The organism is Gilvibacter sediminis (assembly GCF_028561565.1).
In the GTDB taxonomy this organism is placed as follows: Bacteria; Bacteroidota; Bacteroidia; order Flavobacteriales; family Flavobacteriaceae; genus Gilvibacter; species Gilvibacter sediminis.
In genome coordinates, this window is record NZ_JAQQTE010000001.1 from 228,595 (window position 1) to 286,265 (window position 57,671).

Annotated in this window: 53 protein-coding genes and 2 tRNA genes (2 of these 55 only partly in view); 31 read left to right on the forward strand and 24 right to left on the reverse strand. The window is 44.2% G+C overall.

What is annotated here, in order from left to right; genetic code table 11:
- A protein-coding gene (locus POW22_RS00990) for a GNAT family N-acetyltransferase (RefSeq protein WP_272830528.1) crosses the window boundary here: on the reverse strand, positions 1 to 41 show its start. Its footprint begins 439 nt before the window's first position; 41 of the gene's 480 nt are visible here — the first part of the coding sequence; it begins with the start codon at positions 39 to 41; the stop codon falls past the left edge of the window.
- A gap of 84 nt (positions 42 to 125) precedes the next feature.
- On the opposite strand from POW22_RS00990, the gene fbp reads away from it, so the two are divergent.
- From fbp to POW22_RS01015, 5 genes are all read left to right on the forward strand, one after another.
- Positions 126 to 1,139 carry a class 1 fructose-bisphosphatase gene (gene fbp, locus POW22_RS00995; RefSeq protein WP_272830529.1) on the forward strand — a complete coding sequence of 338 codons (1,014 nt, stop codon included), beginning with the start codon at positions 126 to 128 and terminating at the stop codon, positions 1,137 to 1,139.
- Between the two features lie 41 nt (positions 1,140 to 1,180).
- On the forward strand, positions 1,181 to 1,531 hold the full coding sequence (locus POW22_RS01000; protein ID WP_272830531.1) for a fructose 1,6-bisphosphatase: 351 nt from the start codon (positions 1,181 to 1,183) through the stop codon (positions 1,529 to 1,531).
- A gap of 12 nt (positions 1,532 to 1,543) precedes the next feature.
- A complete protein-coding gene (locus POW22_RS01005; RefSeq protein WP_272830532.1) occupies positions 1,544 to 2,371 on the forward strand; it encodes a 5'-3' exoribonuclease in 828 nt (275 codons plus the stop codon).
- A gap of 62 nt (positions 2,372 to 2,433) precedes the next feature.
- The gene (locus POW22_RS01010; RefSeq protein WP_272830533.1) at positions 2,434 to 2,919 is read left to right on the forward strand and encodes a Rab family GTPase; all 486 of its coding nucleotides are present in this window, start codon (positions 2,434 to 2,436) and stop codon (positions 2,917 to 2,919) included.
- A 3-nt stretch (positions 2,920 to 2,922) separates the two neighbouring features.
- Positions 2,923 to 4,431, forward strand: coding sequence for an ATP-binding response regulator (locus tag POW22_RS01015; protein WP_272830535.1), 1,509 nt, complete (start codon positions 2,923 to 2,925; stop codon positions 4,429 to 4,431).
- Positions 4,432 to 4,447: 16 nt separating this feature from the next.
- On the opposite strand, the gene POW22_RS01020 is transcribed toward POW22_RS01015, so the two are convergent.
- Complete coding sequence (locus tag POW22_RS01020) at positions 4,448 to 4,870, reverse strand: tellurite resistance TerB family protein (protein ID WP_272830536.1); 423 nt, start codon at positions 4,868 to 4,870, stop codon at positions 4,448 to 4,450.
- A 135-nt stretch (positions 4,871 to 5,005) separates the two neighbouring features.
- Between POW22_RS01020 and POW22_RS01025 the strand changes: the two genes are divergently transcribed.
- The 6 genes from POW22_RS01025 to mfd all read left to right on the forward strand — a co-directional run bounded on the left by POW22_RS01025 (position 5,006) and on the right by mfd (position 14,950).
- Positions 5,006 to 6,013: a ligase-associated DNA damage response exonuclease gene (locus POW22_RS01025; protein ID WP_272830537.1), complete on the forward strand. Its 1,008-nt coding sequence runs from the start codon at positions 5,006 to 5,008 to the stop codon at positions 6,011 to 6,013.
- A 4-nt stretch (positions 6,014 to 6,017) separates the two neighbouring features.
- Positions 6,018 to 7,604, forward strand: a complete 1,587-nt coding sequence (locus POW22_RS01030) for an ATP-dependent DNA ligase (RefSeq protein WP_272830539.1) — start codon at positions 6,018 to 6,020, stop codon at positions 7,602 to 7,604.
- Positions 7,601 to 10,060 carry a ligase-associated DNA damage response DEXH box helicase gene (locus POW22_RS01035; RefSeq protein ID WP_272830540.1) on the forward strand — a complete coding sequence of 820 codons (2,460 nt, stop codon included), beginning with the start codon at positions 7,601 to 7,603 and terminating at the stop codon, positions 10,058 to 10,060. Before POW22_RS01030 ends, POW22_RS01035 begins: the two co-directional genes overlap by 4 nt.
- Before the next feature lies 1 nt (position 10,061).
- Positions 10,062 to 10,712, forward strand: a complete 651-nt coding sequence (gene pdeM / locus POW22_RS01040; RefSeq protein ID WP_272830542.1) for a ligase-associated DNA damage response endonuclease PdeM — start codon at positions 10,062 to 10,064, stop codon at positions 10,710 to 10,712.
- 19 nt (positions 10,713 to 10,731) lie between these two features.
- Positions 10,732 to 11,532 (forward strand): tryptophan-rich sensory protein, encoded by an 801-nt coding sequence (locus tag POW22_RS01045; protein WP_272830543.1) that lies wholly within the window; start codon positions 10,732 to 10,734, stop codon positions 11,530 to 11,532.
- Between the two features lie 64 nt (positions 11,533 to 11,596).
- The gene (mfd, locus tag POW22_RS01050) at positions 11,597 to 14,950 is read left to right on the forward strand and encodes a transcription-repair coupling factor (protein WP_272830544.1); all 3,354 of its coding nucleotides are present in this window, start codon (positions 11,597 to 11,599) and stop codon (positions 14,948 to 14,950) included.
- Here the strand turns inward: mfd and POW22_RS01055 are convergent.
- Together POW22_RS01055 and POW22_RS01060 are read right to left on the reverse strand one after the other, a co-directional pair.
- Positions 14,925 to 15,284: a YraN family protein gene (locus POW22_RS01055; protein ID WP_272830545.1), complete on the reverse strand. Its 360-nt coding sequence runs from the start codon at positions 15,282 to 15,284 to the stop codon at positions 14,925 to 14,927. The two genes, mfd and POW22_RS01055, sit on opposite strands and share 26 nt — an antisense overlap.
- A complete protein-coding gene (locus tag POW22_RS01060; RefSeq protein ID WP_272830546.1) occupies positions 15,281 to 16,195 on the reverse strand; it encodes a S66 peptidase family protein in 915 nt (304 codons plus the stop codon). Before POW22_RS01060 ends, POW22_RS01055 begins: the two co-directional genes overlap by 4 nt.
- Before the next feature lie 123 nt (positions 16,196 to 16,318).
- On the opposite strand from POW22_RS01060, the gene POW22_RS01065 reads away from it, so the two are divergent.
- The 4 genes from POW22_RS01065 (at position 16,319) to POW22_RS01080 (ending at position 22,426) form a co-directional block, all read left to right on the forward strand.
- A complete protein-coding gene (locus tag POW22_RS01065; RefSeq protein ID WP_272830548.1) occupies positions 16,319 to 17,779 on the forward strand; it encodes a DUF1800 domain-containing protein in 1,461 nt (486 codons plus the stop codon).
- Positions 17,780 to 17,786: 7 nt separating this feature from the next.
- Positions 17,787 to 19,403 carry a DUF1501 domain-containing protein gene (locus tag POW22_RS01070; protein WP_272830549.1) on the forward strand — a complete coding sequence of 539 codons (1,617 nt, stop codon included), beginning with the start codon at positions 17,787 to 17,789 and terminating at the stop codon, positions 19,401 to 19,403.
- Positions 19,404 to 19,465: 62 nt separating this feature from the next.
- Positions 19,466 to 21,523, forward strand: coding sequence for a methionine--tRNA ligase (gene metG / locus POW22_RS01075; RefSeq protein ID WP_272830550.1), 2,058 nt, complete (start codon positions 19,466 to 19,468; stop codon positions 21,521 to 21,523).
- On the forward strand, positions 21,524 to 22,426 hold the full coding sequence (locus POW22_RS01080) for a histone deacetylase family protein (protein ID WP_272830552.1): 903 nt from the start codon (positions 21,524 to 21,526) through the stop codon (positions 22,424 to 22,426).
- A 2-nt stretch (positions 22,427 to 22,428) separates the two neighbouring features.
- Here the strand turns inward: POW22_RS01080 and POW22_RS01085 are convergent, their stop codons facing one another.
- The 6 genes from POW22_RS01085 to POW22_RS01110 all read right to left on the reverse strand — a co-directional run bounded on the left by POW22_RS01085 (position 22,429) and on the right by POW22_RS01110 (position 27,569).
- On the reverse strand, positions 22,429 to 23,364 hold the full coding sequence (locus tag POW22_RS01085; protein WP_272830553.1) for an L-histidine N(alpha)-methyltransferase: 936 nt from the start codon (positions 23,362 to 23,364) through the stop codon (positions 22,429 to 22,431).
- Positions 23,364 to 24,509 (reverse strand): ergothioneine biosynthesis protein EgtB, encoded by a 1,146-nt coding sequence (egtB, locus tag POW22_RS01090; protein WP_272830554.1) that lies wholly within the window; start codon positions 24,507 to 24,509, stop codon positions 23,364 to 23,366. The genes POW22_RS01085 and egtB overlap by 1 nt, the downstream gene beginning before the upstream one ends.
- Before the next feature lies 1 nt (position 24,510).
- The gene (locus tag POW22_RS01095; protein WP_272830556.1) at positions 24,511 to 25,728 is read right to left on the reverse strand and encodes a bifunctional alpha/beta hydrolase/OsmC family protein; all 1,218 of its coding nucleotides are present in this window, start codon (positions 25,726 to 25,728) and stop codon (positions 24,511 to 24,513) included.
- Positions 25,729 to 25,730: 2 nt separating this feature from the next.
- A complete protein-coding gene (gene msrA, locus POW22_RS01100; protein WP_272830558.1) occupies positions 25,731 to 26,273 on the reverse strand; it encodes a peptide-methionine (S)-S-oxide reductase MsrA in 543 nt (180 codons plus the stop codon).
- Positions 26,266 to 26,724: a peptide-methionine (R)-S-oxide reductase MsrB gene (gene msrB / locus POW22_RS01105; protein WP_272830559.1), complete on the reverse strand. Its 459-nt coding sequence runs from the start codon at positions 26,722 to 26,724 to the stop codon at positions 26,266 to 26,268. Before msrB ends, msrA begins: the two co-directional genes overlap by 8 nt.
- Before the next feature lie 95 nt (positions 26,725 to 26,819).
- Entirely contained in the window at positions 26,820 to 27,569 is a 750-nt protein-coding gene (locus tag POW22_RS01110) for a hypothetical protein (RefSeq protein ID WP_272830560.1), read from the reverse strand.
- A gap of 110 nt (positions 27,570 to 27,679) precedes the next feature.
- Between POW22_RS01110 and POW22_RS01115 the strand changes: the two genes are divergently transcribed.
- The 3 genes from POW22_RS01115 to POW22_RS01125 are packed head-to-tail and all read left to right on the forward strand — an operon-like array spanning position 27,680 to position 30,226.
- Entirely contained in the window at positions 27,680 to 28,330 is a 651-nt protein-coding gene (locus POW22_RS01115) for a DUF4331 family protein (RefSeq protein ID WP_272830561.1), read from the forward strand.
- Between the two features lie 14 nt (positions 28,331 to 28,344).
- On the forward strand, positions 28,345 to 28,926 hold the full coding sequence (locus POW22_RS01120; protein WP_272830563.1) for a DUF4331 family protein: 582 nt from the start codon (positions 28,345 to 28,347) through the stop codon (positions 28,924 to 28,926).
- A gap of 13 nt (positions 28,927 to 28,939) precedes the next feature.
- Positions 28,940 to 30,226 carry a tetratricopeptide repeat protein gene (locus tag POW22_RS01125; protein ID WP_272830564.1) on the forward strand — a complete coding sequence of 429 codons (1,287 nt, stop codon included), beginning with the start codon at positions 28,940 to 28,942 and terminating at the stop codon, positions 30,224 to 30,226.
- Between the two features lie 66 nt (positions 30,227 to 30,292).
- Here the strand turns inward: POW22_RS01125 and POW22_RS01130 are convergent, their stop codons facing one another.
- From POW22_RS01130 to POW22_RS01150, 5 genes are all read right to left on the reverse strand, one after another.
- Positions 30,293 to 31,054: an anti-sigma factor gene (locus POW22_RS01130; RefSeq protein ID WP_272830565.1), complete on the reverse strand. Its 762-nt coding sequence runs from the start codon at positions 31,052 to 31,054 to the stop codon at positions 30,293 to 30,295.
- Positions 31,054 to 31,596 carry an RNA polymerase sigma factor gene (locus POW22_RS01135; RefSeq protein ID WP_272830566.1) on the reverse strand — a complete coding sequence of 181 codons (543 nt, stop codon included), beginning with the start codon at positions 31,594 to 31,596 and terminating at the stop codon, positions 31,054 to 31,056. The genes POW22_RS01130 and POW22_RS01135 overlap by 1 nt, the downstream gene beginning before the upstream one ends.
- A gap of 58 nt (positions 31,597 to 31,654) precedes the next feature.
- A complete protein-coding gene (locus POW22_RS01140; protein WP_272830567.1) occupies positions 31,655 to 32,530 on the reverse strand; it encodes a GIN domain-containing protein in 876 nt (291 codons plus the stop codon).
- Positions 32,531 to 32,550: 20 nt separating this feature from the next.
- Entirely contained in the window at positions 32,551 to 33,057 is a 507-nt protein-coding gene (locus POW22_RS01145) for a DoxX family protein (protein WP_272830568.1), read from the reverse strand.
- Between the two features lie 125 nt (positions 33,058 to 33,182).
- Complete coding sequence (locus POW22_RS01150) at positions 33,183 to 34,358, reverse strand: helix-turn-helix domain-containing protein (protein ID WP_272830569.1); 1,176 nt, start codon at positions 34,356 to 34,358, stop codon at positions 33,183 to 33,185.
- 160 nt (positions 34,359 to 34,518) lie between these two features.
- Between POW22_RS01150 and POW22_RS01155 the strand changes: the two genes are divergently transcribed.
- From POW22_RS01155 to POW22_RS01180, 6 genes are all read left to right on the forward strand, one after another.
- Positions 34,519 to 36,069 carry a thiol-activated cytolysin family protein gene (locus tag POW22_RS01155; protein WP_272830571.1) on the forward strand — a complete coding sequence of 517 codons (1,551 nt, stop codon included), beginning with the start codon at positions 34,519 to 34,521 and terminating at the stop codon, positions 36,067 to 36,069.
- Positions 36,070 to 36,839: 770 nt separating this feature from the next.
- Positions 36,840 to 37,466, forward strand: a complete 627-nt coding sequence (locus POW22_RS01160; protein ID WP_272830574.1) for a hypothetical protein — start codon at positions 36,840 to 36,842, stop codon at positions 37,464 to 37,466.
- Complete coding sequence (locus POW22_RS01165) at positions 37,451 to 38,842, forward strand: RtcB family protein (RefSeq protein ID WP_272830576.1); 1,392 nt, start codon at positions 37,451 to 37,453, stop codon at positions 38,840 to 38,842. Before POW22_RS01160 ends, POW22_RS01165 begins: the two co-directional genes overlap by 16 nt.
- A gap of 89 nt (positions 38,843 to 38,931) precedes the next feature.
- Positions 38,932 to 39,774 carry a helix-turn-helix domain-containing protein gene (locus tag POW22_RS01170; RefSeq protein ID WP_272830578.1) on the forward strand — a complete coding sequence of 281 codons (843 nt, stop codon included), beginning with the start codon at positions 38,932 to 38,934 and terminating at the stop codon, positions 39,772 to 39,774.
- A gap of 361 nt (positions 39,775 to 40,135) precedes the next feature.
- Positions 40,136 to 40,684 carry a carboxymuconolactone decarboxylase family protein gene (locus tag POW22_RS01175; protein WP_272830579.1) on the forward strand — a complete coding sequence of 183 codons (549 nt, stop codon included), beginning with the start codon at positions 40,136 to 40,138 and terminating at the stop codon, positions 40,682 to 40,684.
- Positions 40,685 to 40,710: 26 nt separating this feature from the next.
- The gene (locus POW22_RS01180) at positions 40,711 to 41,106 is read left to right on the forward strand and encodes a cupredoxin domain-containing protein (RefSeq protein WP_272830581.1); all 396 of its coding nucleotides are present in this window, start codon (positions 40,711 to 40,713) and stop codon (positions 41,104 to 41,106) included.
- Between the two features lie 54 nt (positions 41,107 to 41,160).
- Here the strand turns inward: POW22_RS01180 and POW22_RS01185 are convergent, their stop codons facing one another.
- From POW22_RS01185 to POW22_RS01205, 5 genes are all read right to left on the reverse strand, one after another.
- A complete protein-coding gene (locus POW22_RS01185; RefSeq protein WP_272830583.1) occupies positions 41,161 to 42,261 on the reverse strand; it encodes a slipin family protein in 1,101 nt (366 codons plus the stop codon).
- Between the two features lie 789 nt (positions 42,262 to 43,050).
- Positions 43,051 to 43,121, reverse strand: a tRNA-Gln gene (locus tag POW22_RS01190).
- A 6-nt stretch (positions 43,122 to 43,127) separates the two neighbouring features.
- Positions 43,128 to 43,200: transfer RNA gene (locus POW22_RS01195), tRNA-Asp, on the reverse strand.
- A 116-nt stretch (positions 43,201 to 43,316) separates the two neighbouring features.
- Positions 43,317 to 43,841 carry a hypothetical protein gene (locus POW22_RS01200; protein ID WP_272830585.1) on the reverse strand — a complete coding sequence of 175 codons (525 nt, stop codon included), beginning with the start codon at positions 43,839 to 43,841 and terminating at the stop codon, positions 43,317 to 43,319.
- An 849-nt stretch (positions 43,842 to 44,690) separates the two neighbouring features.
- Positions 44,691 to 45,026, reverse strand: a complete 336-nt coding sequence (locus POW22_RS01205) for a single-stranded DNA-binding protein (RefSeq protein WP_272830586.1) — start codon at positions 45,024 to 45,026, stop codon at positions 44,691 to 44,693.
- 247 nt (positions 45,027 to 45,273) lie between these two features.
- Between POW22_RS01205 and POW22_RS01210 the strand changes: the two genes are divergently transcribed.
- From POW22_RS01210 to POW22_RS01220, 3 genes are read left to right on the forward strand one after another with little or no spacing between them, the layout of a single operon-like run.
- Positions 45,274 to 45,621, forward strand: coding sequence for a hypothetical protein (locus POW22_RS01210; protein ID WP_272830587.1), 348 nt, complete (start codon positions 45,274 to 45,276; stop codon positions 45,619 to 45,621).
- Positions 45,622 to 45,630: 9 nt separating this feature from the next.
- The gene (locus POW22_RS01215) at positions 45,631 to 46,314 is read left to right on the forward strand and encodes a hypothetical protein (RefSeq protein ID WP_272830588.1); all 684 of its coding nucleotides are present in this window, start codon (positions 45,631 to 45,633) and stop codon (positions 46,312 to 46,314) included.
- 14 nt (positions 46,315 to 46,328) lie between these two features.
- On the forward strand, positions 46,329 to 46,994 hold the full coding sequence (locus tag POW22_RS01220; protein WP_272830589.1) for a hypothetical protein: 666 nt from the start codon (positions 46,329 to 46,331) through the stop codon (positions 46,992 to 46,994).
- A 1-nt stretch (position 46,995) separates the two neighbouring features.
- On the opposite strand, the gene POW22_RS01225 is transcribed toward POW22_RS01220, so the two are convergent.
- Positions 46,996 to 47,460 (reverse strand): CBS domain-containing protein, encoded by a 465-nt coding sequence (locus POW22_RS01225; protein WP_272830591.1) that lies wholly within the window; start codon positions 47,458 to 47,460, stop codon positions 46,996 to 46,998.
- Positions 47,461 to 47,600: 140 nt separating this feature from the next.
- Here POW22_RS01225 and POW22_RS01230 point away from each other — a divergent pair, with 140 nt between their 5' ends.
- Positions 47,601 to 49,940 carry a M28 family peptidase gene (locus tag POW22_RS01230; RefSeq protein WP_272830592.1) on the forward strand — a complete coding sequence of 780 codons (2,340 nt, stop codon included), beginning with the start codon at positions 47,601 to 47,603 and terminating at the stop codon, positions 49,938 to 49,940.
- A 49-nt stretch (positions 49,941 to 49,989) separates the two neighbouring features.
- On the opposite strand, the gene POW22_RS01235 is transcribed toward POW22_RS01230, so the two are convergent.
- Positions 49,990 to 52,053 (reverse strand): M13 family metallopeptidase, encoded by a 2,064-nt coding sequence (locus tag POW22_RS01235; protein WP_272830593.1) that lies wholly within the window; start codon positions 52,051 to 52,053, stop codon positions 49,990 to 49,992.
- Positions 52,054 to 52,130: 77 nt separating this feature from the next.
- Entirely contained in the window at positions 52,131 to 52,730 is a 600-nt protein-coding gene (locus POW22_RS01240) for a hypothetical protein (RefSeq protein ID WP_272830594.1), read from the reverse strand.
- A gap of 157 nt (positions 52,731 to 52,887) precedes the next feature.
- Between POW22_RS01240 and POW22_RS01245 the strand changes: the two genes are divergently transcribed.
- Both POW22_RS01245 and POW22_RS01250 read left to right on the forward strand, forming a co-directional pair.
- Positions 52,888 to 53,844 (forward strand): NAD-dependent epimerase/dehydratase family protein, encoded by a 957-nt coding sequence (locus POW22_RS01245; RefSeq protein ID WP_272830595.1) that lies wholly within the window; start codon positions 52,888 to 52,890, stop codon positions 53,842 to 53,844.
- A 6-nt stretch (positions 53,845 to 53,850) separates the two neighbouring features.
- Positions 53,851 to 54,564: a hypothetical protein gene (locus POW22_RS01250; protein ID WP_272830596.1), complete on the forward strand. Its 714-nt coding sequence runs from the start codon at positions 53,851 to 53,853 to the stop codon at positions 54,562 to 54,564.
- A 49-nt stretch (positions 54,565 to 54,613) separates the two neighbouring features.
- Here the strand turns inward: POW22_RS01250 and POW22_RS01255 are convergent, their stop codons facing one another.
- Positions 54,614 to 56,683 carry a T9SS type A sorting domain-containing protein gene (locus POW22_RS01255; protein ID WP_272830597.1) on the reverse strand — a complete coding sequence of 690 codons (2,070 nt, stop codon included), beginning with the start codon at positions 56,681 to 56,683 and terminating at the stop codon, positions 54,614 to 54,616.
- Positions 56,684 to 56,893: 210 nt separating this feature from the next.
- Between POW22_RS01255 and POW22_RS01260 the strand changes: the two genes are divergently transcribed.
- Positions 56,894 to 57,671, forward strand: the 5' portion of a protein-coding gene (locus POW22_RS01260) for a sodium/proline symporter (RefSeq protein ID WP_272830598.1). Its footprint extends 746 nt past the window's final position; 778 of the gene's 1,524 nt are visible here — the first part of the coding sequence; it begins with the start codon at positions 56,894 to 56,896; its stop codon lies beyond the right edge, outside the window.

Here is a 57,671-nt window from a genome sequence, read left to right on the forward strand (position 1 = left end):
AGCATGGCTGGGGCGTCCTCTTTTCGGGCTTCTCGAATCATTTTAATGATTTTGTAATACCACAAATATCGGGGCTATTTGTGAATTTTAACGATATTTGCTGGAAATTCTCATCAACTACTTCCATGGCTATCAGAAACCAAACGCTGGGCGAATTCATCATCGAAAATCAGAGTGAATTCAAATACTCTTCCGGCGAATTATCAAGACTCATCAACTCCATAAGACTGGCTGCAAAGGTGGTCAACCACGAGGTAAATAAGGCCGGTTTGGTTGACATTTTAGGTGCTGCCGGTGATATGAACATACAAGGCGAGGATCAGCAAAAGTTAGACGTTTTTGCTAATGAAGCCTTCATTAAAACCTTGACTAACCGTGAAATTGTCTGCGGAATTGCCAGTGAAGAGGAGGACGATTTCATCGCCATTAAAGATGGAAACCCAAACAACCAACACAAATATGTGGTCTTGATTGACCCTTTAGACGGTTCTTCTAACATTGACGTGAATGTCTCTGTGGGAACCATTTTTTCCATCTACAGACGGGTAACACCAGTGGGAACGCCTGTGACTGCTGAGGATTTTCTCCAGGCAGGCAACAAGCAGGTTGCTGCCGGATACATCATTTACGGTACTTCTACGATGATCGTGTATTCCACAGGTCATGGAGTAAATGGCTTTACGCTCAACCCGGCCATTGGAACCTATTATTTATCACACCCAAATATGAAGTTCCCAGACAATGGGAATATCTATTCTGTGAATGAAGGGAACTATTCCCAGTTCCCTCAAGGAGTGAAGGATTACATCAAATATTGTCAGATGGAAGAAGGCGACAGACCGTATACTTCTCGTTATATCGGTTCATTGGTTTCTGACTTTCACAGAAATATGATCAAAGGCGGAATCTATATGTATCCCAGCACGGCTAAGAATCCTCAAGGTAAGCTGCGTTTGCTTTACGAATGCAACCCCATGGCCTTTTTGGCGGAACAAGCTGGAGGAAAAGCCAGCGATGGCTTCCAAAGAATTCTAGATATTGAGCCTACAGAATTGCATCAAAGAGTTCCCTTTTTCTGCGGATCCACTACTATGGTCGAACAGGCAGAATCTTGTATGAAAAAGGCTGCAAAGGCTTAAAGAACACGAATTTTAGTACATTTACTTTTCAACGTAAGATTATGGCGAAGGAAAAAACAAAAACCCCCCAAGGTGAAGCCATGGATTCTGGTTCCAAGATCGAAGCAATAAAGCAGCTGATCTTTGGAGAGAATATCGAACAATACGACAGTGAGTTCGATACGCTAAAACAAGAAATTCAGGACCGCAAAAAAGAACTTGAAGACTATATAGATCAGGTTCGTAACGAGCTCATGCAATCTATTGATTCCATGACCACAGACATCAACATCCGTATCACTGACCTAGAAGATGCGCTTAACGACAAAACCGAAGGTGTTGATAAAGCTAAGGTCAATAAAGACGAACTCGGAGATCTGTTGATCAAATTGGGAGAAAAGCTACGCTCCTAAGAAAATCCATTTATGGTCGAGCAAAAGGATAAACTCAACCTGCTTCGGGATATCCTGTTAATTGATGACAGGGAGGTTGCCGATGCCATATCCCAACGCCTTGATACCATTACACAGACTCTCGAGTCCAAAGAAAAACTAGCAAAAAAAGTCGATCCCATCTTTGAGGAGAACATGGAACAATTTGTGGAGGAAATCCCCACGCGATTGGGCCCTGTGATCACCAAAACGCTCAAAGAACAGATCGCAAATAGTAAAGATCAAGTTGTGGAAGCGCTCTATCCTATTTTGGGAAAAATGGTAAAGCGTTACATACAAAATGAGCTAGCACTACTATCAGAGAACATCAATAATAAGGTCAACAACACCTTTACGCTTAAGGGCTTACAACGCAAACTCAAAGCCCTGTTTACCGGAGTGAAGGAAAGCGACATTATTTTGAGTGAATTGGATGCACCAGAACTGATGGAAGTGTTTGTGATTAAAAAGGGGTCTGGAATGCTTTTGGGCAATTATTCCAACCAACAGACCTTGGACAAAGACTTGATCTCTGGCATGTTGACTGCCATTAAGAGTTTTGTGGAAGATGCGTTTCAGGGCGAAAGCCAAAATCTGGAAGGAATTGACTACGAACTCTACAAAATCCAAATTCAGAATTTCCATTCGTACTACATGGCTGTTGTGGTTTCCGGTAACCTGACGCCGCAGTTCGAAAACGAAATTGAAGACCTAATCCTTGAAAACAGCGACACCTTGAGTGAGTTGTTAACTAACGCGCAACGTGAAAACGTAGACATCTTCTTAGCTTCAATGTTTGAAGACTATTTAGACAACACCTAATTTTAAGTTTGGAACACAAATTGCAAAGCAAATCATTGACAACTAAAATTACCACGTATTAGATGGAAGTATCTAAAAAAATTGTGCTGATAGGGCATTTTGGAGTTGGAAAGACCAGCTTAGTGAGACGTTATGTTGATAGCGCCTTTAGTGAGGATTATCTGGTGACCCTTGGGGTTCAGGTAAAGAAAAAACAGATCGAATTGGACGACAATCAGGTGAATATGATTATCTGGGATCTGGAAGGAAACGCTAAGGTCGAAGAGATGCGTTCGAGCTATATGTTAGGAACTGATGGTTTCCTCTACGTCTTTGACTTAACCCGTCCGATCACTTTTAACAACCTCAACGAAAATCTAGATTTCATCAAAAAGCAATATCCCAAGGCCCCAATTAAGGTTGTTGGAAACAAGGCCGATCTTTTTGACGGAACCGATCTGGATGAATTTCTCACCAAAAACAATCTGGAACATGTCATCACAACCAGCGCGAAGGAAGGAACCAACGTCGCCACGGTCTTTGAAGAATTAGCCAGAGAACTGTTGTAATCTATGAGTTTAAAGAGTTTTAAATCTGACTTGCTTGAAAAGCGAGTGCAGATCATTACCACCGATATGTCTGGAAAGGTCACGGCTTCTGATGATGCCTTGATCCCGCTTAAAAAAGGAAGTCGTTTGCAGGATCTTGATCCATTTTTCGAAGCGATAGTTCCCCTGCTTAGTGCAGATGCTCAACTGCTTGAGTTTCCCTGTATCAATTTAAAATCCGACGAGCAGGAGTTCGTTTTAGATATTGAATTGCGTTATGGCGATGGAGAATTGATCGCTATTCTCTATGATTTTACGGAGCATTATCGCAGATCTCATCCGGTGGTTCAAGAGAAGAACGAGAATACTATTCTGGCAAACCAATTGTTGGTTGAACAAGCCATTGCCAATGAAAAGGAAGCTCTTAAAAACAGCTTCTTGTCCAAGCTCAGTCATGAATTGCGCAAACCCTTGGGCAATATGATGGGTTTTGTAAATCTGCTACAAGACAGCAATCTGAATTACGATCAAACAGAGATGCTCAAGATCGTGCGCCAAACTGGTTTGCATCTTGAAGAATTGCTCAATGATCTGTTGGATATCTCCAAGATAAGTGAAGGAACCTTACACCTGAAGAACGTTTCATTTAAGATGAAGGATGTTACAAAACACCTTCATGATATGTTCAGTCTTAAAGCCAAAACTAAACGAATTGAATTTGAGATCAACCTGAGAGACAACGTGCCTCCAATTCTTATCGGAGACCCTATTCGCGTAAAGCAGATTCTGATCAATTTGGTAGACAACGCCTTTAAAAATACGCCGAAAGGAAAGGTACTTTTAGACATCAGTGTAGACTATTCACGCGCTAAAAAGGTCTCTTTACGTTTTAGTGTTTCTGATACAGGATACGGAATTAAGGATGCTGAACTTTCCAATATTTTTGACTCCTATTACCAGATCGATAAACTCCTTTCTCCAACAGAAGGGCAAGGTCTCGGACTAAAAATAGTAGATGATCTGGTCAAACTTCAAAAAGGAAAGATCAAAGTAAAAAGTAAGGTGGGTGAAGGATCACAATTTGAAGTTTCTCTACCTTTTGAAGTACCACTCCGAGAGGAGAAAAAACCTGCTCGTAAAAAAGCAATAGACGTGGATGAGCGTATCCGTGTGCTTTGTGTTGACGATGCCGAATTAGATCAGATGTTGATCATGAAGATCCTGATCAATGAAGGTTTCATTTCTATGGACCTAGCCTTGCACGGCGAAATGGCTCTGCAACTTATCGATCTAAAGACCTATGATGTGATCCTGTTAGATTTGGATCTGCCCATCCTCAACGGAATTGAATTCTTAAAGCGTCTGCGCTCAGAGCGAAAGACCAAAAAGGTTCCAGTGGTAGTACTTACGGCGATGGCTGGAGTAGAGTATCAAAAAGAAGCAGAAGCGCTAGGCATCTCTGCTTATTTGACAAAACCGTATCAGCCTAAAGAGCTCGTTAAAGCTATAAAGGCAGCGTTTAAAGAAAGGTAGAAGTAAGCCCGTTGGCTTACTTTTCCACCAAATATTGGTAGTCTTCGAAATCTAGACCTCCTGTGTAGATCTGAATAGAGCGTTTGATGTATTTCTCCGCCTGCTCATCACTAAATCCAAGACCGGTCGCATAGCGAACCAATAAGTGATGCTCGTCTTCATCAATTTGATTGTCAGCAAAGATGATGGAGAACATGTCGTGTAGCAGTTGCAAACGCACCTCGTGAGAGTTCGGTGGATTGATCGGATACAAAGCTGGATCTTTAAGGACTGCTTTCTGCTCAGATTCGTGGATTCCCAATTTACTAGCAAAGCGATCCAAACGGGCCATTTCTTGCTCGTTGAGCTCGTTATCTACTGCGGCAATTCTTACCAAAGCGGCAAAGTGACTAAGGTTTCTTGAGTGTTCGTAACTCTGAAAAAGATTCTTAAACGACATAGTTTTACTTAATTGCTGCAAATATAGCAGTATCTTCTCATTTCTAACAGGCAATCGGCCTCCAATTTTGCTAAAAATCCAAGCAAGGCTACCGCGGGAATTGTCGTATTTTTATAGGGAGCAAAAATTACTCCCATGCCCCTATTGGTTTTTAATAAAAACGGCATTTACTGTCCGCAGGCAGACGTATATCTGGACGCCTGGCGGAAGGTCCCCAAGTGCATTGTAACTCATGGACATTCAGATCATGCTCGTTACGGCCATGGGCAGTATATCACGCACAAGACCAACATTCCCATCATCAAACACCGATTGGGAAAACTTCAGGTCCAAGGTTTGGATTGGAACGAGACCCTTTTGGTCAATGGCGTGAAATTCAGTTTGCATCCCGCAGGCCACATTCCGGGGTCTGCACAAGTACGGGTGGAGTACAAAGGCGAGGTTTGGGTTTTTACAGGAGATTACAAATTACAAGACGACGGGCTCTGCGTTCCCTTTGAACCTGTAAAATGCCATACCTTCATTACCGAATGCACCTTTGGTTTACCCGCTTTTTCTTGGGAACCACAACAAGAGGTTTTTAATGAGATAGATTCGTGGTGGGCGGCCAATAGATCCAACGATGTTACTTCTTTGCTCTTCGGATACAGTCTAGGCAAGGCCCAACGTATTTTGAAAAATGTCAATGCAGACATCGGTCCTATCTACGTGCACAAAACCATCTACGATCTCAACAAGGCCATGGCTAAAGATTTTGATCTGCCAGAATTTACCTTGCTGGATACCTCCATAGATAAAGCGGAACTAAAAGGATCGCTTATTGTAGCACCTCCCGGAGTTCAAAATGCAGCATGGATCAGAAAGATCGGTGCCCAAACTACGGCTGCCGCCAGCGGTTGGATGACCTTTAGAGGCGCCCGCAGAAGACGCGCTTTAGACAAAGGATTCGTGTTGAGTGATCACGCAGATTGGCAAGATCTGCTCACTGCTGTAAAAGCGACAGGCTGCCAGCAGGTTATTGCAACGCATGGCTATACAGAGATATTCTCCCGCTACCTCCGCGAAGAATTAGGCTTAGACGCTAAAACAGAGGCTACCGCTTATGAGGCAGAAACCATAGACCAAACTCAAGAAACCGCCTAAGTCTATGAAAGCCTTTGCTCAACTCATAAAAGCTTTAGACAGCACTAATAAGACCAACCAAAAGGTAGCGGCTCTGGCCAATTATTTTAAAACCGCTGCAGACAGTGATAAGGTTTGGACCATCGCCCTACTCTCCCACCGCCGTCCCAAGCGCCCCGTGAACACTACGCTACTCAGACTTTGGGCTACCGAACTGGCCAACATTCCTGCTTGGCTTTTTGAAGAAAGCTATCATATTGTTGGTGATTTGGCAGAGACTATTGCCTTAGTCCTCCCACATCCTAAAGGCAGTACTGAAATGTCACTGACTAAAGTGGTCAATGAAATAGCCGCGCTCAGCAGTCAAAGTGAGCACATTAAAAAGGCAACCATTTTAGAGCGCTGGGATCAATTCAATTATTACGAGCGCTTTGTCTATAACAAGATCATAACCGGTGGATTTAGAATTGGGGTGAGTCAAAAACTGATGACTCGAGCCCTCGGACAAGCTACCGGCATTGATACTGATGAACTCGCTTTTAAACTCATGGGGAATTGGGACCCTAAGACCATCAGTTTTGAAGAATTGATCATAGCCCCTTCTGAGGCCGCAGCAGTTTCTAGACCCTATCCTTTTTTTCTGGCTCACGCGGTAGAAGGTAAAGTTGAAGAACTGGGAGACATTTCCCAATACAGTTTTGAACATAAATGGGACGGGATTCGCGCCCAAGTGATCTTCAGAGCAGGCACGCATTTTGTTTGGAGTAGAGGGGAAGAATTGGTTACTGATAAGTATCCAGAATTTGACGAATTGCTGGAGCTCATTCCAGACGGAACCGTTTTAGATGGAGAGATCGTATGTTTTCCCAACGGGCAAATTGGCGATTTCAATATGCTGCAAACCCGCATCGGGCGCAAGAACATCAGCAAAAAACTCTTGGAGACCCATCCAGTAATTCTGATCGCTTACGATCTGTTAGAATGGGACGGAAAAGATCTGAGAGATACCCCTTTCGAGCAGCGCAGAAAACTCTTGGACAAACTGGTGAAATCCAAAGGAGAAAATTCTCCGCTCTACCTAAGCAGTACCATGAATTTTAAAAATTGGGAAGAGGCCGCTGCGGAGCGGGAGCGCTCTAGAGAAAAACGAAGCGAGGGCCTCATGATCAAACGCAAGGATTCACATTACGGTGTGGGCAGAAAACGGGGCGAATGGTTCAAATGGAAGGTTGATCCATTTACCATAGACGCCGTACTCACCTACGCTATGCGAGGGCACGGACGTAGGGCCAACCTCTTTACCGACTACACCTTTGCCCTTTGGCATGAAGGAGCTCTAGTCACCTTTGCTAAGGCGTATAGCGGCCTTACTGATGCAGAACTCAAAGAGGTTGACAGTTGGATCAAAAAAAATACTTTGGAACGCTTCGGACCGGTTCGCTCTGTAAAACCCGAACACGTTTTTGAAATCGCTTTTGAAGGCATTGCCGCAAGCAAACGGCACAAAAGTGGAGTCGCCACTCGATTCCCTAGAATTCATCGTTGGCGCAAAGACAAAAAGCCCGATCAAGCCAATAGTTTAGAAGATCTTAAAGCACTAATCCCTGAATGAAGCGCGAGGAACTTTTAAATATCGCCCAGGGCTGGTTTGAAGGCCGCGGATGGAATCCGTTTCCATTTCAAAAACAAACTTGGAACGCCTATTTGCAAGGCAAGCACGGCCTGCTCAATGCACCTACCGGGAGTGGAAAAACTTACGCGCTCTGGACTCCCATCGTTTTGTCTTACATCAAATCCAATCCGGAGTATAAAACCAAACACAAAAAAGGGATCAAAGCCCTTTGGATCACCCCGCTAAGAGCGTTATCGGTAGAGATCCAACAAGCAGCTCAACGTATGGCCGATGAATTGGAAACTGGCCTAACCGTCGGGATTAGAACTGGAGACACCACCCAAGCAGAGCGCGCCAAACAAAAGCGTTCCATGCCGGATCTGCTCATCACCACGCCGGAGAGCCTAATGCTACTTTTGGCCAGCAAGGACTATCCCAAACTCTTTAAAACCTTAGAAGCCGTGGTGGTTGACGAATGGCATGAACTTTTGGGTTCCAAACGCGGGGTACAAATGGAGCTGGCCTTGTCTCGCTTCAAAACCGTTTGTCCTAAACTGCGTATTTGGGGCATCTCTGCTACCATAGGAAATCTAGATCAAGCCATGGATGTTTTGATGGGCGATTCCACCGAGCAGGAAAAACCCAGAGTGCTAATTAGAGCCAAGCGCAAACCCAAGGTCAAAGTCAAATCCATCATCCCAAAGAAGATGGAAACCTTCCCCTGGCGGGGCCATTTGGGATTACATTTACTAGAAGAGATCATTCCCATCATTGAAGCCAGCAAAACGACCATCATCTTTACCAACACGCGCGGACAATGCGAGATCTGGTTTCAGAAGATCTTAGAAAAGCACCCAGAATTGGCGGGTGAACTCGCCATGCACCACGGGAGTATCAATAAAGAAACACGGCTGTGGGTAGAACAGGCCATTCGCAATGAATCGCTCAAAGCTGTAGTGGCTACCTCTAGTTTAGACCTCGGGGTTGATTTTGCTCCTGTAGAGACCATCATTCAAATTGGGGGTCCAAAAGGTGTTGCTAAATTCTTGCAACGCGCCGGGCGTTCCAACCACCGTCCTGGCGAACCGAGTTTGATCTACTTTTTACCCACTCACGCTTTGGAGTTAGTTGAAGCCTCAGCCTTAAAACGCGCTGTGACGGAATCGGTTATGGAAGACCGTACGCCCTTTTTACTCTGCTTTGATGTGCTGATCCAATATTTGGTGACCTTGGCTGTTAGTGATGGTTTTAAACCTGAAGAGATCTTCCCAGAAGTGCAACGCACTTTTTGCTTTCAAGGCTTGACCGAAGAGCAATGGCAATGGTGCTTGAATTTTATCACCAAAGGCAGTCAAAGTTTAGAATCCTACAACGAATACCGCAAAGTGTTAATTCAGGAGGACGGTCTTTTCAAGGTCACCGATCGCAGGATCGCTATGATGCATCGGCTTTCTATTGGCACCATTGTAAGCGATGCCATGCTGCTGGTCAAATACGTGAGCGGTGGTTTTATTGGAACCGTAGAAGAGTGGTTTCTGGGCAAGATGAAACCGGGAGACACCTTTGTTTTTGCTGGCCGAACGCTGGAATTGGTCCGCTTGAGAAACATGACTGCTCAGGTTAGAAAATCTAAAAAACGCAGCAGCAATGTGGTGAGTTTTATGGGCGGACGTTTACCGCTTTCCTCCCAAATGAGTCAGCTGCTAAGAGAAGAACTGCAAAGCAGTAGCGCTTATAAATCGCAAACGCGAGAGTTGCGCGCCCTGAGTCATATTTTTGAACGGCAATTGCAGGAATCCATAGTGCCTGCTTCTTATGAATTCTTGATAGAATCCTTTGAAACCCGAGAAGGTTTCCACGTAGTCTTCTACCCTTTTGAAGGTCGATTTGTACACGAGGCCTTGAGTCATATTTTGGCCTACAGGATCAGTTTGCTGATCCCTATCAGTTTCTCTTTGGCCTATAACGACTACGGATTTGAATTACTCTCAGATCAGGTTTGGGATGTGCAACTCATCTTTGACAACGAGCTATTCACTCCGGAGTATTTGCTACAAGACCTGGAAAAAAGTATCAACGCCACAGAAATGGCGAGTAGAAAATTCAGAGACATTGCCGTGATCAGTGGTTTGGTGTTTCAAGGCTATCCCAATAAGACGGTCAAGACCAAACATTTGCAAAGCAATTCGCGTTTGCTATTTAAGGTCTTTAAAGATTTTGAGCCTGATAATTTACTTTTGCAACAAGCATACCGGGAGACCTTTGAGCACGAACTGGAAGAAGGCCGTTTGCGCATTGCCTTAGAGCGAATTTGTAATCAGGATATGGTTTGGCGTCCTTGTGAAAAGCCTACGCCATTCAGCTTCCCGATCATTACCGACCGTTTACGCGAAAAGATGAGCTCCGAAAAACTCAGTGACAGAATCAAACGCATGCGCGTGCAATATGAAGCCTAAAATGACCAAGACCTTAACTTTCAATTTTGGTGGATTGGATTGTGTAGGACACGCAAGTGGTGCCTTGTTTGTCCCCGACTATGATTGCCTCCTGATTGCCGATGTGCATTTGGGCAAGGTGAGTCATTTTAGAAAACATGGCGCAGCAGTTCCAACGGCAGCAATTCGATCCAATTTTGATCGTTTGGACATCGCAATGGAAGATTTTAAAACCGATCGCATCTATTTTTTAGGCGATCTATTCCACAGCCACACCAACAAAGAATGGGATTACTTTGCAGGCTGGATGGAAGAACGAAAACCCAAAACTACTTTGGTCTTGGGCAATCACGACATCATTCCTTTGAGCCGTTACGATGCCTTAGGTATCACCACCTGTGAGACTGGAACTTTGGGGGATCTAAAACTCACCCACATTCCAGAAGAGAACCCAGAACAGTTCACTATAAGCGGACATATTCATCCCGGAGTTCGTTTACGAGGCGTAGGGAGACAATCCATTAGCTTACCGTGCTTTTTTATAAGCGGCAAACAAATGATCTTGCCCGCTTTTGGGAGTTTTACGGGCAAACATGTATTACGTCCGGGCAGTGATGACCGCATCTACGCCATTGCCGATGGGGAACTTATGGCCCTTCACGAGACGCCCTAATTTGCGTATCTTTATTCAGATGAAAAAATTCTACGCACTCCTCAATGCGGTTGCCTTAGTTGCAACTATTTACGTCAATTACCTGTCCAATACAGGAGCTATAGCAGGGAAAACTATTGGTGGTGTTTCTGACGATTTGAATACCCTCTTCACCCCTGCTGGATATGCTTTTGCCATTTGGGGACTGATCTATTTATTGCTCATCGGTTTTGCGATCTACGGCTTGGTTGCAGCCTTTGGTAAAGTGCGTGATGACTCCTTTCTAGAAAAGACGGCCGGTTGGTTTTTACTCTCTTGCGCGGCGAATATGGCGTGGATCTTTTGCTGGCTTTACGAATGGACCGGATGGTCTGTGGTTTGCATGTTTGTGATCTTAATTGCCTTGCTGGTCATTGTGGTCAAAAATGGAATGGAACTTTACGATGCTGCTATCCCGACCATTGCCTTTGTGTGGTGGCCTTTTGTGATCTACAGCGGATGGATCACTGTGGCGAGTATTGCCAACATCTCTGCCTATTTGCATAAAACAGGTTGGGACGGTTTGGGCCTCTCTGAAGTCACTTGGACAATCGTGGTAATACTCGTTGCGGGAGCCGTGAACTTGGCCGTCACCTGGAAGCGCAATATGCGCGAATTTGCTTTAGTGGGCGCTTGGGCCTTGGGTGCTATTGCGGTGGCCAATTGGCATACCGAAGAGATAGTAGCCAATACGGCAATGCTGGTCATGGGAATTCTAATAGGCAGCAGCACCTTGCACGCCATTAAGAATTGGAAATACAATCCACTGTTCAAAGTGTTGGAATATTACGGGAAGCGTTAAAATTCTCTTTTTGCTTTACAAGTTGTTTTAAATTCCCAAAGGAAGGCAGTATCTTTGCCATCCCATGAGCAAAACGCTGGTACAATCGGTGTTCAAAGAGTCTTCTTCACTAAGAAAACTAGGGGAAGCTATATCCAAAAATCAAGCGAGAACAACACTATCGGGCCTACACGGCTCTGCCTTTTCTATTGTAGTTGCTCAGCTTTTTAAAGAGTCTGAAAGACCATTCCTTTGTGTCTTTAATGACAAAGAAGAAGCCGCCTATCACCTCAACGATTTGGAACAATTAGTAGGAGATCAGGAAGTGCTGTTCTTCCCAGGAAGCTACCGCCGTCCATATCAAATAGAGGAAACCAACAATGCCAATGTATTGTTGAGATCCGAGGTGCTGAACCGAATCAACTCTCGTAAAAAGCCAGCGCTTATAGTCACTTATCCCGAAGCACTCTTTGAAAAGGTAGTGACCCGAAAGGAGTTGGAACGCAACACTTTGAGTATAAAAGTCGGAGACGAACTTTCTTTAGATTTTGTGAACGAAGTACTGTTCTCCTATCAGTTCAAACGTGTTGATTTTGTCACTGAACCGGGAGAATTTTCCGTCCGCGGAGGGATTTTAGATGTCTTCTCCTTTTCTCATGATGAACCGTATCGATTGGAGTTCTTTGGCAATGAAGTGGATAGTATTCGCTGCTTTGATGTTGAGACCCAACTCTCTACCGAACAGATAAAACGCATCGGAATCATCCCGAACGTAGCCAACAAAATGTTGGAAGAGAAGCGCGCCTCCTTTTTGGAGTATATAGCGAGAAAAACAGTGGTTTTTACCGCAAATCAGCGTTTAATTGAAGAAAAACTGGATGATTTTTACCAAAAAGCAGAGGAAGCCTTTGCGGAATTGGACCAGACCGTAAAACAACTCAAACCCGAAGAGCTCTTTATAAACGGCACCACCTTTTCTGAGCTGCTGGAATCCTTTACTCATGTGGCAGAAGTTCCTGCAGACGGTGAGATCAACTTCAAAACACAACCGCAACCCCCCTTTAAAAAGCAGTTCCCTGTGCTGATCAAAGACCTGCAGCAAAAACATGCCAAAGGTTACACGAATTACATTTTTTGTGATACGGTTGAACAAGCCAAACGATTTAAGGATATACTTGAGGACGCCCAAGACGATGTACAATATGAAACTGCCGTGTTCTCGCTCTATTCTGGCTTTGTAGATGCGGAGTCCAAAACGGCTTGCTATACAGATCACCAGATCTTTGAACGCTATCACCGATTCCACCTTAAAAACGGTTACGCCAAAAAACAGGCCATCACCTTAAAGGAATTGACCAACTTAGAAGTAGGCGATTATGTGACCCACATAGATCACGGTATTGGCAAGTTTGGCGGTTTGCAAAAAATAGAGGTAGAAGGCAAATTCCAAGAAGCCATTAAGCTTATTTACGGAGATCGGGACATCTTGTATCTGAGTATTCACTCCTTGCACAAGATTGCCAAATACAACGGCAAAGACGGCACGGCTCCGAAGATCTATAAATTAGGATCCAACGCTTGGAAAAAACTCAAGCAAAAGACCAAGAAGAAGGTCAAAGAAATTGCTTTTAACCTCATTGAGCTATACGCTAAACGGCGTTTGCAGAAAGGTTTTCAATACGCTCCGGATTCTTATCTACAGCATGAATTGGAATCGTCATTTATCTATGAAGACACTCCAGATCAATCCAAAGCCACTGAAGACATTAAGCGCGATATGGAAAGTGAGCGTCCTATGGATCGTTTGGTCTGTGGAGATGTTGGATTTGGAAAGACAGAGGTAGCCATTCGCGCCGCTTTTAAAGCCGTAGATAACGGCAAACAAGTCGCAGTGCTTGTGCCCACAACCATTTTGGCCTTTCAACACCACAAGAGTTTCTCCAAACGCATGAAGCGTTTGCCGGTCAATATTGACTACTTAAATCGATTTAGAACCACCAAAGAACGCAATCAAGTTTTGGAGGATTTAGAAAGTGGTAAACTCGATATCGTGATCGGGACGCATCAGTTGGTCAATAAAGGGATCAAATTTAAGGACCTGGGACTGCTCATTATTGATGAAGAGCAGAAATTTGGAGTGGCAGTAAAAGACAAGCTAAAAACCATCAAAGAGAATGTGGATACTTTGACGCTAACGGCAACACCTATTCCACGTACGCTACAATTCAGTTTGATGGCCGCCAGAGACCTTTCAGTCATCAATACACCGCCGGCCAACCGCTACCCCATTGAAACTCGTGTAATTCGTTTTTCTGAGGAGGCGATCCGAGATGCCTTGCAATACGAGATCTCTCGTGGAGGACAGGCATTCTTTGTGCACAACCGCATTGAGAACATTCAGGAGGTTGCCGGAATGCTGCAACGTCTATTGCCCGACGCAAAAATTGGCGTGGGTCACGGACAAATGGACGGAAAGAAATTAGAGAAACTCATGCTCGCCTTTATGGGCGGGGAGTTTGACATTTTGGTTTCTACAACCATCATTGAAAACGGATTGGACGTGCCAAACGCCAACACTATATTTATAAATAACGCCAACAACTTTGGACTTTCTGATCTGCATCAAATGCGCGGTCGTGTTGGCCGAAGCAACAAAAAAGCCTTCTGTTATTTCATTACACCGCCCTATTCTGCTATGACCACAGATGCGCGAAAACGCATTCAAGCCTTAGAGCAATATACAGAGCTGGGTGGCGGCTTTAAGATTGCGATGAAGGATCTGGAGATCCGAGGCGCTGGAGATATTTTAGGTGGAGAACAAAGCGGTTTTATCAACGAGATCGGGTTTGAGACCTATCAGAAGATCTTGGCAGAAGCCATTGAGGAACTTAAGGAGAAAGAGTTTAAGTCGCTCTATAAAGGAGAGGAAAAGAAGGACAAAAAGTGGATCAAAGAAACCGTCATTGACACCGACTTTGAGCTGTTATTCCCCTCAGAATACGTCAACAACATTAGCGAACGCCTCAATCTGTATCACAAACTGGGCGAGTTAAAATCAGAAGCAGAACTGCAAAAATTCCAAAAGGAATTGGAAGACCGTTTTGGCCCGCTGCCTGAACAGGTGGAAGACCTATTAAACAGCGTTCGCATTAAATGGATGGCCCTAGACCTAGGCCTGGAACGTGTCTTGATGAAAAAGGACAAAATGGTTGGTTACTTCATCAGTGATCAACAATCGGGATACTATCAAAGCGACAGTTTTGGAGCCGTTCTGAGCTATGTGCAGCAGCAACCGGATAAGATCAGCATGAATGAAAAACAAACTCGCTCTGGCCTTAAACTCCTGCTGCGTTTTGGAACCATTCGATCGATTTCTGAGGCCTTAGCCGCCTTAAGTCCGCTGCACTGTCAACTTAAAAGTGATAAAACGCATCCGTGATATGCGTGATTTGTCGCTGCTTGCTGTTGAGCACCACCGCGACAATATCAAAACGAAGTTCGTAATTCCACTGTTTTTGCTGAACAAAGGCGTCCGCCGCTCGTACCATTAATTTGATCTTTTTGGGAGTGACAAAACGCTGGGGATCTCCAAAGAAATCAGAATTACGCGTTTTGACCTCAACAATAACAACCACCTCATCTTTAAAGACAATCAGGTCTAATTCTGCTTTTTTGTAATAGAAATTTCGGGCCAAGATCTCATAGCCCTTTTTTTGAAGAAACTCAGCCGCTACGGCTTCTCCGCGGCGACCCAGTTGTTTGTGATAACTCATAAATAATTCAAACTTACACCTCGGGGAGTAACTTCGAATTGTGCTTGCTGACCAAAGACCAGCGGATAGTTTTTGTGAATATGACCGCTAGGAGCATCAAAAGCCACGGGATAGTCACAGCCATCTACGAGCTCTAAGATAATCTCTTTAACTGTGTTTCCAAAAGGAATGCTGTTGTCGTGAATTTTAGTGAATCCGCCTACGATGAGTCCAGCAAGATCACTCAAAAGGCCATTATTCTTTAAGTTTCTGAGCATACGATCAATGTGATAACGATACTCATCCAGATCTTCAATTATCAAAATTTTTCCAGCGGTTTGCACCTGATACGGACTGCCACACATACTGTAAAGCATGGAGAGGTTACCTCCCGTCACTATGCCTTTGGCTAAGCCTTGCCTATTGGCCGCATTTGGGGCAAACTCCAAAGCGGGAGTTTCTCCAAACAAGATAGACCGCAAATTTTCCAAAGCCTCAGGATGATTGCCCAAAGCCGTTGGCAGATCAGCCAAATCAATAGGCATGGTTCCGTGAATGCTCGCAATCCCTAAAATATGAAGCACGTTGTGAAAGACGGTCACATCGCTATAACCAATAAGCCATTTTGGATTGCGCTTAAAACTCGTCAGATCCAAATGATCCAATAAACGTATACTGCCATAACCGCCCCGAACGCTCCATAAGGCTTTGATCTCTGGATCATTCACAAGCGCTTGCATGGAGACGGCTCGCTGTATGTCGTCACCCGCAAACTGATGATGGGGCTTGTGAATATTATCGGCCAAAACTGCTTGCAAACCCCAACTTTCAAGGAGCTTCAAAGCAGGCGCTAATTGCTCCGCAGTAATAAAACGCGCAGGGGCAATTAAACCCACGCGATCTCCAGCAGTCAAAAATTGAGGTGTAACCATCCGTAATTGAATTACGTCAAAGATGCAGAAATGATAAGAATACTCAAAATATAAGCAATTAAACCAGTCATTTATCAGATTTTCAGTACATTGAAACAAAAAACCTACTAAGCCAAATTGCCTATGGAAGCTACTACTCTATGCAATACGTCGCCTATTACCCCATTTGCTGCTACAGCAGAGAACCCTTGGGATCTAAACAAAGCGATGCACGTTACGCGCAGACTTGCCTTTGGTGCCAATCAATTGGAGCTTGACAATGCGCTTACCTTAACCCCTGAGGCCTTTATTGATCAGCTGGTGGACCAAGCGGTCACCATGGAACCCACAGCGACTCCTCCTTGGGGTTATTGGAACCTCACCAATTTTACTGATTACGATACAGAAAACAACGAATACATTGAAGCTTGGCGTACCCAAACCGCGAGCGATTTGATTCAAAACAAACTCAGAGATCGATTGACCTTTTTCTGGATGAATCATTTTGTGACCGAGTTGGAGACCTATTTCTACTCGCCTTATATGTTTCAGTATTACAATATTAACCAGACGCATGCCATTGGCAACTTCCGTGATTTCGTTTCAGACATTGGGAAATCTGGTGCCATGCTGTTCTACCTCAACGGTTTTCAAAACACCCGTTTTGAGCCCAATGAGAATTATGCCCGAGAACTCTTTGAACTCTTCACCCTTGGTTTAGACAACAACTATACAGAGACAGACATTCAGTTTACCTCTAAGGCTTTGACCGGATGGAATCACTGGGCAGAGGTAGGCGACGCCATTTATTTTGACGAGTCTACTTGGGACCCGAGTGTGAAGAACATCTTTGGGCAGGCGGGAATTTGGAAGTACGATGACGTGATCACCATCCTCTTTGAGCAGCGCCCAACGGAGATCGCAACTTTTATCTGTACCAAACTGTATAAATTCTTTGTGAGTCATGAAGTGTCTGAGTTTGCTTTGACCGATATCATCGCGCCTTTAGCAGATACCTTTATCGCTAGCGATTTTGAGTTGGCACCAGTTTTACGCCAGCTCTTTAAGAGTGAACATTTCTTTGACGAACTCGCCCAAGGAGTGGTAGTAAAAAGTCCATTTGATTTTTTATTCAATTTTACTACCGAAGCTGAACTAACCTATGACGAAGCCATTTTAAATGGATTGACCTATTACGCCGCAGTCTTGGGGCAAGAAATGTATGAGCCTGTAGATGTTGCTGGATGGCAACGAGATCACGATTGGATTTCCAGTAGCACGCTGACTGGTCGCTGGCAGGTTATTGAGCTGTATATGTTCTACATCTTGTCTAACTACCCAGAGGACCTACGCAATTTAGCCATCTCACTTTCTGGCGATAGCAACGATCCTGAATTCATCACCACGGTGATCGCGGACCGTTTATTGGGTAAGCCCTTCCACACCATTTCTGATTATGAAGTGGCCATTGATATCTTTAAAGGAGACATTCCTCAAGGATATTATGACGACGGAACCTGGAATTTGTATTGGGACACCGCTCCCGGACAAGTTGCCGGATTATTGATTCACTTGGCGAAAGCCCCAGAGTTCCAACTAAAATAAAACTGCTATGTGTAACAATCACTTTTCTTCATCAAATTATAAGAAGCTGCACGATAAGCAGCACGAACAGGAACACAACCACTGGAGTCGTCGCTCATTCATTCAAGCTCTTGGGCTTTTGGGTGGTGGAACAGTAATGTTGGGAGGAACCAATTTGACGGTTTCCAATCCCTCTCCGCTGGCTATGGCTTTGACCGAATCCGAGAATGATAATATTCTTGTGATCATTCGCCTTAAAGGAGGTAATGATGGCCTAAATACCATTGTCCCTGTTTACGATTACGATACTTATGCGGGCTTAAGACCAAACATTCGCTTGGCAGAGAGTTCGCTTTATGCTTTAGACCCAGACTTTGGACTGCCAGATTTTATGAGTCCACTGCAATCTGTTTGGGGTGACGGACGCATGAAAGTGGTTCATGGAGTCGGTTATCCGGATCAGAACTTTTCGCACTTTGAATCCTCAGATATTTGGGCAAATACAGACACCTCAGATCCAGGAGATACTGGATGGTGGGGACGCTATTTTGAAGAGCTTTATCCAGATTATTTGGTCAATCCGCCAGAGGTTCCTCCAGCGATCCAAATTGGAAGTATTGGAAATCTCATTTTTGATGGATTGAACAGTAACTATGCCTTTACTGTGGCCAATCCGGATCAATTGAGCTCCATTGCCTCTACCGGAGTTGTCCATGATGTAACGGACATCCCTGAGTGTTATTACGGGGATCAACTTCAGTTCTTAAGGGCTGCCACGAATACCACCTTTGCTTATGCGAGTGTAATTAACGAGGCCTATGAAGGAGCCACTAATGACGCGCCTTATGATACCAGAGACCTGTCCAATCAGCTGGCAATTATTGCCCGTCTGATCAAAGGAGGCCTGGGAACTAAGGTATTTATGGTTACTCTGGGTGGATTTGATACGCACGCCAATCAGTTGGTAACACACAATGAGATCATGAATGATCTGTCATTGGCGGTTAAGAATTTTTATGACGATCTAGCTACTGCTGGCTGGGATGATAAAGTACTTTCCATGACCATTTCTGAGTTTGGAAGACGTCCTTTTGAAAATGGAAGTTTAGGAACGGATCACGGCTCTGCTTCTACCATGATGCTCTTTGGAAGCGGATTGGGAGAAAGTGGTTTTGTGGGTTCACACCCCAGCTTGTCTGCAACGGATCCCTTCGGGAATTTGATCTTCAATCAAGACTTTCGAAACATCTATGCCACCATCATGATTGAATGGTTGTGTATTGATGAGACTACTGTTAATGCAGCCTTACTCAATACAGATTACACCTTGGTAGACCTTGGTTTTGCTTGCAATACGGCTTCTGTAAATGATTTTGAGGAAGTCAATCGCTTTGCGCACACGGCTACTTACCGAGACAGCAGTACCTATATCAACTTCAATATGCCTTTCTCGGCGCATGTTAAGGTGGTGCTCTATAATATTGTTGGACAGGAGGTAGCTACCTTGACCAATGACATGAAATTCTCAGGAGCTCATGAGATCGATGTGAAGAATTCTGCCAATACACGATTACATACCGGACAGTACATCTATCGAATTACCGTCGGGGAACAGAACTTTAGTAAATCCATCGTGATACGATAAGACTTTAAGCCGCGCCAGTCGCGGCTTTTTTTTACCTATTTTTGTGCTTTGTTTCAAGAATCATGGCACAACCCAAAAGATATACCATAACGGCTGCCTTGCCGTATACCAACGGACCCATTCATATTGGTCACTTAGCAGGTGTATACGTTCCAGCTGATATTTATGCACGCTATCAACGTCTGCAAGGACGTGACGTTGTTTTTGTTTGCGGTAGCGACGAACACGGAGTAGCGATCACCATTAAAGCGAAAAAGGAAGGAATTACTCCACAGCAAGTAGTAGATCGTTACCATAAGATCATTAAAGACTCCTTTGCTGATTTTGGGATTTCCTTTGATGTGTATTCGCGCACATCAGCGCCAATACATCACGATACTGCCAGTGAATTCTTTAAACAAATGCACGCGGACGGAAAGTTCATTGAACAAGTTACCGAACAACTTTACGATGCCGAAGCCGATCAATTTCTAGCCGATCGATTTGTCATTGGGACTTGCCCAAAATGTGGTTTTGAAGCGAGTTATGGAGATCAGTGTGAAAACTGCGGTACCAGCCACAATGCCACCGATCTTATCAACCCTAAATCGGCCATTAGCGGCAGTACCCCAACATTGAAATCCACCAAACACTGGTTCCTGCCGCTCGACCAATACCAAGAATGGCTTAACGAGTGGATCGTGGAAGGCCATAAAAAAGATTGGAAACCCAACGTACACGGACAGGTCAAGTCTTGGATCATGGATGGACTCAAGCCTCGTGCCGTAACTCGTGATCTGGATTGGGGAATCCCGGTACCTGTTGAAGGCGGTGAAGGCAAAGTACTTTATGTGTGGTTTGATGCGCCTATCGGTTATATCTCCGCCACTAAAGAATGGGCAGAAGCCACAGGAAACAACTGGGAGCCTTATTGGAAAGATGAGGACACCAAGTTGCTTCACTTTATTGGAAAAGATAACATTGTGTTCCACTGTATCATCTTCCCGAGTATTTTAAAGGCTGCCGGTGATTATATCATGCCAGACAATGTGCCTGCCAATGAATTCTTGAACCTGGAAGGCAACAAACTTTCCACTTCAAAGAACTGGGCAGTTTGGCTACACGAATACTTGTTGGACTTCCCAGACATGCAAGATGTATTGCGATATACCTTGACGGCTAACGCGCCGGAGAGCAAAGACAACGACTTTACTTGGAAAGATTTCCAAGCGCGAAACAACAATGAATTGGTTGCCATTTTTGGAAACTTTGTGAATCGCGTAGTGGTCTTAACTCATAAATATTACGACGGTGCAATTCCTAGCCCTGCCGCATTTACTGAGGCGGATGAGCAAGTACTTGAAGGAATCAAAAGCCTAAAGATAGATATTGAATCCTCCTTGGAACAATACCGATTCCGCGAAGCCTTGAGCATCTTGATGAAAGTAGCCCGTAGCGGAAACGAATATCTGGCCAGTCAAGAACCTTGGAAGAGTATTAAGACCGATCAAGAGCGTACCCAAACCGTTATGTTTGTCGCTGCTCAGATCACAGCTGCATTGGCAGTACTCGCAGAGCCTTTCCTACCGCATACCAGTGAAAAGCTTAAAAACATGCTTCACCTAGATTCAGAAGCTGTGAATTGGCAAAACCTTGCCGCGAGCAGCACTTATTTGCCAGCAGGTCATACAATTGCGACCAATCAACTTTTATTCTCTAAAATTGAGGATGCACAGATCCAAGCACAATTGGACAAACTAGAAGCGACTAAAAAAGCCAACGAAATGGAAAACGCCCAAGCAGAACCACAAAAAGACACCATTCAGTTTGATGATTTTACCAAAATTGACATGCGCGTCGGCACGATTTTGAAGGCTGAGAAAATGGCGAAGACGAAAAAGCTCATGGTCATGGAAATAGACACAGGTATTGACACACGTACCATCGTTTCCGGTATTGCTGAGCATTATACGGCCGAAGAATTAGTGGGTAAACAAGTGACCGTATTGGTCAATTTAGCTCCAAGACCGTTACGCGGTGTAGAAAGTCAAGGGATGATCCTTTTGGCAGAAGACGCTGACGGTAAATTGGTATTCATGTCTCCAGAAGAGGCTGTCAAAAACGGCAGTAGCATTAGCTAAATGATCCGCGTTGCTTATCATCCCATCTATAAGCATCCGCTACCCTTAGGGCATCGTTTCCCGATGCAAAAATACGAGCTGTTACACCGACAACTCCTGCATGAAGGCACTTGCGACCCAGAACAATTCTTTGTTCCTGGGAAGCCCAATATGGAGGCTATAAAGGCAGTCCATGATCCGCAGTATGTAGAAGATCTGTTAGCGCAAAACATAGAACCTCGAGCCGCCAGAAAAGTGGGATTCCCCATGTCTGAAAAGCTCATTGAACGAGAATTTACCATTGCGCAGGGAACCTTAGAAGCTACGCAGTTCGCCTTGAAGGATGGTTGTGCACTCAATATTGCTGGGGGCACGCACCACGCTTTTAAAGCCAGTGGTGAAGCTTTTTGTTTGCTGAATGATCAGGCGATTGCTGCTAAAAACCTTATTCAAAACGCACAGGCTAAACAAATCTTGATCATTGACTTGGATGTCCATCAAGGGAATGGGACTGCAGAGATCTTTGAGGGAGACGATAGTGTGTTTACCTTTTCCATGCACGGAGCGCATAACTACCCCTTCCGCAAGGAAAAATCAGACTTGGATATTGGACTTCCAAACGATACTGAGGATAAGGAATACCTAGAGATCTTAGCATTTCATCTTCCAAGATTGATCGATAAGGTTCAACCTGATTTTATCTTTTACCTCAGCGGAGTGGATATACTGGCTACCGATAAACTCGGCAAACTCGCATGCAGTATGGAAGGCTGTAAAACCAGAGATCGGATGGTTTTAGAGGCTTGCCACCAAAGAGAGATTCCCGTGCAAATAAGCATGGGTGGTGGTTATTCTCCAGACATCAAGATCATTTTAGAGGCGCATGCCAATACCTACCGCCTGGCCCACGAACTTTGGAACTAGTCTTATTTGATCCAAAGGCTGTTAGTAAAATAACTGCGCGAATCCAAAAAGTGTTTTTTGACCTCAAAACCAGCTGTCACCGCCATGCCTTCTAATTCTGGAAAGCTGTATTTCTTTGAAAGTTCGGTCCAGATCAATTCATCTTTTTTGAAGCTTATCTGCTGATCCGCCAGGTCTACAACTTGATTGGTCAGACTGATCAAATACGACCGAACTTCTCCACTGAGAGGGTTGTAATGACAATAAAAATCAAACTGATCTTTGACAAAGTTAGCGTCCAACTCCCGATTGAATCGATCTAAGAGATTCAAATTAAAACTTCGGGTAATGCCGTGTGGATCGTCATAAGCTCTGCGAATGACCTCGGGGTTCTTTTGCAGATCGGCTCCCAGCAACAGGGCATCTCCATCGCGCATGTTCTTGTGAAACAAACGCAGCAATTCTAGCGCATCTCCGGGAATATAGTTTCCAATATTACTGCCCAAAAAGAGCAATAAGCTGGGGTTTGCCTCACTTTTTAAACGGCCATTGAGTACTTCAAAGTAGTCACCCACTTTGGGATTCAAGGTGAGGTTAGGCAAACGCTGGGCAAAATCAGCAGCCAAACCGTCTACTGCAGCCTTAGAGATATCAATGGGCACATAGGTCACTTCTCGGTCCTGCTTGTCCAAATGGTCTAGCAGCTCAAAGGTCTTGCTGCCATCACCAGCACCTAACTCTACCACATTAAAGGGACCCTCAAAACCGGTCTCGGCTATTATGTCGCCTGCTTGCTGGGCGAGAATCTCTTGTTCTGCGTTAGTTAGATAATATTCCGGCATCTCCATGATCTGCTGGAAAATGGCACTTCCTGCATCGTCATAAAAGAATTTTGAGGAAATGTATTTTTCTGGGGCGCTCAGGCCTTGTAATATTTCGTTTACGGTATTGGCGTTCATTAGCGTGCAAGTCTTAAACCTGCAAACTGCCAACGCAAATGCGGGTGAAAAAAGTTTCTGTAGGTCGCTCGGCTATGGCCCTCAGGAGTAGCGACAGAAGCTCCGCGAAGTACTTTTTGATTGATCATGAATTTTCCGTTATACTCCCCCACGGCTCCCGGCTTTTTTTCAAACCTTGGATAGGGTAAAAAAGCACTGCTGGTCCATTCCCATAATATTCCCCAATCGAGTTGCTGGGAAGCGACTTCCCACTCAAACTCAGAAGGAATGCGCAGTCCGCGCCAATCGGCATAGGCGGCGGCTTCATAAAAACTGATGTGCATCACGGGCTCATTAGGGTTGACAGGTACTAGTCCTTCCAAACAATACCGATGCCATTGGTCCTTGATCTTATGCCAATACAAAGGCGCTCTCACTTCGTGTTGATTGATAAACTCCCAACCTTCTGCGTGCCAAAGGTTGAAATCTGCGTAACCTCCAGCTTCAATGAATTCTAAAAATTCTCCATTGGTTACCAAACGATTGGAGATCTCAAAAGCCTCTAAAAAAACCTTATGGCGGCCCTTTTCTATATCAAAATGGAAATCTTCTCCTTGGTAGCCAACTTCATACAGACCTTCAGGGATCTTTATGTAGTCTTGGTCTTTGCCTTCTTCTGGAAGGCAATAAACCGTCCCGTAAAGCGGAAAGGTCGGTTGATTACCAAACAGACTTTTAATATCATAGGCCAACAACTCTTGATGCTGCTCCTCGTGATTGATTCCCAACTCCACCAACTCGTGAACCACATCGGGACAGTCCTCCTGCGCGAGTAGCTCAGCTACGTTGTCAGTCACATGAGCGCGGTAATCCAAAACCTCAGACACTACCGGGCGGGTCATTAAGCCTCGATTTGGACGCATTACACGATCCCCAAAATTGTTGTAGTAGCTGTTGAACAAATACGCAAAATCTTTGTCAAATTCTGAGTATTCATTCTTGTAAGGAACCAAGACAAACTGTTCAAAAAACCAAGTGGTATGTGCCAAATGCCATTTGGGTGGCGAGGCGTCTGTCATGGGTTGTACCGAATAGTCTTCAATCTTTAAAGGACTGCAAATCTGTTGGGTACGGGTACGCGTTTTGAGAAACCGTTCTCTGAGCATATTAAATGAGTTTAGTGTCGATGATAGTTGGTGAGGTCAATGTTTTGTGAACCGGACATTTACTGGCGATCTGCTTGAGGCGTTCGCGTTGTTTTTCATCCAGGTCTCCAACAAATTCCAATGTTTTTTGAACGTGATCGATCTGTCCCGTGGCTTCTACTTCCAGGTCTTCTGGCAGATCGTCGGTATGTTTTTTTGAATAGGTCAAATAGCAAAATACTTCCTGCAGATCCCAGCCTTTGCGCTGGGCATACATTTTTAGGGTCATGACCGTGCACGCTCCTAAAGAAGCATTGAGCAATTCATAGGGTGAAGGTCCTAAGTCATCACCTCCAATGGATTTTGGTTCGTCTGCAATAAGGGTGTGATTGGGCGTGAATACCTCAGAGGTAAAATTATTTTCCAGATCCAAGTGTACTACCACCTGTTCTCCTTTGGTAGAGATCAAGTCTTCATCCAATTCTGGGAAGTACTTACCAGCCCAAGTCCCGATCATATCTGCAACATATACAGCATCGACCTTATTGGTCAACAGGTGATCGGCTCCATCCAAAGAAATAAAACTCTTAGGGTGAAAAGCAGCGTGATATAATTTGGCAGCATTTTCTATACTTACCGTCATATCTTGCGGTGAGTGCATAATCAAGTAAGGAATCTTCAAACCATTTACGGTATCCAATAAATTTCTGGACTTAAGATCATCCACAAATTGCTTTTTAATTCTAAAAGGGCGACCGCCAATGTTTACCTCTGCAGAACCTGTCTGCTCAATCTCATTCAAACCATCTTCAAATAAATGCGTCACATGATCCACCTCTGCAGGTGCGCCAATGCTTACAATGGCCTTGATTGAATCCAGTTGAGCGGCGGCAGCCAAAACAGCAGCGCCTCCTAAAGAATGGCCAATGAGCATGGCCGGTGCCTCGTACTCCTTTTCCAAATACTCTGCAACGGTGATCAAATCCTGAACATTTCCGGAGAAATTAGAATCTGCAAATTCACCGCTGCTGCGGCCTAAGCCAGTAAAGTCAAATCGAACCACCCCAAAGCCGTGATTGGTCAATGTCCTGCTTATGTAGCGCACCACGCTTAAGTTGCTGTTGCAGGTAAAGCAATGCGCAAAAATTGCATAATGTCGCACCTTTCCATTGGCAGGCACTTCTAATCTGGCAAATAGACTGCCTTCTGATTTGGCAATCTCGATGGTCGTTGTTTTCATCTTTAAGAGATACGTAATTGCTCGCTGTGCAGTTTGCGCAGTTTCTGCAATTTTGGAGTGATCACATAACTGCAATACCCCTGATTGGGTTGTTTATTGTAATAATTCTGATGGTCTTCTGTAGCTTCGTAGAACGGCTTAGCTTCTGCCAATTCCGTGACTATAAAATCTTCATAATACTTCTGCACTTCAACCAAGACCTGTTCTGCAATTTGCTTTTGACGCTCGTCTTGATAAAAAATCACCGAGCGGTATTGGGTACCTACATCTGCACCTTGTCTGTTGAGTGTAGTTGGATCATGTGTGGTCAAAAAGATCTCCAAGATCTTCTTATAAGAGATCACCTTGGGATCAAACTCCAAGCGAACCACCTCAGCGTGGCCGGTCAATCCGCTACAGATCTCTCTGTAGGTAGGATGCCCGGGGACCTTTCCACCACTATATCCAGAGACGGCCGAGTGAATACCTTCCACTTCTCTAAAAACCGCTTCCACACACCAAAAGCATCCGCCACCAATAACAGCTACTTCAAATTGATCACTCATGGGCAGCCTCTTTTTTTAAGTCGATGGACAAGGAGTTCACACAATAGCGCAAGCCGCTTGGCGCAGGCCCATCAGGAAAAACATGACCCAAATGCGCATCGCAAGTATTGCATTGAATCTCCACACGGACCATTCCAAAGGAAGTGTCCTTGATGTATTTTATAGCATTCTCTTTTATGGGCTGCGTAAAACTGGGCCAACCACTGCTTGAATTGAATTTAATGGTAGAGTCAAACAAGGGAGTATCACAGCAAACACAGTTGTATTCACCGGCTTCATAAACACTGCAGAGTTCACCAGAAAATGGCCTTTCTGTACCGTGTTGGCGGGTAATTCTATATTGTTCTGGAGTCAATTGCTCACGCCATTGCTCCGGACTTTTTTCAACACGCCGATCTGGCGTGGGATTTCCTTTTACGGAAAATCGAATGATGTCGTTCCAATTTAGCATAGCTATTCTTTCATTTAATCTATGAAGTTATAACATATAGGTCGAAATTCAACGCCAGAACTGTCAAGGTTTTGTGAAACTTTTATTAGCTGATTTTAATGCGACATGATCCGCTGGTGGACCTGCTTAAAAAAAGCAAAACCATCTTGATCAGATTCCTTTAAAGGCAATACTCCACCGGTAAATCCATCGCGATGCCAATCGCCTAGAGTCAAGCCAGGAAGATCATCGGGCAAATAAGAGTTACCGTCCTTGTAATAACTGATGTAGTAATAGGAACTGTTGACCACTGAATCTGGAATGGCCAAACCCCAGCCCACTCCGAGATCATTTTCTAAAGGAGAATACCCTCCGGTGTCAAAGTGATGCGGCCAAATTCTAATCGCCACTTCTTGACCGAGCTCGGTTGCAAAGGCTTCTGAGGCTAGCTGCGCATTTGCTCGATCCTCACTGAGTTGGTTCAGCGTGTTTGCTTCTGGTGAAACCCAGACTTGATCTGCTTCAACCTGATAAGGTAAATCATAATGAAACTCGTATTGATACGGCTTATCAAAACCCAAACCTTCCGCGGTGGACTTGAGCCAATTCAATACCTCCTGATGGGTTTTACCGTCTAGACTAATACTCGATTTCAATCCTTCTCCCTTCCAAAAGAGCGAAAAATCAGCATAACTAAAACAAAGCTGAACGCCTAAATCATTTAAAGGGTGAGTACTTAAACTTTGGGAAGAGTCATCAAAGCCCAAATTGGTATGGCTGTCGTCTGGAGCCGCTTCCATAAAGGAAATAGCAGCAGCGGCGAGATACTGTGCAAGTTGATGAATGGTTTGAATCGGGTGGTCCATAATAACGGTTTGTTTAAAGTTACGAGTAAGTATTTGTAAAAAAAAGTGCTTTGGCTAAAACCAAAGGGAAACTGCTTACGTAAGTAGGATATAAACCAAAACAATTACAGATGAAAAATCTAAAAATCAAGTACGGCCTTTTCTGTCTGGGTCTACTTGCTATTGGACTTATAGCGGCCGATCACATAGACGCCCCAGCAGTTCAAGGACAGACCACCGACATCACCGACATTTACGCCTTTCAAGGAGAGAACACAGACAATATTGTCTTTGTAGCCAACTTGCAAGGTTTATTGAGTCCAGGAGCTACCGCGGGAGCGAACTTTGATGAGAACACCTTATTGGAATTCAATTTTGATCTGGATGGAGATGCTGTTGAAGATCAAGTTTTACAGGCCATTCCAAGAAACGGAACCATGTATTTTTTTGGTCCCAACGCCCCCGCAAGTACTGGCCTTAACAGTAGCGTTGCCGTAGATGCCACAGAATCTTCTGTGATGATCACGCCTTATGGTGAATCTGCCATTACCGCAACCAATGCCGGGATGCAGTTTTTTGCAGGCCCAAGAGATGATCCATTTTTTATGGACTTTGCTCAGTACACTGCCATTATCAATGGCGATGCAACAGAATTCAACAACCCAGGAAGCGACACCTTCGCAGGCAGCAACGTACTCTCCGTCGTGGTAGAAATGCCCAAGGCGATGTTAGGCGGCAGCGGAACCATAAACTTCTGGGTAACTGCAAACAGTAAGCAATAATTAAAACAGAAATCATGAAAATCAAACAATTCATATACCTATTTGCCTTTATGGCTGTTTTTTCGGCCTGTTCAAACGACGACGACAATACTGGACCCATCATGATGGACGACGATACCGTGATGATGGATGACGAGCTAGACTTTAGCGGAACCTTCACCCAAGCAGATCAGATGGGAAGACCCGCAGTCAATACTGTATTTGTCTCTTCTGCTTCTAAGGACAGTTTCAATACGACAATTCCTTCTGAGCAAGAAGCTGCTTTTCAAGCGATGTTTCAAGCCAATCTAGAAGCCTTAAGCCCTGCTTATACCAACCCAGGTGATACCAATGCCTTGGGATTGGATGCAGAGACTTTTACTACGCTTTTGGCTACGGATGTACTCAATGTGAGTCTTGACGGAGTGACGACCTTCTTTGACGGCACCAATGTGCTTACGGGACGCGCCCTTGCTGATGATGTGATCACCGTGGAGTTACTACTCATCTTTGGAGGGGAAGACTTTATGGAGAATCCAGGACTTTCTAACGACAATGTAGACGCCAACGATGCAGCTTTTTCAAGCTCATTCCCCTACTTGGCATCTCCTTGGTAAAAACCGCAGCAACATGAAAACACGAATTGGACTTGCTCTTTTTGCCTTAGGCGCATTGCTGTATTTTTTCAATACAGATCAAGCCCCTATTGCTCAATTGCAAGATATCGATGACAGTCTACAAGTTGCCCCCGAGAATCCAGAATGGTTACGGAAGGACATTGCCTTTTGGCAATCAAAACTGGATCAAGTTCCAGGCGAGTTTAGCTATAAAGCTAAGCTCGCAGGAGCTTATGGCTTGAGCTTTTCAAAATCAAAGGTCTTTGCTGACCTTTTCAAAGCTGGAACCCTGTGGGCGGAGGTCAATGAACAGACCCATTTTAAAGAAGCTGGATTTCTAAGGGCCGCAGCTCGAAATGCGATCAGCAGACACGAATTTGAGCAGGCAGAATCCTTATTGATTCAAGCCGAAGCGCTTGGAGAAGGCTTGCGTGCAACGCAGTTGATGCGTTTTGATGTGGCCATTGAACTGGCTCAATATGACCTAGCAGAACAATTGATCAATCAAACCCAAGACTTTAGCGATCCGGACTTTTTGATCCGCTATTCAAAATGGAATGATTATAAGGGGAATTTAGACGAGGCGATCTTCCGATTGGAACAGGTCCTTGCTTGGGCCAAAGAGCGCAACAACACCTCCCTTGAATTCTGGGCGGTGTCTAATTTAGGTGATTATTACGGTCATGCAGGTGCCATTGAAAAAGCCTACGCAGCTTATTTAAAGGCCCTAGAACTGGACCCATCGTCTACTTACGCTAAAAAGGGCATTGCCTATATTGCCTTTGCGAATGACCAAGATCCTCAAAAAGCCTTAAGCATTATTGATGGTATCACTGGCGCAAACCAAAACCCTGATCTGTTACTACTCAAAGCAGACATCTTTGAATTTACAGGAGCGTTGCAACAACGCACTGAAGTATTGACGCAATTCAAAAGCGTAGTACAAAAGCAAGGTCTTGAAACCTTGTACAGAATGCCTCTGGTGCAGATCGCATTAGACGAGAAGGACTTTGAACAGGCATTAACACTGGCTCGAGCTGAAGTAAGTCACCGAGCAACACCGCAAACTTATGATCTTTTGGCCTGGGCTTACTACGCTGCTGGAGATCTTGATAGCGCTTTAAAAATTACCGAAGCACAGGTGCTGGGACAATCAGAAGAACCTGTTTTGCTCCTACACAGTGCACAAATATTAAAAGCTGCTGGGAAGCTATCCGCAGCAAATACCTTAAAAGAAGAATTAGAAGAAGCAAGCTTTGAACTCGGCCCTATTGCCACTAAACAAGTAATGGCCCTCTAAAAGGTTCAAAGTATTTTTTGTTCGGTTGGTTATGCGCTTATCTCCCCCGCGGAGGTAGGCGCTTTTTTATGGGGCAGTGTTAACCGCTCCGAGTACGTAAAGATTCTCAAGGGTTGGAGATTCGCTTCCACCCTCAGGCTCCAAAGTAATTCCGTAAGCCTCTGTGGTGAAGTTGTTTTCAATTATGTAGAGGTTCAGATCCTCTTCTGATTGCTCCAATACCCCTAAACTTGTGGGAGTGAGTGGATCCAAAGTAAGGGACCACAATTGATACTGCATGCCGCTAGGCGCTTCTGGCAGGCCATTCACATCTAAATAGAGTGTTTTGGCCTCCGCATTCCAATAAACCGCAGCGTAGCTTTGATCGTAATTGCCTTGTCCTGCCAGCGGTATCTTTTGCACATCCGGAGCACGTAAGGCATCAAGCAATTCTGTAGTGAGTAGGTTGGTTGCCTTTTGAGATTCCAACTCTGCTTCTAAGAAGATCTCTTTTTGCTCCAGCTGCTCCACGCTCAATTGCAGTTCTGAACGCTCAACAAACAAACTGATCAAGCCAACAGTTGCTAAAGTGGCGGCAGCCCAACCTCCATAGGTGAGCCATTTAGGTCTTGAATTGGTTCTGGAGATCACACGAGGAGCCGCAGCAACTTTAGTAGTTGCTCGCGCCTCAGCTAGCGCTGTTAAGGCAGCTTCTATACGATCTGCCTCGGCAGCCAATTCTGGATACTGTTGCACCAAGCGATGCACTTGCTCGTGCTCCGCAGGAGATAGCGCTCCACTTACGTAGAGTTCTAAAATTCCAGATGCTATGTACTTTTCAGTATCCATTATAAATCAATTCCGAGTTTTGCCCGCAGGCCATTAATGCATTTTCTGATCTGTGTTTTTACGGTTCCCAATGGAATCTCCAGATCTTCTGAGGTTTGCTGCTGCGTAAATCCTTTAAAGAATAATCTATCGATCAACTGCTTGCAGCGCATCTCAAGGGTTTCTACTATGGCGGTAAGACCAATGGCATCGGTCTGACCTTCAAATGCAGTACTCCCTCCAAATATATCTACGAAATTAGTCGGGTTTAGGTTTTGTTTTTGTTCTTTGGCCGATCGGGATCTCAAATGATCGATCGCCGTATTGCGCGAAATATTCAAAAGCCAAGTAAAGAAGCGACCTTTCTGCGGATCGTAACTATCTAAGCGCGTCCATACTTTCAAAAACACGTCTTGACACAGTTCTTGGGCCACTTCTGGCTTCCCGACCACCCCTTCAATAACTCCCAGCATAGCCGGCGCATATTGCGCATGCAACTGCTGGAAAGCCCGCTCGTCTCCTTGTTGGCAAGCGGTAATTAGTTGATTGAGGGTATCTGCCATAAGAGAGCTTTAAAGTACTAAAAAGAATGCACTAAAAAAGCCGCAAACGCGGCTTTCTTTACTGGAAAAGTTTTACGGTAGTCCCTTCATCTTGCGCAGTGACGGTATGGAGCAATTTGCCCTTGCCCAGAGTTTTGTCTAAATAGATCTTCGTGCCCACTGTCCAACGTTCTGCGCGGCTAAAGCCAGGCATGATTGGAAAGCCGTAGCTGAAATTAGATCCGTCTTGATTCGGCCCTTCAACATAAAAGTTCTGGCGGTTCCAAGAGTTGTTCTTAATTCTAAAGCTGATGTACTCGGGCACTTCAGTTGTAACTGCTGCAGTCTGCGGTGCTTGATAATTCCCAGTGATGATCTTTGGTTGCCTAAAGAGGCTTAAAGTTGCATCGTCATCGAGCTGCGTTTGTAGTTCCCCACTCACATTTACAACAGCTTCCCCACGACTGCTTATAGTTACTCTTGCGTTCTCAGCCTTTAGATCTGCCGCGTTAATGGTGGCAAGTTTAGAGTCAATATGCAGCATCTTCACTGCTCCAGAGAGAATGACTCGCCCAACATTGGCCTCCACCTTAAACTGCTCGGCGCTTAAATTGAGCACATAGGTGGTGTCATGCGTTCCGTGTTCTAAGGATTTAATTTTTCGTGCGCCAATTTTGATGATCAGATCTTGGCTGGGTTGGATCCATTCTAGTTGATCAAGAGTTAGAGTTCCGGCCTCCACGTTTTTACCAATCAAATCCAAAAGGTTACTGTCTCCGGTAATGGTCATTCCTTCAGGACCCTCAGGATCAATGGTGACCTTGGCATAGAGCTGTACGCTCACAGCTGTGATGTTTGTGATCGGGTAGTTTTTAGTGATGATATTTCCATCGCCTTTTACCTGACCAAAGGTCTGCGTGGCGATCAATACGATAGTTAAAAATAGTGTTCTCATGTCTTTTAATTTTTGATTGATTATGATTTTGATTGATTGAATTTTCTGCTGATGAGTGCATCCAGGCCAAATCGACCCGAACCGAGCACTAAGGTGAACATAGCGATCCACAAAAAGCCCATAGCTGGCAACATGCCCCAAGTGCCTTCTCCCCATTTTTGAAGGAAGATCGCTGTGAGCATGGTACACATGATTAGAAAAGAGGTCATGCGGGTATTGAAGCCCAGTGCCCAAAAGAGTCCTCCAATGGCTTCACTTGCAGCACCCATCCAGGCAAAAAAGGTAGGGGCTAATGCAAAAATGCCTCCAAAGGCCTTCACGTCTTCTGGGAACCAATCCACCACTTCAAAAAGGCCCAGTTCCTTTTCTGCGGGTGACCAAGGCATTCCGAATTTGCTGCTTCCAAAATCGATGGTTAATAAAAGCCCGCCAACTATACGTGGAATGGCAAAGAGCAGATCTGCATACCATTTGGATTGCTTTACCGGGCGGATAAGTCTTATAACTAAGTGTTTGAATTTTTTCATGACGAATGTTTTTTGATGTTCAACACCGCAAAGATGCGATGACACCATCAGCCTTAAGTCTCACAATAGACCCAAGGCGTCTTAATGAGAAATCAAGACGTCTCAAAAAAATGTAAGTAATTGTTTTAAAGGGAGTTGATGTACTCTGTAGGGGACATCTGGGTGTGCTTTTTAAACACTCTGTTGAAGGTCGCTTTGCTGTTAAAACCAGCTTCTTCTGCCAAACCAAGCACCGAAAGTTGCTGGTGTTTGCCATTTCTGATCAAGGTTTTAAAGACCTCAATTCGGTATCCGTTTATAAAATCATTGAAGTTCTTACCCAGATCCTTATTGAGCAGATCTGACAATTCTGTTCTGGGAAGGTTCAATCCAATAGCTAATTGTGAAAGGGTCAATTCTGGATTCAAATGCGGCTGTTGCTGTTGCATATAATTCAAGAGCGCAGCCTTTAATTCTGGATTGGCTTCAACGGTATTTTTAACCTTGCCAACTGAAGCAGGAGGTTTACTATCAGTCTCTAATTCAGAAAGCTCAACAGTATCGGTAAAGTATCCTTTGATCCCCACATAGACTACAATAACCGCAGACAGCAAGTGATACCACCAACGTTGCTTCCAATGCAATACAACAATGGTTTCCTCCACCACGGTTTGGATCATTTGATAAAGGAATAGACTTGCGTAAATGATCAAAAAGATGCGGATCCAATTAAACTGCAATCTATAGGTGTTGGAATAGAACTGTGCCAGACGCTTTCTATAATTGTAAAATTGCTGAATGGCTAAGGTCAAATACAACATCATGGACAAGTTAAAGACAATGAACATCAACTTGTCTATATATTTCAAATGAAGCGTGGCCATAAGTTCACCGTTTTGGGTGTCGGCAAAGCCGGGTTGGGCAGCATCGTATATATAAAGGAACAAACAGTATACGGCGTAAAGCGCAAAAGGTGCAAACTGTAGGTACTGCTTCTTGCCCAGTTTAAATCCTGGGACGGTCACCGATTGGACATAGAAATAGATCAGCGGTCCTAAAAGCAAAGTGAAGTCTATGAGAAAGTAATTAATCTTGGTGTTGCGATAGGTATCGTACCACTCCATAAAACCTATGGCGTAATGAGTACGCTCATAACAGGTGATCAATACAACGGCACCGAGCAAGTAATCGGCCAATCGTCCATGCTTGCGTCCGCGGGCAAATAGTAAAAAAGCAAACACAGCACCCTGCAACATAAACAGCAGCAGCGGAGTACTGTAGATATCAAAATAAGGAAACTTAAGCGGTAGCCCTAGAAGCATACTCAAAGTTAGTTTTTTCTATGAAATGATTCCTCAAGTCTCTGAAAAGCCCAGTAAAACCAACTTTTTTAGCCCTTGTCCATGGTTTGTCCATGCTGATTTTTAGGAGGTTAGCAAGCCTGATTCTAGTTTTGACCCTGTTGAATCAAAAACCAGTACAATGAAAACTACACTAACAACAAAACGCATCTTACCGCTACTGCTCGGAGGTTTTTTTATCCTATTTGCATGTAGCACGGAAGACGATGGTCTGGAAGGAGTGACTCCAGACGCCAACAGTATTAATGAATACCTACTTCAGCTATCCTACAACCAAGACGAGCTCCTTGAAGTTCAAGAAACAGGTGGGTTGGCCAGCTCAAGAGAAGTCTCTTTTGAAGACGAAGATCCTGGAGAACCCGTCCAAGGAACAATCACAGGTTGCACCACTACGGGCTACAATCTGTATTCCAACTTTGATCAAATTGCCATTCTGCGCCCTTCTATTGGCGTGATCTATCCAGGAGCCTTGGTGGTTGGAAATGGATCTATGCTTGACGGAGAACCGACTCCTTTTGCGGTAGATAGAGCTCCAGCCAATATGCGCGTGGACTTACCGGGAATTGGCGAAAACGGAAACTTCCGCGTGGAGTCTCCGGGAAGCTTCTCCGCGGTTGACGCAGAACTTGATGTCGCTCTAGAATGGTGGAATGACAACGCCTATCAAGACGGTTACGTCAATGAAGCCAACTCTACCTACCAATCTGCAACTTCTTATTCTTCAACCCAGTTGAGTTTTGATATCGGACTCAATGCAGAATGGGCCAGCGGATCTATCGCAGCACAATTCGATTATGAGTCCAACACAGAAAGACGTGTTGCCTCAATCGCTTTTAAACAGGTCTTTTACACGGTGACCATGGACACGCCAATTTCTCCAGCTGCTGTATTTGGAACCGATGTTTCCTTAGAGCAAGTGCAAGCAATAATGAATTCCGATACACCACCAGCCTACGTAGCCTCTGTAGCCTACGGCCGTATCATCATGGTGCGCATGGAGACTACTAATATGGATACCTCGATCAATTTGAACGCTGTATTGGAATACGGAAGTGGTTTCAATAATGCTACGGGAACTCTTGCCGCCTCTTATGACGAAGTCCTTCAAAACTCCAGCATGAGTATCATTACCATTGGTGGAAACGCAGAAGTGGCCACCAGTGCTGTTGATGCCGCCAATATTGAAGATGGACCAGGTAGTCTGAACTATATCATTACGGGAGAGAATGCTGTTTACAGCAGAACCAATCCTGGAGCACCTATTGCCTATACGATTCGTTATTTGAAAGACAACACGCTGGCCAAAATGGGGTACACTACGGATTACGTAATTGAAGAGTGTGGTAGCAGAGGATTTGATCACGAGGAAGTAACAGTGACCAACGATTCTTTCCATGACATTCGTTTTAGATTGCGATGGAGAGGACAGAACACAACTACTATTTACAACGGGCCGTGGGTGTTTGTGAACCAGGACGACACCGCCAATCGCACGCCACCAAACGGCGCGCATGATGTAGAAGTACAAACCCAATGGCAATGTGGTACAGGCGGTTGGAATACCTTAGGCGACTTTGAACTTGACTATGTATACGACGAAGAATGTTTTAGGGCCAGCGGCGGTTCATTCCCTTGTGGAGACCCCTCTGTCTCTGGAGTGACTTGCAACTAAACTTTAGCGCTTTTTTTCAGAGCAGTCCTTGTCTCAGGTTGTCGATTCAACAACTTAAGCAAGGGCTGTTTCTCTTTAGGTTTTGGTACAGAATTTGCCGTTCCCATAAAAAATGGCATCTTTGCCACACACAAAACGAATTAAATTTATAAACATGCAGATGCAATTGTCTAAAATCAAAACGGATGCTTTAGAGGCTTTCCACTGGCAATTGCTATGGATATAGATCAGAAATAAACACACTTTAAGGCGTCCAATGAAAATTGGACGTTTTTTTTTGAAAAATTTTTGACCCGCTTGAAAAAATGTAGCTGGACCCTAAAATATCAGAGCCTCAATTATTTAAGGCCGAAAGCCGTACTTCGTGAGTAACGAAGCGGGATCATACATCTCAAAAATTAATCATAACTATCTCATTATCAATATTTTATTTGGTTTTTTTAAAATTCCTTTTCATCTTTGCAGCGCAATAATGCAACTCATTAAAAATCGAAGCAATATGCAATACGCAAATCAATTCACACAGATGCAAATCCGAACTGCGGGTATGCTCATGCTTCGCGACGTCTTCTAATAGATACTATCCATCAGTTGGTGAAAACGTCCGAAGCCCCTTAAAGTTTCGGACGTTTTTTTATGCTTGCTGATGGAGCTTCTCAACGTCCCGGGACCAATTGAAACTGATATAATGACAATTGAAACCCGTTCATATCAAACAACAACGAGAAAAAGAAGTTCGGAGGTTGTTTAAAAGACGACGCAACCTATGGATGGAAAAACGCAAGTTGGGTTATGTCGCTTTGGAAAAACCCATTAGACACGGTTGGTTTAGAGAGGTGGTCATTACACGTAAAGTAGAACGCTACCGCTATAAAGCCGCCATCTTAGAGGTCTTTGCTAAAATGCAGACCTGTCACTGGGGAAAGACCAAGGCAGACGCTCAAGAGCAATGGGATGAGGCAACTCGAGGATTTTACATCCACAGAAACCTACCCACCCTGAGCAAACGACAGTTCAATAAACTGAGCCAAAAAGCTCAAGGCTTGTGTACGCCCTTCCAGTTCCGACACGAAAAAAGTCATAAATTAATAACACGATTCTACGTTCGCATTCCCAAGGGTGTTTACAAGATCAAGTTCAGTCGTGCCTATGTCACGCATTCTAGAATTGTAGACCCGGAAATTGAAAGCGAACTGGATTGGATTGATTCGCAGCTGCTCAAACCTGGATTTTATGAGGCCGAGCAAGTGCTTAATCGTTACCATTGGGACCATAAGTTTGACAATTACCTCCGCTTTAAAAAAGAGAACAAGCAGGTAAAAGAGAAACTTAGAAACCTTAAGCACTACTCTGCAGATCAATTGATAAAAGAAGATGTATCATGGGAAATAAACTAAAAGGCCGAGACCTGATCGGAATCGGTTTTCCTAAGAACAATACCGTAAATATTGCTTTGGGTATCATTAACCGATACCACAAACGCGAAAAGAAAGTACGCGTGCTAGAAGCAGCGAAAGAAGTCCTACGCGACCCACAGAAATTCATGGGTGACCCTATTTGGGGGAAAGTAGCAGAAGGCCTTATTAAACCTGTGGAAGTGCGTATGCACGAGCTGCGCAATACGCGAGCTCCCTTTAGTATTTACGGAGAGAATGAGATCGATGATCAGGCGAAGTATCAATTGTACGACGCCTTGAAATTGCCAATCGCAGTCTCTGGAGCCCTCATGCCCGATGCTCATGCTGGTTACGGTTTGCCTATTGGTGGTGTATTGGCTACAGAGAACGCGGTGATTCCTTACGGAGTTGGCGTGGACATTGGATGCCGCATGTGTTTGACGGTGTATCCGATGAGTGCTTCTTACTTGCGTGGAAAACAGGCCATGTTGGAGAATATCTTGAGAGATCACACCAAATTTGGCCCTTATGAGACGCATGCTAAAAAGCACGATCACGAGCTCTTTGAGCGTCCAGCCTTTAAGGAGATTCCGCTTTTGAAACGTCTTAAAGACAAGGCGTTTAGACAGCTGGGAACCTCTGGCGGAGGGAATCACTTTGTGGAATTTGGTTTGGTTACTATTACTGAAGAGGATCCTCAAGTTCAATTGCCTCCAGGTGAATACCTAGGCGTATTGTCTCACAGCGGATCACGAGCCTTGGGTGCAAACATTGCCAAACACTATACGTATCTGGCATCAAAACAGTGCCCGCTGCCCAAAAATGTGCAGCATTTGGCTTGGCTGGATATGGATACCCATGACGGGCAAGAGTACTGGTTGGCCATGAATTTGGCTGGCGATTACGCTAAAGCTTGTCACGATGATATTCATTATCGAATCGGGAAGTTGCTTGGAAGCAAAGCCGTGGTGAAAATTGAGAATCATCACAATTTTGCCTGGAAGGAAATGGTAAACGGCGTGGAGCGCATTGTGCATCGCAAAGGAGCCACTCCTGCCGGTCAAGATGTTCTGGGAATCATTCCAGGATCTATGACTGCTCCGGGATATATTGTTCGCGGATTGGGTAATGAGGACAGCTTGAATTCAGCTTCTCATGGGGCGGGAAGGTTGCACTCGCGCAGAGCGTGTAAGCAACAATTCACCCAAAGTCAAGTAAAAGAGCAGCTCAAAACGCACCAGGTAAGTCTTATTGGTGGCGGTGTAGATGAAGCACCAATGGCCTATAAGGACATCAAACGCGTAATGCAAAACCAACAAGAGTTGGTTGCTGTAGTGGGCACTTTTACTCCTAAAATTGTTCGGATGGACAAGTAGATTTTTGAAAAGACAGGTCGCAAGTAAAACTGCGGCCTGTTTTTTTTGCTGAAGTGTAAGTTTTGATCTCTTTTTGAGACCATTGCTTTATGAAAACTACCACCTTTACCGAATTCGCTACAGATGCGCTCTTAAAAATTGGCGATCAACAGGTTTTACAAGAATTTGACTCCCCCAAGCAAATTGGTCTTTACAGCTTTATCTGGGCACTAGAATCTGGCGTTGAGATCATTGTAGATAGTGAACCTATCCTATTGCAAGCCAATCAAATTTTGGCCCTTACCCCCATTCAGTATGTGCAATTCAACTCGGGTGATGCGCTGCGCGTCTATCAATTCAACCGTGAATTTTACTGTATAAAAGATCACGATAAGACCGTAGGCTGTGCTGGAGATCTTTTCTTTGGTAACGATTTTATCCCCCTGGTAAATCTCTCCCAAGAAGAACAAGAGAAATTTGAACTCTTACATCAGATCTTTTTGGAAGAGATGGAGAATCAAGATCGGGTTCAAGCAGAAATGCTCCGGATGCTGATGGCGCGTTTTATCATAAAAACCACGCGTCTACTCAATGCTGGAGACCATCCGCAGCAACACAAAAAGAAATCAGATCTTTTGCGCAAGTTCAATATGTTGGTGGAAACCCACTTTAAAAATGAACACAGCGTAAAATTCTACGCGGAACAGATGTTCAAATCTCCCAAAACCTTGGCAAATTCCTTTTCTAAATTCAACAGCACTCCTTTGCAGATCATCCACGGGCGCATCGTTTTAGAAGCAAAACGCCTCTTGACCTATACGGATCTGAGCAGTAAAGAGATCGCTTATGAATTGGGATTTGACGATCCTGCACATCTGAGCAAACTCTTCAAGAAGAATACCGGCATGCCTCCATCTGCCTTTAAAGCCTCCAAAGAAACTTTAAGCATATAGGGAATTATTTACATGCCCTAGGGAAGCTTCTCCATCGTGAGACCCCTGTAATGATCGCATCTTTGTATTGAACATTAAAACGAACGATATGAAAGCGATTCCATCCATATTTGAGCTTATTTCTACCAAATTCAACAGAAATAACGCGAAATCAATAAAATTCAGCACAAAATCGCACTGCGCCTCTAAAAGCCATCACGACTTCTATTGTGAGGCGGAAAGGCCTTTTAGCAGCATGAGAACTTCTATTTAATCAAAGGAATAATTGACATGATTGAAGGAGTTTTTTACATGGTCTGCCGCTTAGTATTTAAGCAATTTTGTCTTATCAAATTAATTACAAACATAAAATCGAAATACAATGAAATCATTTAACGTACCTACTCGAGAAGAAGTAAGTGAAAACAACCAAGCCATTTTTGACAAGCTCAAAGGAGCGCTAGGATTTGTTCCAAATCTATATGCCACTTATGCTTACAGCGAGAATGCTTTAGGCAACTATCTGACCCTATCCAACAGCAAAACTTCACTTTCTGCTAAAGAAAAAGAAGTAGTCAATCTGGCCGTAAGCCAGGCAAACGACTGTAGCTACTGCTTAGCTGCTCACACAGCCATTGGAAAGATGAACGGATTCAATGATGATCAGATCTTAGAATTGCGTTCTGGAGCTGCATCTTTTGACAACAAACTCAACGCCTTGGCAAACCTGGCCAAAGACGTGACAGAAAATCGTGGAGCCGCTTCGGAAAGTGCTTTAGAGCAATTCTTTGCTGCTGGTTACAACAAAGAAAACCTAGTAGATACCATAGTGTTGGTGGGAGATAAAACTATCTCTAATTACCTACACAAAACCACGGATGTACCTGTAGATTTCCCTGCAGCGCAACCTTTGACTTTAGAAACTGTTTAATAACTCAATCCAAAAAAATAGAAACTATGAGAACTTTATTAATTGCATTGGCCTTTGTATTTAGCGCCGGACTTAGCGCTCAAGCGCAAGACAGCATGAAGAAAAGTATGAATGACAAGGCACAAACTGTTGCTCTTGAACAAACCAAAGGGCAATTCACGCAACAAAGCGTGGAACTTAAAGCTGGTGATTATGTTTTTGCAATTACCAATAACAACGCTGGAGTAGATGTAGGATTTGTATTAGTGCCTAAAGGTGCTGACGCATCAGATCCTGCCAATCACATCAAGTCGGCTTACGTAACTCAAGTAGTTGCGCAAGGAAGTACCGAAAAATCCAACGTTGTGCATTTAGAAGCTGGCGAGTATGTTTACTTCTGTCCACTGAATAAAACACCACAATATACCCTCACTGTAAAGTAGGTATGTTTAGTTAGTTGATGAAGAAAACCCCGACCATTTGGCCGGGGTTTTTTATTATTTATTAAGCTCGAAGATCTCTTTCAATTGCTTGACAACACCGCCGTTACCGGCAACGGTGATCTGTCCGATCTTGTCTGCGATCTTCTCTACGTATTCCATTTCCTTAAGGGCGAACAACATTTCGTTGTCTTCCATAAGTTTGGCCGTGTTGAGCAAGCTTCTAGTAGAAGCAGTTTCTTCACGTCTGGTAATTACGTTGGCTTGGGCTTGCTTTTGAGCCATCAATACTTGATTCATGATCTGCTTCATTTCTCCCGTAAGGATAATGTCACGGATACCTGTGCTCAAGATCTGAACTCCCAAAGCAGCTGCGGCTTCTTTGGCTTTTTTCAAAACCATTTCTGCCAATTCGTCTTTGCTCTCCAAAAGTTTATCCAAAGTATAACCTCCAATGAAAGCACGCAATGCCAATTGCAAGACCACGTAAAGTTGTTTTTCGTAGTTCTTATTCTCAAGCAAAGCTTTTTCAATATCAGTCACCTTGAATTGCGCGTAGAAATTAACTCTAACGGTCGCTTTATCCTGGGTCAACAATTCTTGTCCAGCGATCTCCAATTGTTGTTGTCGCATATCAACCTTGGCGACCTTAATGCTGGTATCGTTTTTCCAGAATCTGTAGGTACCACCGCTCAAGGTCTTGACGTATTGGTCATCAACCAAAAGGACGGCTTTTTCATAATTCTCTACCTCAAACTTTCTGATAAACATACCCAACTTATGTGTGTTGAAAAGAGACTTGTCAATATCTTCAGTAATGTAAATCTTGTCAAGATCTACCATCGTGAATTTAAAATCAATATGTCCTTTCCAGTACACATAACGCCCTGCGGTGAAGACCTGCAAGAAACGGTTGTTCTTGTAAGCCAAGGCCAATTGGTTATCAGCCACCTCCACCACATGCAACATGGCTTTGAGTTTCTCATCTCTAAGCAAAATATCCAATGAAATGGGTGCATTAAAGATCAATCCCATATCGGCAGTTATTAGCTTTTCTCTCCATCCAAGGAAGTAAACACCGGCAGTCAAAACGCGTTGGTATTCGCCATTTTTAAAGACCAATCCAGCTTTCCCTGTGTTAATTCGGATTCTTTTCATTTCATTTAAATTTAATATTCAACTTCAATTTTGACCCATTTGGGTCGGTCACAGGCTCGCCTACCGGTAAAAAAGCGAGAACTATATTCTTAATTGCAGCAAGGCTGCAGGTTTTCATTTTTAAAGCGGTCAAAAGTTCCACTCCACTCGCGAAGGCGCAACTTTAGCTCCTTTGGTATCAATGGATTTTTAAGTGCGACTTTAGGTGTAATGCTTTAAGGCTTAAAACGCCTGAGCTTAGACCAGAAATCTTCCTTAAAAAGCGCTTGACACTCCCAGAACCAGTGAGCTTTACCTCGGCCAGTACAAGGGGTCAACTTGCCTTTAAAGACAGGTTAACAATACCTTTTGACCACTTCTTTTTACAGCGTAAAAGGCTGGCGACTGTTTTAATGAGCAGTCAGCTCAATGGTGGGCCTTTAAGACCCTAAAAAATACTAGAACCCTCATCTAGCGCGTCTACCATTTCCGCCATTCTGCCACAGGCAGAAGCAGGACTCGAACCTGCACATTTTAACAAGCACTCTATCCAAACTGAGTTACACCATTTTAAGCGGTGGTCGGATTTGAACCGACGACATCTTGCGTTCTAGAGATATGTTTTGGCTTCTCTCCAAAGCCTTCCAGTCAAGCTGCATATACCTAAAGAATACCATAGAGGCAATTAAGCATACAAGGGTGCTGTACAGAAACACCTCACAGGGCTTGCTCGATGTGGAATTCACACGGGTCGAACGTGTATCTCTCCGGATTCAGCGGAGCGCATAACCTCTTCTGCCAGAATTCCAATTAACTCGCGAAGATTCGAACTTCGATCTCCGGATTCAAAGTCCGGAATGTTGCCATTACACCACAAGTCAAGGTCGCAGTACTGATGGGACTCGAACCCATACCCTCCCGGGCGACAACCGGGCGCTCTAGCCTTTGAGCCACAGTACTGTTTGTGGAAGTGGGTAGAGTCGAACTACCTCAGTCGCGATGACAGGAGTTTTACAAACTCCCACGGCTCTCCAAGGCCGTCGCACTTCCAAATACCGCTCCTTGTGGAGCGGGTTTTATTTGTTAGATTTCTTCTTTTTGTTTTTTCTCTTTTTCTTCTTTTTTGTCTTTGTCTTGACTTTGGGTTGCTTGTCCTTAACGCGGGCAATTTCATTATCCACTTGACTGCGGAAGTTGTTGCTCACGCTCAACTTCTTGGCGCGCTTATAGGCCTTCTTTGCCTGTTTGAAGTCGGCCTCAAATTCCATGATCAAGCCTTCTAGATAACACAAATAAGCACGATCCACACCCTTTTGGGTTTGAGCGAATTCAAGCAAGCGTTTGGCCTGCTGATATTCCTCGTTGTTTATTAAGAGCTGTGCGTAGTAGACATAGACTCTTGGCATGGTCAAATTTTGAGCTAAGGCAGCATCATAATAATGCTTGGCCGTTTCAAAATCCTGCAACTGCTCGCTGTAAAAGCGACCCATTAAAAAGAGTGCCTCTGCATTCTCTGGCTCATAAGACAGTGCGTATTCCAGCGCTTCCATTGCCTCTTGCAGCTCATAAGGATAAGCGTCCAAAGCTTTTAACAAATACATGTTTTGCTTTGTTTCCATTACGGTAAAAGAACTTTTGCTCGGGCCATAAGGCCTAGCGTTTAACTTGCCGCAACGGGGATCAAATGTAAAAAGGGAATGAAATCCGAAGCGGGTTTAATGTGGCTTCGGATCTTTCATAGGTGAGTTAGCTATAAAATATCACGAAGCGAGTCTTAATTGTTAGCGGTGACAGCTCCCCTGCCACTGTGCTAAAGTCATAAAGTAGATTGCTCTGCATCGTTTATTATTTATTAATTACTAATTGCAATTCTACTGTTGAGAACTGTGCTGCAAAGATGCAACTTGTTTTGTGAACTCCAAATAAAAATTGAATTTATTTTGTTGATTATCAATTAGTTACATTTATTTTTGATATAGGAGTTCCCTGTCCGCTTTTGGCGGATTATCGGGAGTTAGTTTTAAGTTTTTTACTATCAATTACTTATGGTCTACACTCCCCAAAACGGGTTCAAATTTTTTGTCATACTATTCGATTAAAAAAATTCAAAAAAAAAGCGCCCAATTACTTGGGCGCCCTATTGTACATGCATTAAAATGCGAATTTTCTCGGTCTAAAAATGTACATAGCACCCCTTGCGGATCAGCCAAAACTGCTCTGAACCGTCTATGATCATAGGATAACGTCCTACGGGTTTGCTATGTAATGTGTTTTTCAACATGCGGCAAAAATGCGTTTTAATTTTCAGTTACACAAGTGCTTATGGCCTTTTCGTTTTAAACGGTAGTGCTTCAAAGCTCGCTTCAAAAGGTTTTCGTTTTAACTTTCATGCTACAGATTTATAAAAACAGGCAGCCCGTAGGCTGCCCGAAAAAGCTTGAGGAGCTGATTTATCCTTTCCCCAAGAGCAGTAGCTCGTTGACCATCACTTCTGTGGTGTATCGCTTGTTTCCGTCTTTATCATCCCAAGAGCGGTTGCTGAGTTTTCCTTCTACAGCGATCTCTTGACCTTTGGATACATAATTCTCCACAATATTGACCAAACCCCCACGGACAATGATATTGTGCCATTGGGTACGCTCGATCTTTTGCCCTTGCTTGTCTTTATAGCTGTCATCTGTGGCTAAAGAGAATTTGGCCATCTTTCCGCCATCATCAAAGGTCAATACTTCTGGATCTTGTCCTAATCGTCCAATCAACTGTACTTTGTTTCTAAGTGCATTCATAATAATTTGTTTTAAAGGTTAACAGTTAAGGCTATCGAACCGCTTTGATTCGACAGGGCAAACATAGATCGACCCCAAATAAAAAGTCGGTATGCTATCGTTTACAGTTGTTTGGAACGATTTGTAAACGATTGTTGTCGGGTCAACTTGATTTTTATAAATCCTGTTAGCAAAGTCAATCAAAGGGTGCTGTCCAAATTCAGAATTCATTACTTTTCAAATAGCTCCCTTAAAAACATCCAAAGCCATGGAAAGAAATTGTTTGGAATGTGGAACCAAACTTCAAGGGAGGGTTGACAAGAAGTTTTGTGATGATGGTTGTAGAAACAACCACAACAATCGCCTCAACCGGGAGACTACCAACGCGATCCGAAACACCAATAACAGCCTTAAACGAAACTGGCGTATTTTGAACAGTCTCAATCCGAAGCAAAAAAGTAAAACCACTCGTGGAAAATTGCTCGAACTGGGATTCAACTTCAACCTTTACACCAGAATTTACACTACCAAAGCGGGTGCCGTCTACTATTTTGTGTACGACCAAGGGTATTTACCGCTGGAAAACGACTATTTTGCATTGGTAAAACGCGAATAACCTAATCCTATGAATGACGACTTTATTGTACCCTTAGCGATTTTCTTGGTCATTGGAATTGTCGTAGCGGTATCCACGTATTTAAGTAATAAGAACAGGATCTTACGCGAACTCAAAAAAAGTCCATCCAAACCCATCAATACCGTCAAGGACAAGGAATATGTGCGTTTACACGGTACGGTTGAAGCCATTAATGATCCCTTAATTGCGCCTTTAAGCAAACGCCCTTGTGTATACTATCACATCATTGTGGAGCGCAAGGGAGATAAGAGTTGGCACACGGTGATCAACGATTTTAAATACAGTCCGTTCTACTTGGTCTCCGGTGGAGAAAAGGCTAAGATCAGGGCTCATGACAAAAGCGCACTGCTCTTCCATTTAGTGGTAGATCACAATAAGCGCAGCGGTTGGTCCACCAACCCGTCACAGGCCATGACGCAATACCTCAAATCTCAAAATTACGACGGGCAGACCTGGTTGTTTAAATCCAACAAAACCCTTCGTTATAAAGAGGCCATATTACAAATTGGAGAAGATGTAGTTGTAAAAGGTAACGCCGAGTGGAAGCGCTTGGAGGAGCCTATTGAAGGCTTTAATTTTTCCAGGCTTTTGGAGCTAACAGGGAATTACAGACAACGCTTAATAGTTACTGACCTGCCCAAGGCACTTAAAACCCTACCCAAACGCAGATAAAAGTAATTAGCATTATGCCTGTATATTACTGGATACCCATTGTACTTATTGTACTCTTCTTTGTTGTGATTTTAGTCATGCAGTTTTTCTACAATGAAAAAAAGGTCATACTACGTCAGCTCAAAAAAGAGGGCTTAACTCCATATGAACAGATCAAAGACGGTGACTATGTTTTTGTGAAAGGAACTGTGGACCCCAACAGTGGAGCTATTAATGCACCCATAAGCTCCGCAGCTTGTTGTCTCTTTAGTATGAAATCTTGGGTGATGGGTAATCAAGGGGAATCTATAGTTGCACAGCGCAGTCAATGCACTCCATTTACTATGATCTGTGAAGGAAATACGATTGGCGTTAAAGCTCAAGACATGGGGCAAATCGAATACAATCTGATCAAGAAGCTAAGCACCAATCGTCTCGAAAACAAAGACCACAGTGAGCGAATAATAAGCTTTTTGAAGGAGCGAAATTTTCGCCTGACCAATCCGATCACCAAGCAAGAGCGTAATGTCTATTTTGAAGAACACCGACTAGACCTAAATGACAGTCTTATTGTGAAAGGCGTGGCCCGATGGACAACAGATTCTGAAGGTCAACCAAAACTCGAGCTGGAAGCAGAGCACAAAAAAAAGCTCCTAGTCACGAATGATTCAGAAGCTTTTCCAAAAAATAGTTCAAACTAATTTATTTCCAGCTCTGCCCTTTCATTTGCAGTGCTGCCTTGAGCACATCTTTCTGACTGATCTGCCCGACTAATTTTCCGTTTTCCACTATTGGGAATCGACGGCGTTTTGAATTCACAAATCGCTGCGCCGCATCAAAGACATTGAGATCACCATCAATGGTTTCAACATCTGTTGCCATATGCTGCTCTACGGTGATATTGTCCATAGGTTGATTGTAATAACGAGATTCACTGATCTGCTTCATACAATCGCCCTCAGAAATAATCCCGACAAGCTCCCCTTTATCATTGACCACGGGACCTCCCGAGATCTTATTCTTGATAAGGGTGTTCATTACCTCCAGCACCGGTTGATCGGGCCGAAAGGTGATTAGTTTACGAGTCATGTAGTCTGAAACACGAATGTTTTCAGCAGACCCTTTGATAGGTTTGGAGCGTCGTCCTACGTAACTTTTAATGGCCATGATCTTACTGTTTTACCCTAATATACAATTATTTACGCAATTAGGCTTACGGGAAAGCAGCAATCGGATGAAACCAAATAATTATCTTAATTTTAAGCAATGCGGTAAAAATTCACCGCAGGACCACTTAAACTTTACGGATGAAAAGAACTTCCCACCTGCTGTCCTTACTGCTCATTATTGGTTTGGTTTGGTACAGTTTCTACAGCCTGATGCCCACAAAAATATCTGATGAATCTGCTCCAGAGACCGAATTTTCCACAGCCCGAGCCTTAGTGCATTTAGAAGAAATTGCTGCTGAACCCCACTATTTGGGTTCCGAAGCACACAACAAAGTCCGTGAATACATTAGCCAGCAACTTGCCGCAATGGGCCTTGAGGTAAGCATTCAAGAAGCCTATGATCTAAACCAAAATTGGGGGCAATTGGTAAAGCCCAAGAATATTTTGGCGCGTATCAAAGGAAGTGAAGATGGCAAGTCTTTAGTGCTGCTCTCTCATTATGACAGTGCTCAAAGTTACAGCCATGGGGCCAGTGATGCCGGCTCTGGAGTCGTAACGATTATGGAAAGCGTTCGCGCGTATTTGGCCAGTGGTAAGACACCCAAAAACGATATTATTATCTGTATTACGGATTCAGAAGAATTAGGCCTTAACGGAGCCTCCACCTTTGTCAATCAACATCCCTGGGCTAAAAATGTTGGCCTGGTGCTCAACTTTGAAGCCCGAGGCAGCGGCGGTCCTTCCAATATGATCGTAGAGACCAATGGCGGGAATCGCAACTTGATCAAAGCCTTTGCGGAAGCCAATCCTGATTTCCCTGTGGCCAGTTCTTTGATGTATAGCATATATAAGATGCTTCCCAACGATACAGACAGCACCGTGTTTAGAGAAGATGGAGACATAGACAGTTTCTTTTTTGCCTTTATTGATGATCATTACGACTATCACACGGTCAACGACAATTATGAGAATCTGGATCGTAATTCACTAGAGCACCAAGGCTCCTATTTGATGCCGCTATTAACCTATTTTGCTGAGGCCGATCTCGGCAGTTTAAAGGCTGAGGAGGATCACGTCTATGTGAATTTACCTTTGGTGGATTTTATCAATTACCCCTTCTCTTGGATCCTGCCCATGGTATTGATCGGGTGGTTCGCCTTTTTAGGTTTGCTGCTTTGGGGAACTAAAAAGAAAGCGCTTAAAGGTAAAGAATGGGGCAAGGCCGGTGGCGTGTTTTTGCTCTCGCTGATCGTATCCGCTCTATTGACCCACGGAATGATGTGGCTGCTCTACAAGGTGTATCCGCAGTACGGAGAGATCCAACACGGATTTACCTATAACGGTCATTATTATATCGTAGCCTTTGTCATGCTGACCTTAGCGGTTTATTTTGGACTATACAGTCGCTTTTGCGCGACTATTTCTCGCGCCAATTTGATGGTAGTCCCTTTATTGCTTTGGATGATTGTCAACACTGCAGTTGCCCTTTATTTGCCAGGCGCTGCCTACTTTATCATTCCTGTTTACTTCGGATTCTTCATCTTGGGCTACTTGATCAAGGCTCCAGAGGCCAATCCACTGCTAATTGCAATCCTTTCTGCACCCGCAGTGCTTATGTTTAGTCCTTTGGTGCAATTCTTCCCGGTGGGATTAGGTCTGGAAATGTTGGTGGCCAGTGTGGTTTTCACAGGCCTACTTTTTGGACTCATCGCCTCTGTGACGGGAGCTTTTCCGTTCAATAAATACCTGTGGAAGGTCAGTTTGTTTTTCTTGCTGATCTTTTTAATTGCGGCCCATACGCAAAGCAGTTGGTCTGAGGAAAGACCCAAACCGAATTCCCTGGTTTACTATCAAGACAATGATGATCAGCGTGCCTTTATGCTCACTTATGACGGCATGTTAGATGATTGGACGCGTGCTGTGCTTGGTGAAGCTCCAGTGGCAGCTGATTCTCTGGTAAGCTCTGTAGCAGGAAGCAAGTACAATACCGGCTACACCTATGGAACCAGTTTTGATAATAAAAGGATCCCGAGTCTTCAAGGTACACTGACAGCAGACACTACAGTTGCAAATCGCTATACACTGACCTTGATACCTAAGCGCAAGATCAATCGTATTGCCATTTATGCCGATACTTCTTATCACTTTAAAGCTCTTGCCTACAATGAGCAAACGGTCAAGCCAGACAGCACAGGCTATATTTGGAGCAAGCGCAGATCCAATTTTATGGGACGTTATCACATCACCGATAGCGACCCACTTACCATAGATTTTGAAACAGATTCTGAGACCATGCCGGTCTTTAAATTCCTGTCCTATTCTTATGATCTATTGAGTCGGGATGAATTCGATATTCCCGAGCGCAGCGCGGAGATGATCCCCTCGCCCTTTGTGGTCAAAGATGCTATCGTCACCAAAGACGTCTTTAGAACTAGCGAGCTAAAACAAGTCGTCCAAGACACCATCAGACTGGAATAAAAAAAGGCCTTCCCAGTGGAAGGCCTTCTGTTTTTTATCGCTTTAAGTATTACCAAATACGAACGCGCTCTTCTGGAGCCAGCCACATACCGTCTCCTTCCTTGATATCAAAGGCTTCGTAAAAAGCATCGATATTCAATAGCGGTTGTGTTGCACGGTAACGCCCTGGCGAGTGAGGATCTGTGAGTACTTGTGTACGCAATGCCTCATCCTTAGCCAAAGTACGCCATACCGTTGCCCAAGACATAAAGAAACGTTGTTCTGGAGTGAAACCGTCAATGTTCTCTGGACGTCCGTTCTTTTCAAAATACATTTGAAGTCCGTCATAAGCGCCCAATACACCTCCAAGGTCACCAATATTCTCTCCAAGAGTAAAGGCTCCGTTGATGTATACAGAATCTACTACCTCGATCTTGCTGTACTGGTCTGCCAAAGCTTTTCCGCGAGCGGTGAATTGCTCCAAGTCTGCAGCCGTCCACCAGTTCACTGCGTTTCCGTCGCCGTCAAAACGCGCTCCAGAATCATCAAAAGCATGAGAGATCTCATGACCGATCACCGCTCCAATACCACCATAGTTTACAGCATCATCTGCTAAATAATCATAGAAAGGAGGTTGAAGAATAGCAGCTGGGAACACGATCTCGTTATTCAGTGGGTTGAAGTAAGCGTTGACGATCTGTGGCGCCATACCCCACTCCCCGCGATCTACCGGTTGGTAGATATCGGCAAGGTTCTTTTTGGTAGCCCAATCGTTCACAGCGATCATATTGGCAAAGTATCCGTTGTCTTCTGTAATTGCCAAATCTGAGTAGTCTTCCCACTCATCTGGATATCCGATCTTCACAGTAAACTTATCCAGTTTCTCCACTGCTTTTAGCTTGGTGCTATCACTCATCCATTCCAAGTTCTTCACACGTTGCTTGTAGGCAGAGATCACATTTCCGATCATTTCCTCAGCCTTAGCCTTTGCTTCTGGTGGGAATTTCGCATCTACATAAAGCTTTCCAAGCGCCTCTCCAACATTGTTATTCACCGTTGCCAAAGCACGCTCTTTAGGATCGCGTTGTTTTTTAGTATCTCTCAAGTACTTAGAATAGAACTCCCAGTTGGTGTACTCGATCTCTGTGGTCAACATATTGGCTGAATTGTTCAGCGTTGTCCACTTCACCAAGGTCTTGATATCCTCAATAGGAGTAGTCTTTAAGAAATCTTGCAGAGCCGCCATATAGTCAAGATCCAAAACGATCAAACTCTCGATCTGTACAGGCACTTCCATATCCTTCATGAGTTTGTCCATATTGATCGCCGGTACCATGGCTTGCAATTCTGCAAAAGTGCGTGGATTGTTCAATTTGCGAACATCACGACTCTCCACCTTGTCAAGTTTTGGCTCTTCCAATTGCGTCTCCATTGCCAAGATCTTTTCTGCGGCGGCAGTAGCAGTAGCCTCATCGTCTCCAACATACTGTAGCATCTTTACAATGAATTTCTTGTACTCTTCACGGATCTCTTTGGATTTCTCATCCTGCAACAAATAGTAATCACGATCTGGCAATCCAGTTCCTCCAGGGCTTACATAGAAAGTGTTCATGGAAGAATCGTTGAAATCTCCAAAGGCTTGCATTCCCAAGAAAGGAGCGCTTACCGCCGAATTCGTAGCCAAAACCGTTTGCAATTCCGTTAGGTTAGTAATGCTGTTAATAGCATCCAAAGCAGGCTGTAGTGGTGTGATTCCTGCAGCATCACGAGCTACAGTATCCAATTTAGATTCAAACAAAAAGATCGCCTTGGCCTGATCGGTCTCTGGAGCATACTTTCCAGATTCTTTGGCTTCTGCGATCAATTCTAAAACATCTGCATCCGTACTCTTACGCAACACGCTGAATCCACCCCAAGTAGAGCGATCTCCAGGAATCTCCGTTTCCTTGAGCCAGGTTCCGTTTACATAATTGTAGAAGTCATTTTTTGGTGACACCGTAGTGTCCATATTGGCCAGAATGATGCCGCGAGGTTCGTCATCTTTCTGCGCCATATCGTTTTCGTTTTTACACGAACTAACCAACAGAATGCTCGCAAAAGCACCCATAGAGGCTAGCAAATACATACGCTTCATAGAAGTTATTTTAATGATTTGTTCTTAGTTTGTGGATATAAGACCGTTTTCAGCGAAAAACGTTACAGGTTTTTCAATTATCGCTGATTTTCTGCAGCAATTATAGAGTCTAAAATTGCCTTTTGTTTTTCGCGTTCAGCCTCTTCATTTTCTTTTCTATCTAGATCGATTCGATCCTTAAGTATCTTTTCATTAATGCGCACCTTTAAATTGGCCATAGAAGTGTTTAGCTCTTCAAAGCAAGTAGAGATCACCTCGGTTCTGGGGCGTTCACTATTAATGGCTTGATTCAATAGCTTAACACGTGTTTGCAAAACATTGACCCGTGATAGGATACTCTGCTGAGCCAAAGTATCTGGTACCGTATTGGCCAGTGAATCCGAAAAACTCACCAAGCGCTCCGAGCGCGATCGGATCTCTGCCAAGGACAAAGTATTCATCGCGATGAGTTCATCCTCAAAATCATCAAAGATGGACCAATCATTTACAATCGGCGTGGCTGCTGCATTGATGCGCGGCAATTTTATGCTCGCAGTCCCATAAAAGGAAGTACTGTCTTGGCTCGTAGTGGAATCTTCCTGCTGCTGACCCGAATTGGAATCGCAGGCCGTAAATAACAATCCGAAGCAAAGAAAAGTGCAAACAAAGCCGCTGAGTATGTAGAATTTAGTGCGCATTGCTGGGCAAATATAATCAAATCCTTGCCCCGACACTGTTGTAAAAAACACAAATAAAGCCAGCGATCCTCACAGTTTTATTCTGCTTATATTTGCTTTGCAGCTTCTTCATTGGGGATGCACAACCAAATAAATACTTCCTTAGTTTAGACCGATTATGCTAAAATCTCGAATCCTGGTCCTGGGTGGCTGTGGACAATTAGGCACAGAACTGGTAACGCATTTACGCGCAAAATACGGCGCTAAAAAAGTGATCGTCAGTGATATCAAAGAAGCAGACGATGAAATGATGGCGCAAGGACCTTTTGAGGTTATTGACGCTACCGATTACAGTCAAATAGAAGACGTTGTGATCCAATATGAGATCACCGAAGTTTATCTACTCGCGGCAATGTTATCGGCTACTGGAGAGAAATTCCCAGAGAAGGCTTGGCAGCTCAATATGACCTCTTTATTCAATGTGTTGGACTTGGCTAAAGACGGCAAGATTGAAAAGGTCTTTTGGCCTTCCAGTATTGCAGTATTTGGCGAATCGACCCCTAAGGACAACACACCTCAGCAAACCATTATGGAACCCAGCACGGTTTACGGGATCAGTAAACTGGCGGGAGAACGTTGGTGTGAATACTACCACCGCAAATTTGGTGTGGATGTGAGAAGCATTCGCTATCCGGGCTTGATCAGTTATAAAACGGCTCCGGGAGGAGGAACCACAGACTATGCGGTAGATATTTTCCACAAAGCGCTCAAGCACGATTGTTATGTGTCCTTTTTGAACGCGCAGAGTGAACTACCCATGATGTATATTGAGGACGCCATTAATGCCACGATCTCCATTATGGATGTTCCGCGGGAACAGATCAAGGTTCACAGTTCATACAACTTGTCTGCCTTGAGTTTTACGCCAGAACAACTCGCGGCAGAAATAAAGAAACAACGCCCAGATTTTAAGATCTCCTACGACCCGGATTTTAGACAAGAGATTGCAGATTCTTGGCCAAACTCTATTGATGATTCCGAGGCGCGTAATGATTGGGGCTGGGATCACCAATACGGTATTGAAGAGATCACAGAGATCATGCTCCGAGAATTGGGGCCGGTCTACGCAAAATAAACTCTTATGAATCGCTTGGGATTTTTATTGTTTCTGCTGATTGGATGCATGTCTTGCACAGAAGAATCAGCAGAAGATATTGTACTTAAAAGTATGGAATACCACGGCGGAATTGCCGCTTGGGAAGCTGTGGATGAACTCAGCTATTTAAAGACCACCAAGCTCTACGCTGCAGATGGCAGCCTAGAATCTGAAAGCAGTATTGTCTATCATCATCCTTTATATCAAGACCTGCCTGCCAGTATGCGCTGGCTGGATGGCAGTCAACTCAAGGCTTTTAAATTGGATTCTGCAGGGGTGATCAAAGCCAATTTTGATCTTACTGCCAAAGACAGCACGCGCTATCGGGAAAGTTTACGCACGGCGCCATATACCTTGTGTCAACCCTTTAAATTGATGGCAGACGCTGATCTATTAGTTCGATTTGAAGACGAAGTATTAGAAGACGGCCAAGCCGTTTATGTTATCGGTTTAGGCTATACGGATAGCGACGGCTCCGAAGGAACCCGATGGAAATACTACTTCAATAAAGAGAACTACCGCCTAGAGGCTGCTTTAGTTTTGCACAACGGCAGTTACAGCTACATTACAAACGATGTTTACGAGAATAAAACGGGTTTATCTTTAAATGCTAAGCGGACCAGTTACCGCACAGACAGCTTGCGCAATGTGCAATACGTGCGGGGAGAATTTCTCTACGAGTATTTAGAAGAACAATAAAAAAGGCTCCTTTATCAGGAGCCTTTTTAGTTTTAAATTGTTTTAAAGCTTATTGCTTGATCAGGCGTTTTACCGCTGTTCCAGCAGAGCTTTGGAATTTCACCATATAAAGTCCAGTAGCCAATTCAGACACATCTAGTGTCAAGCCAGCATTTTGGTTCATGGTTTGGGTCAATACCTGCTTCCCGGTAATGTCAAAGATCTGAACACTTTCTAAAGGCTCATTAGCACTCCACTGGATCTGTAATTGATCTCCCGCAGGGTTAGGATAAAGCACAATGGCAGAAGCGTCAAACTCGTCTACAGAAAGTCCGCAGAAGTTGCTTGGATCTTCAATGATCACATTGGCCGTACAAGTGTAAACATTACCTGCATAATCTGTGATAGTAACATCTACCGTGTTGGCTCCAATATCGTCACAAACAAAAGAAGAAGGTGAAAGCGTTACGTCCATTCCAATATACATGAGGTCCTTGATACGTACATCAAAACCGTCATCTACGGCTGGATTTCGAATAGCCACTGCATCACCAGTGAGTAAGTCAATGGTGTATACGGTATCACATCCAAAAGTAGTTGAGCTTACGGCTTTATCGCCTCCTACGTACTCAATACCTTGAGAAGTTCCTCCACAACCGCCATCAGGCACGGTAAAAGAAGTCACAGGGCTCACAGAACCGTCAGAAAGCGCAACAGCGATCACATCAATGTTTGCCGTTCCACTTGCGTGCAAGAGTCTGTTGTTGTCAAAGTCATAAGTCAATCCTACTCCACCTGCAGTACCGGCAGCACCTACATCTGCAAAGGCATTCATGGTGTTAGTACTCAAATCATAAAGCCCGATCTCTCCCGATTGGAAGGTCACGTAAAGCGCTCCATCACTACCAAAGGTTATGTCTTGCGCCTGTACATCTGCTCCTGGAGACACCATTGCATCGATCAAAGTTGTTCCCCCAGTGTCTAGATCAAAAAGATAGAGCGAACGCGCTCCTCCGTCGTTCTGAAGAATGTAAACTTGATTCTCAATAGGGTGATAATCCATAGCGAAGAACTGATCCGGCCCTGTACTGGTTACCACTGGAGTCTTCACGCTAATGGCGTCATCGGTAGGGTCATAGTTGTATAAGTGCACATCATTCACACCACCCGTTGCATTTAGATCAATCGCGTAAAGGTTGTTGATGGAATTGGTAATGGTTCCTCCATTGAATGGAATAGAAAGGTCAGATTGCACCTCAACAGTGGCATCATTACATGCTGGACCACTTGCAGTAGAAGCGTTTACATAAGCAAACTGCTTTACCGAACCGTCAAATGGGTTTGGATCTGCCAAGCTTGCAGTAGCTCCCGTTGCCATATCAATGGTATAAATGATACTGCAATCAAAAGTAGAAGAAGAGATCGCTTTTCCGTTTCCGACATACTGAATAGCCTGAGCTGAACAAGCTCCAGCCGCACCAGGAATAACAATATTGAACAGTAAGCTTGAAGCTCCTGTTGTAGTATTGATCTCAAAGATGCTAGGATCTGAAGTACCCGACGCGTAGATCAAGCGATCGTTGTCAAAATCATAAGTAAGCCCTGAACCACCACCTGCAGGAAGTGCTCCAATATTGGTCGCTGTTCCTGAACCTGGATCATAAGAGTCTAGATCTCCAGAACCAAAAGTAATGTAAACGGTTCCATCGGTCCCAATGGCCATAGCACTTGGGTTAGTCGCTCCAGAAGAAGACACTACCGCGCCGAGGTCTGTGATTGCACCAGAAACTGGATCCAAAATATGGAAGTTTCGCGTGCCACTTCCGTTGTCTAAGATCGCATACACCAAACCATCAGAAGGATTGTAGTCCATTGCAAATGGGGTATCCATAGCAACATTCAATGCTGCTCCTGAGTCGTAAAAAAGACCGTCAGATTCTGGAAAATAACTGAAGCGTCCAAAATTAAAGGCAGCGTCAATAAAGGTTATCGCGTAAAGCGAGTTGTTCGGAATGACTGCTCCACCTACGGTTGCCGCATTGGGAGCGCAATCGTCTTCTATTGGAGCTGCAGGGTTTGTGGCAAAGCTTGCTGAGCCAATCATCAGCATTGCACACATGGAGAGATAAAGTTTTTTCATTGTGATTGTTTGAAAAATTGTTGATTAAGCTTAAAGTTAGGAAAAAACCCATGCGCTCCGACCCAGCCCCACACTTTATCGACAAAAGGATTAAAAAAGGGGAAAAAGCCCCACAATAGTTGTTAAGACCGTAAGACTTTTCTTTAATAATCAAGAGGTTAGCTTCAATTTCAAATTGATTAACTTCAACCAGCCAAGACCACCACACCTATGGAAAACACTACCATTATTCTTGTTGTTATGATCGTGTATATGTTCCTGCTTATTGGCTGGGGACTGTATCAGGGTCGAAAAGTAAAAACGGCAAGTGACTTTGCCATTGCTGGGCGAAAACTACCGGGCTGGGTCGCTGCGCTTTCGGAACGCGCCACGGGAGAATCTTCTTGGGCGCTTTTAGGATTACCAGGGGCGGCTTATGCCACCGGGCTCATGGAAGTTTGGACGGCCATTGGCTGCGTGGTGGGTATCATTGTGGCTTGGGTGGTCATTGCCAAACGCCTGCAACGCGAGGCCGACAAGTATGAAGCTGACACCTTTACCGGCTATATTGCCAAACGCCATGGCAATGCTGCAAAATGGATTCGTTTGGTGGGGAGCGCCACTATAGTATTCTTCTTCTTTTTCTACGTAGGCGCTCAATTTTTAGGCGGTGGAAAGACGCTCAACAGCCTTTTTGAGATTGACCGAAACTGGGCCATGCTTTTGGTGGTTTTGTTAGTAGTTCCTTATACGATTTACGGCGGATTCCGTTCGGTGACCTATACCGATGTGATCCAATCCGTATTGATGATCATTACCTTGATCATAACGCCTATTGCTGGTTATTTCTACCTCAAAGGCATTACTGCGGATGTGAATTTTGCATCCTCTGTCGGAGCTGCTTTGGAAAAGGCCGGCCCCGAATACAGCACCATGATGGGCGGCGCTGTGGTGAATCCAGAAAGTGCTTTGGGAAAGGTGTTGACCGATTGGTTCCCCAACGCTCCTG

Coding starts and splice junctions, on each gene's coding strand:
- POW22_RS01155 (WP_272830571.1), top strand. CDS start 34,519: ATGAAAACTACACTAACAACAAAACGCATCTTACCGCTACTGCTCGGA.
- POW22_RS01015 (WP_272830535.1), top strand. CDS start 2,923: ATGAGTTTAAAGAGTTTTAAATCTGACTTGCTTGAAAAGCGAGTGCAG.
- POW22_RS01080 (WP_272830552.1), top strand. CDS start 21,524: ATGATCCGCGTTGCTTATCATCCCATCTATAAGCATCCGCTACCCTTA.
- POW22_RS01095 (WP_272830556.1), bottom strand. CDS start 25,728: ATGAAAACAACGACCATCGAGATTGCCAAATCAGAAGGCAGTCTATTT.
- POW22_RS01115 (WP_272830561.1), top strand. CDS start 27,680: ATGAAAAATCTAAAAATCAAGTACGGCCTTTTCTGTCTGGGTCTACTT.
- POW22_RS01010 (WP_272830533.1), top strand. CDS start 2,434: ATGGAAGTATCTAAAAAAATTGTGCTGATAGGGCATTTTGGAGTTGGA.
- POW22_RS01235 (WP_272830593.1), bottom strand. CDS start 52,053: ATGAAGCGTATGTATTTGCTAGCCTCTATGGGTGCTTTTGCGAGCATT.
- POW22_RS01225 (WP_272830591.1), bottom strand. CDS start 47,460: ATGGCCATTAAAAGTTACGTAGGACGACGCTCCAAACCTATCAAAGGG.
- POW22_RS01205 (WP_272830586.1), bottom strand. CDS start 45,026: ATGAATGCACTTAGAAACAAAGTACAGTTGATTGGACGATTAGGACAA.
- POW22_RS01185 (WP_272830583.1), bottom strand. CDS start 42,261: ATGAAAAGAATCCGAATTAACACAGGGAAAGCTGGATTGGTCTTTAAA.
- POW22_RS01230 (WP_272830592.1), top strand. CDS start 47,601: ATGAAAAGAACTTCCCACCTGCTGTCCTTACTGCTCATTATTGGTTTG.
- POW22_RS01240 (WP_272830594.1), bottom strand. CDS start 52,730: ATGCGCACTAAATTCTACATACTCAGCGGCTTTGTTTGCACTTTTCTT.
- POW22_RS01005 (WP_272830532.1), top strand. CDS start 1,544: ATGGTCGAGCAAAAGGATAAACTCAACCTGCTTCGGGATATCCTGTTA.
- POW22_RS01250 (WP_272830596.1), top strand. CDS start 53,851: ATGAATCGCTTGGGATTTTTATTGTTTCTGCTGATTGGATGCATGTCT.
- POW22_RS01035 (WP_272830540.1), top strand. CDS start 7,601: ATGAAGCGCGAGGAACTTTTAAATATCGCCCAGGGCTGGTTTGAAGGC.
- mfd (WP_272830544.1), top strand. CDS start 11,597: ATGAGCAAAACGCTGGTACAATCGGTGTTCAAAGAGTCTTCTTCACTA.
- POW22_RS01055 (WP_272830545.1), bottom strand. CDS start 15,284: ATGAGTTATCACAAACAACTGGGTCGCCGCGGAGAAGCCGTAGCGGCT.
- POW22_RS01045 (WP_272830543.1), top strand. CDS start 10,732: ATGAAAAAATTCTACGCACTCCTCAATGCGGTTGCCTTAGTTGCAACT.
- POW22_RS01200 (WP_272830585.1), bottom strand. CDS start 43,841: ATGTATTTGTTAAAAGCTTTGGACGCTTATCCTTATGAGCTGCAAGAG.
- msrB (WP_272830559.1), bottom strand. CDS start 26,724: ATGCTAAATTGGAACGACATCATTCGATTTTCCGTAAAAGGAAATCCC.
- POW22_RS01135 (WP_272830566.1), bottom strand. CDS start 31,596: ATGGCAGATACCCTCAATCAACTAATTACCGCTTGCCAACAAGGAGAC.
- POW22_RS01245 (WP_272830595.1), top strand. CDS start 52,888: ATGCTAAAATCTCGAATCCTGGTCCTGGGTGGCTGTGGACAATTAGGC.
- POW22_RS01120 (WP_272830563.1), top strand. CDS start 28,345: ATGAAAATCAAACAATTCATATACCTATTTGCCTTTATGGCTGTTTTT.
- POW22_RS01110 (WP_272830560.1), bottom strand. CDS start 27,569: ATGGACCACCCGATTCAAACCATTCATCAACTTGCACAGTATCTCGCC.
- msrA (WP_272830558.1), bottom strand. CDS start 26,273: ATGAGTGATCAATTTGAAGTAGCTGTTATTGGTGGCGGATGCTTTTGG.
- POW22_RS01020 (WP_272830536.1), bottom strand. CDS start 4,870: ATGTCGTTTAAGAATCTTTTTCAGAGTTACGAACACTCAAGAAACCTT.
- POW22_RS01065 (WP_272830548.1), top strand. CDS start 16,319: ATGGAAGCTACTACTCTATGCAATACGTCGCCTATTACCCCATTTGCT.
- POW22_RS01165 (WP_272830576.1), top strand. CDS start 37,451: ATGGGAAATAAACTAAAAGGCCGAGACCTGATCGGAATCGGTTTTCCT.
- POW22_RS01175 (WP_272830579.1), top strand. CDS start 40,136: ATGAAATCATTTAACGTACCTACTCGAGAAGAAGTAAGTGAAAACAAC.
- POW22_RS01170 (WP_272830578.1), top strand. CDS start 38,932: ATGAAAACTACCACCTTTACCGAATTCGCTACAGATGCGCTCTTAAAA.
- POW22_RS01125 (WP_272830564.1), top strand. CDS start 28,940: ATGAAAACACGAATTGGACTTGCTCTTTTTGCCTTAGGCGCATTGCTG.
- POW22_RS01070 (WP_272830549.1), top strand. CDS start 17,787: ATGTGTAACAATCACTTTTCTTCATCAAATTATAAGAAGCTGCACGAT.
- POW22_RS01000 (WP_272830531.1), top strand. CDS start 1,181: ATGGCGAAGGAAAAAACAAAAACCCCCCAAGGTGAAGCCATGGATTCT.
- POW22_RS01210 (WP_272830587.1), top strand. CDS start 45,274: ATGGAAAGAAATTGTTTGGAATGTGGAACCAAACTTCAAGGGAGGGTT.
- POW22_RS01215 (WP_272830588.1), top strand. CDS start 45,631: ATGAATGACGACTTTATTGTACCCTTAGCGATTTTCTTGGTCATTGGA.
- POW22_RS01085 (WP_272830553.1), bottom strand. CDS start 23,364: ATGAACGCCAATACCGTAAACGAAATATTACAAGGCCTGAGCGCCCCA.
- POW22_RS01255 (WP_272830597.1), bottom strand. CDS start 56,683: ATGAAAAAACTTTATCTCTCCATGTGTGCAATGCTGATGATTGGCTCA.
- POW22_RS01030 (WP_272830539.1), top strand. CDS start 6,018: ATGAAAGCCTTTGCTCAACTCATAAAAGCTTTAGACAGCACTAATAAG.
- POW22_RS01160 (WP_272830574.1), top strand. CDS start 36,840: ATGGAAAAACGCAAGTTGGGTTATGTCGCTTTGGAAAAACCCATTAGA.
- POW22_RS01150 (WP_272830569.1), bottom strand. CDS start 34,358: ATGCTTCTAGGGCTACCGCTTAAGTTTCCTTATTTTGATATCTACAGT.
- pdeM (WP_272830542.1), top strand. CDS start 10,062: ATGACCAAGACCTTAACTTTCAATTTTGGTGGATTGGATTGTGTAGGA.
- POW22_RS01145 (WP_272830568.1), bottom strand. CDS start 33,057: ATGAAAAAATTCAAACACTTAGTTATAAGACTTATCCGCCCGGTAAAG.
- POW22_RS01025 (WP_272830537.1), top strand. CDS start 5,006: ATGCCCCTATTGGTTTTTAATAAAAACGGCATTTACTGTCCGCAGGCA.
- POW22_RS01220 (WP_272830589.1), top strand. CDS start 46,329: ATGCCTGTATATTACTGGATACCCATTGTACTTATTGTACTCTTCTTT.
- POW22_RS01180 (WP_272830581.1), top strand. CDS start 40,711: ATGAGAACTTTATTAATTGCATTGGCCTTTGTATTTAGCGCCGGACTT.
- POW22_RS01130 (WP_272830565.1), bottom strand. CDS start 31,054: ATGGATACTGAAAAGTACATAGCATCTGGAATTTTAGAACTCTACGTA.
- metG (WP_272830550.1), top strand. CDS start 19,466: ATGGCACAACCCAAAAGATATACCATAACGGCTGCCTTGCCGTATACC.
- POW22_RS01060 (WP_272830546.1), bottom strand. CDS start 16,195: ATGGTTACACCTCAATTTTTGACTGCTGGAGATCGCGTGGGTTTAATT.
- POW22_RS01140 (WP_272830567.1), bottom strand. CDS start 32,530: ATGAGAACACTATTTTTAACTATCGTATTGATCGCCACGCAGACCTTT.
- egtB (WP_272830554.1), bottom strand. CDS start 24,509: ATGCTCAGAGAACGGTTTCTCAAAACGCGTACCCGTACCCAACAGATT.
- fbp (WP_272830529.1), top strand. CDS start 126: ATGGCTATCAGAAACCAAACGCTGGGCGAATTCATCATCGAAAATCAG.